Origin of the sequence: Nonomuraea sp. NPDC050663, from assembly GCF_044456985.1 — a bacterium.
In the GTDB taxonomy this organism is placed as follows: domain Bacteria; phylum Actinomycetota; class Actinomycetes; order Streptosporangiales; family Streptosporangiaceae; genus Nonomuraea.
The window spans coordinates 262,954-316,168 of record NZ_JBITGL010000002.1 but is presented as its reverse complement, the minus strand read 5'-3'; the positions used below and the strand labels follow the sequence as shown (position 1 = coordinate 316,168).

Below are 53,215 nucleotides of genomic sequence, written 5' to 3'. Positions count from 1 at the left end.
CGCAAGCAGCTGGAGATCCGGCGCAACGAGCGCAGCGGCGGCATCCGCGGCCTGCTGAAGATGTGGACCAAGGCCGGCAAGTACAAGTCCGTCCACTGGGCCCGCAAGATGCTGGTCTTCCCCATCGGCGAGCGGTTCGCGGCCATCGCGATCACCGCCGCCTTCTTCGACGCCCGGATCACCTTCCTCACGCTGCTGATCTGGGGCACCGTCGCCGCCTGCTACTCCCTCTCCGGTCGTCTCCTGAGGTCGCTCGCATCATGATCACCCAGCCGCAGGCCCTGTCCACCGACACGCCCGACCCCGACGAGGAGCGCCGCAGGGTCCAGACCGCCCGCCTGCTCGCCTACCGCGACGACGGCCCGCTCGTCCACGCCCTGGCGCCGCGCCTGGGCAAGGGCCTGCCGCCCGTCCCCACGCTGCTCGTCGCGGTCGTCGCGGTCATCGGCCTGGCCGTGGCCGGGCAGCTCACCTCGGGCTTCTGGCTCCTGGTCCCGTCGCTGATCGCGCTGGTCCTGGTGCTGCCGACCGCCGCGCGCGACCACCTGGGCCGCTTCGACTGGCTGACTCCCCCGCTGGTGCGCGGGCTGGAGTTCCTGATCATCATCCTGGTGGGCCTGGCCGCCGACGCGCCGCGCTGGCTGCTGTTCGTCCTGCTCTACGTGGTCGGCTACCACACCTACGACACCGTCTACCGCACCCGCCAGAGCATCTGGCCGCCCGCCTGGGTCTTCCACGCCGGGCTCGGCTGGGAGCTGCGCCTGCTGATCATCGGCGTGGCCGCGGCGGCCGGGCAGCTGACGTGGGTGCTCGCGGTCCTCACCGCCTACCTGCTGGTGCTCTTCTCGGTGGAGAGCGTCTACAGCTGGGTCAAGCTCGACAAGGCCTCCGCGCAGGCGGGCGCCGACGCCGAGCAGGACCTGGAGGCCTCTCCCGAGGAGGTCCAGGAGGCCAACACCGGCGAGGCCGACAAGGGCTGACGCCCCGCGACGTCTCCGCGCGGCCCCCGTCCCTCACCCGAGGGCGGGGGCCGCGCTGCGTTGGGTGTCCGCATCTGCGAGGGATACCGGCGATACGGCTTGCAGATGCGCGTGCCGATCGGTGATCGTGGGCATGAAGGCCGTGACGAGGAGGGCGCTGGTGGAGCAGATCGATCGTCGTGCCGAGGGCCTGACGGCGCTGTCCGGTGACGTGCGCGTCCCCGCCTGGCTGAGCGTGGCGACATTGCGGTCGATGCCGCAGCGGGAGATGACGGTCACCTTCGAGTGCCGCAGCTCGGGGCCGAGGCGTCACTACTTCACCGGCCCCCTGCTCATCGACGTGCTGCGGGCAGCGGAGCCGCTGTTCGCGTCGGGCGACCGCAGAGACCGGCTGCGGTTCCTGGTCACCGTGCTCGGGCGCGACGGTCACCGGGTGGTGCTGTCGTGGGGCGAGATCGACCCGGAGTTCGGCAACACGGCCGCCCTGCTGGCCGTCAGCATCGACTGCCGGGAGCTCGACGGGCGCGGGCCGCACCTGGTGATGCCCGGCGACCGCTGCGGGGCACGGCACATCGGCGAGGTCACCGACATCAGGGTGATCTCGGCGGACCCCCTCTGGGAGTGAGCCCGCCGAGATCGCGCGCGTCAGGCCGGGCAGCCCGGCCGCGTCGCCCCTCAGGCAGGGCAGCCCGCCGGTCAGGCCGGGTAGGCGTGGGTCTCCGTGGCCTTCACCGAGGCCCAGATCTCCTGGCCCGGCGTCAGGTCGAGCTCGGAGACCGCCGCGGGCGTGATGTCGGCGAAGGCGCTCACCGGCCCGCTCAGGTGCACGCGCATGTTGTCGCCGTGCCGTTCGACGCCGTCGATGCGGGCCTGCCAGACATTGCGCGGGCTGCCGTCCGGCCGGGTCCGGTAGAGCGCGACGGCGGCGGGAGGGAAGGCGACGAACACCGCCCCCTCCATCGCGTCCGCGGCGCTGAGCAGCAACTCGCCCACCTCGACCCGGTGCCCGTCGGCCACCCCGCGATACAGGTTCAGCCCCACCAGCCTGGCCACGTAATCGGTGCGCGGGCGCCGCGCGACCTCGGCCGGGGCGCCCTGCTGCACGACGGAGCCGTTCTCGACGACCACGAGCCGGTCGGCCAGCACCATGGCGTCGAGCGGGTCGTGGGTGACCAGCACCGTCGCCCCGTCGAACTGCGCCAGGTGGCGGCGCAGCTGCGACCTGACCTCCAGCCGGGTGTGCGCGTCGAGGGCGGCCAGCGGCTCGTCCAGCAGCAACAACCCCGGCCGTACGGCAAGCGCGCGGGCCAGGGCGACCCGCTGCGCCTGCCCTCCCGACAGCTGGCGTGGCCTGGAGGAGGCGTGACCGGCCAGCCCGACCTGCTCCAGCAGGGCGGCAGCCGTACGGCGGGCCTCGGACTTGGAGACGCCGCGGCAACGCGGCCCGAACGCGACGTTGTCGAGGGCGGACAGGTGCGGGAAGAGCAGGTAGTCCTGGAAGACCATGCCGATGGGGCGCTGCTCGGCGGGCCGGGTGTGGATCGGCTGCCCGTCGAGGACGATCTCCCCCCGGGTCAGCGGGATCAGCCCCGCCAGGGCGCGCAGGGCGGTGGTCTTGCCCGCCCCGTTGGGCCCGAGCAGCGCGACGACCTCGCCCGGCGCGACGTCGAGCTCGATGTCGAGGGCGAAGGCGGGCCGGGTGACGACCAGGTGCGCCCTCACGAGATCCACCGGTCGCGCAGGCTGGCCAGGATGACCACCGAGACGGCCAGCAGGACCAGGCTGAGGACGATCGCCGCCTCGGGCTCGGTCTCCAGCGCCAGGTAGACGGCCAGGGGCATGGTGCGGGTGGTCCCCGGGAAATTGCCCGCGAAGGTGATCGTCGCGCCGAACTCCCCCAGCGCCCGCGCCCAGCACAGCACCGCTCCCGCGACGACGCCCGGCATGATCATCGGGAGGGTCACCCGGCGGAAGACCGTCATCCTGGAGGCTCCCAGGGTGGCGGCGGCCTCCTCGAAGCGCCGGTCGGCGCCGCGCAGCGCGCCCTCGACGCTGATGACCAGGAACGGCATGGCCACGAAGGCCTCGGCGACGACCACCCCGGCGGTGGTGAAGGGCAGGGTGAGGCCGAACGTGCTCTCCAGCCACTGGCCGACCAGGCCGCGCCGCCCCAGGACCAGGAGCAGGGCGACGCCGCCGACCACCGGGGGGAGCACGAGAGGGACCGTCACCAGCGCGCGCACCAGGCGGCGGCCGGGGAAGTCCACCCTGGCCAGGAGCCAGGCGAGGGGCACGCCGAGCACGAGGCAGAAGGCGGTGGCGATGGTGGCGGTGACCAGGGAGAGCCTCAGGGCCTCCAGGACCTGCGGCTCGGCCAGGCGCTGCGGCAGGGTCGACCAGGGCACCCTGACCAGCAGGCCGGCCAGCGGCAGCACCAGGAACGCCAGCCCGAGCACGGCGGGCACGACCAGCATCCACGGCAACCGCCCAGCCTTGAGCCGCCCGGCTTCGAGCCCCTCGGCCTTCGGCGGCCCGGCCTCGGGACCTCCGGTTGCCTCGTCGGCTCGGGTCGGGCCGGGCTCCGCCGGCGACTCGTCCGGCATGGGCGGGTCTGGTGGTCGCTCGTCGGGGCCGGGCACCGCGTGTCCCCTCACACCTGGCCGGTGACGCGGTCGTGGCCGGGCAGCTCGACGACCACGTTCGTGGACTTGATCACCGCCACGGCCACCACCCCCGGCTCCAGCCCCAGCTCGTCGGCGGCCTGGCGGCTCATGAGCGACACCACCCGGTGCGGCCCCGCCGCGATCTCCACCTGCGCCATCACCGCGTCACGGATCACCTCGGTCACGATCCCGCGGAAGCGGTTGCGCGCCGAGGACCGCCCGCCGTCCTCGCCCGCCCCCACCTGGGCGCGGGCGAAGGCCGCCAGGTCGGCGCCTTCGACCCGCCGGTGGCCGTGCTCGTCGCGCCCGGCGGCCAGCCTGCCCGCGTCCACCCACCGGCGCACGGTGTCGGCGCTGACCCCCAGCAGGGCAGCGGCCTCGCTGATCCGGAACGTCGTCACAAGCCCTCACCACACCTTTCGCACCTGCGAGCCTAGACGCCCATCCTGCCTCGTATGAGCGGCCCCGGCACACGGCGGCCCCTGGCGGGCCATGACAGGTCCGGATCCCGCCAGCGATCCCGTGCCCGCGGGGCGACCATCGAGGTATGGAACTCAAGGTCAGAGGCATTCACCCGGACGTGGTGCGAACGCTGCTGGAGACGGACGACGCGGGCCGCCGCCCGGTGCTCAAGGTGGATGACGAGGGTGGCAGCCCGCTGCGCTGCTGCCTGACGAAGGCGCGGCCGGGCGAGCGGATCGCGCTGCTGTCCTACGCCCCGCTGCGCAGGTGGGCGGCGGAGACGGGCGTGGATCCGGGCGCCTACGACGAGGTGGGCCCGGTCTTCGTGCACGCGGAGCCGTGCGAGGGTGTGCGGGAGGCGGGCTGGCCCGAGGCGCACACCGCGCATCGCATGTTGCGGGCCTACACCGCGCAGGGCACGATCGCCGGGGGCGAGTACCTGGCCAAGGGCGAGGACCCCGAGGTGGCGCTGAAGGAGCTCCTGGAGGATCCGGGCGTCGCCGTCGTGCACGTGAGGGCGGTGGAGTTCGGCTGCTTCCAGTTCGAGGTGCGCAGGGCGAGTTGACGGTTTCCAGGTCGCGAGGCGAATTGACGGTGGCGCGCTCTACACTGCGCGGATGACCGCCGAATTCGATCTCGACCTGGGCGAAGGCCGCACTCTCCACGTCTACGACACCCTGACGGGCGACATCCCGGTCTTCTGGCACCACGGCACCCCCAACATCGGCGCCCCGCCGCGGCCGCTGTTCCGTCCCGGGGTGCGCTGGATCTCCTACGACCGCCCCGGCTACGGCGGCTCGACGCCGAGCCCTGGGCGCGACGTCGCCTCGGCCGCGCAGTACACCGCGAGGGTCGCCGCCGAGCTGGGCCTGGAGCACTACGTCGTGATGGGGCATTCGGGCGGCGGAGCCCACGCGCTGGCCTGCGCGGCGTTGTCGCCGGGCAGCGTGCGGGCCGTCGTGAGCATGGCGAGCCCGGCTCCCTACGACGCGGAGGGGCTCGACTGGTTCGGCGGCATGACCCCGTCAGGGGTGGCATCGCTGCGAGCAGCGGCCCGGGGCCGGGAGGCCAAGCAGGCGCACGAGGCGGTCGCGGAGTACGACCCCGAGATGTTCACGCCCGGCGACCACGCGGCCCTCGACCAGGATTGGGCGTGGGTCGGCAGCGTGGTCGGCCCGGCGCTGGACGACGGTCCTGGCGCCCTGATCGACGACGACCTGGCCTACGTCGCGCCGTGGGGGTTCGATCCCGCGCGGATCGCCGTGCCGGCGCTGGTGCTGCACGGCACTCAGGACCGGATGATCCCCAGCACGCACGGCCGCTGGCTGGCGGACCGCATCCCCGGCGCGCTCGCGCGGGAGGGCGCGGGCGACGGGCACATCACGATCCTCCGCTCGGCCCCCGGGGCGCTCGACTGGGTGCGCGACAACTGGTGACCAAGGACAAGGCCCGGGGCTGACTTTCGTCAGTGCCGGGGCCCCCGGGGTGATCCGTAGCTTCTTCCCCATGACGAAGAAGACCCTCACCGCAGCACTGGCCGCCGCTTTGATCACCGCCGGGGCCGTCGCCGCCGCCCCCGCTCAGGCCGCCGTCCAGCTGGAGATTCCCCCCGTGACCGGGCAGAGCCCGGTCGGGCGCGAGGTGCTGCACCTCGTCGACGGTGACCGCGTCGACCCGTGGACCGGCAAGGGCCCGCGCGAGCTGATGGTCTCGATGTACTACCCGGCCCGGACGGGCGGCGGCTCGACCGCTCAGTACATGACCACCGAGGAGGCGCGCCTGCTCCTGCGGGGGCAGAAGCGTGACCAGCCCGGCGCGGCCGAGATGGTCAGCGCGACCAAGGTCAACGCGAAGGCCGGGGCCGCCCCGGCGCGTGGCCGCCACCCGCTGGTCGTGCTGTCGCCCGGCTTCACGCTGCCCCGCGGGCTGCTCACCGGCCTGGCCGAGGATCTGGCCAGCCGCGGCTACGTCGTCGCGGCCGTGGACCACGCCAACGAGTCGTACGGCACGGCCTTCCCCGGCGGAAGGATCACCACCTGCGTGGCCTGCGACAAGGTGAAGGACGGCGGCCTGGCCAAGGTCGCCGAGGGCAGGGCGAAGGACGTGTCGTTCCTGCTCGACCGGCTCACGGGACCCCGTCCGGCCTGGCCGTACGCGAAGATGATCGACAAGAGCCGCATCGGCATGGCGGGACACTCCATCGGCGGCAACGCGGCCGCGCAGGTCATGGCGGAGGATCGCCGGGTGCGCGCGGGCGTGAACCTCGACGGCACCTTCTTCACCCCGGTCGACGGCCTGAAGCGGCCCTTCATGATGGTCGGCACGCGCAGCGGCCACTCCCCCGGCGGCGTGGACGCCTCGTGGGACCGTTCGTGGCCGAAGCTCGGCGGATGGAAGCGCTGGCTGACCGTGGAGAAGACGGGGCACCTGAGCTTCGTCGACCTGCCGGTGCTGGGCGCCCAGCTCGGCATGGTCGACCCGACGGCGCCGCTGTCGGGCAAGCGTTCGGGCGAGATCCCGCGCGCCTACGTGGGCGCCTTCTTCGACCGGCACCTCAAGGGCGAGAACGAGCCGCTGCTCGACGGGCCTGCCAAGGACAACCCCGAGGTGGCCTTCCACCAGCCGTAGGGATCACGCCGCGCGAGCGCGGGAGGCCGCCGACAGCAGGCGGGCTCCCGCGTTCCGCGCGGCGAGGCCGTACCTGGTGGCGGGGACGAGCAGCCGCGACGCCGGGGCGACGAGGCGCTGCTTGGGGATGGTCAGCGCCCGGTGCCGCGCCTCGTAGGCGCGGAAGGCGGCGCCGTGGTCGCGCGGATGCGCGGCGAGGGACTCGGCCAGCGTGAAGGCCCCGGCCATGGCCAGGGTGGAGCCGTCGCCGAACAGCGACACGCACGAGGCCGCGTCGCCGAGCAGCACGATCCGCCCATCGGACCAGGCGCCCAGGCGCACCCGGCTGACGGCGTCAAAGAACAGGTCGTCCGCCTGCCGTACCTGCTCCAAGAGGTACGGCACGCGCCAGCCCGCGCCTGCGTAGGCGGCGGCGAGGATCTGCTTGTGCCGGGCGGTGTCGCGATGGTCGAGGCCGGGCACGGCGGGAGCGCGGAACATGAAGGCGGCCCCCGGCTGACCGGCGCCGGGATGCAGGGCCACGGCCCGGCCCGGCGCGTTGTGCATGGTCACCTCGGTGGGGTCCAGGTCGAGCCCGGCGATGGGCAGCGTGGCCACGTACATGCCCAGGTGGGAGGCGAAGCGCTCCTCCGGGCCGAAGGTCAGGCGGCGCACGGCCGAGTGCAGGCCGTCGGCGCCGACGACCAGGTCGAAGCGGCGGGGAGCGGCGTTCTCGAAGGTCACCTCGACGCCCGCGGAGTCCTGGCGCATCGCGGTGATGGTGTCGTCGTAGAGGTAGCCGGTGCTGTCCTGGCCTGCCTCGGACAGGATGCGCGCCAGGTCGGCGCGGGGCAGCTCGATGTCGGCCGACGACATGGGCATGCCGGCGACCCTCCGGCCCCGGCGGTCGACGAAAGGTCCTACGAGGGCACGACCATCGCCGACATCGCCGAGGCGGCCGAGATCGGGACCCGGACGTTCTTCAGCTACTTCGCGAGCAAGGAGGAGGTGCTCTACCCGGAGAGCGACGGGCGGATCGTGGCCGTCCTCGAGGCGATCGCCACGCGCGGGGCCGACGACGGGCCCGCGGACGTGCTGCTGAGGGCGCTGCGCGAGGTCAACCGCGACAGCGACGACATGGTGGGGCGCACGGCGGCGCTGCGGATGCGGCTGATCAGGACCGTGCCTGCCGTGCGGGGGCGAGGGCTGCAGCTGCAGCTCGACGCCAAGCGCGAGATCGCCCGGCACCTGCACGCGGCCTTCCCCGGGGAGCTCGACGAGGTGGGCGCGGCGGCGCTGGTGGGCGCGTTCGTCGGGGCCGTCACAGGGGCGCTGCAGGTGCTGCTGGAGGAGGCGGGCGACGACCTCGACACCATGCGCCGCCGCATGAGCGAGGCCACCGACGCCGCCCTCGGCCCCTGGATGCGCGACCGGCAGAGCTGAGCGGGGTCGAGCCTAACGGCCGAGGCCTGCCACGAACGCGGTCATGGCCGCCGTCGCCCTGGCCAGGTTCTCCACCGAGCCCACCGGGTCGCCCATCAGCTCAAGGGCGTGATCGGCCCCCGTCAGCTCCAGGTATTCCTGCCCCGTCCTCTCCGCCGCCCCCGGAGGCCAGGACACGTCGCGGGTGCCGCCGATGAGCAGGGTCGGCGCGGTGGCCAGCCCGATTGCGCGCTCCATGCCGTCGATGTGGAGCAGCGGCGTCAGCCAGATCGCGGGCAGCGCCCGCTCGGCGGCCAGGGGCGCCGCGAGTGTCCCCAGCGACTTGCCCACCAACATGACGCTCCCGGCGCCCTCCCGGCCGAGCGCCTGGCGGGTCTGCCCGTCCACCCAGGCCGCGCTGTCGTCTCCGGCGAGGTCCTCCGGCACCTCCCACCAGATCTCCTGCACGGTCCAGTCGTGGGCGAGCAGCGCCTTGCGCGCGTAGTGGAGCAGCGGCCTGGCCACGCTGTAGCCGCGGCCGGGCAGCAGGAGCGCGACCCGTGACGGGTCGCCGGCGATCCGGGTCGAGGCACCGTAGATCTTGTCCGGGAACATGCGCCCACGCTAGCGGCCCAGCAGCGGGTCCCACCCGACGATAATTCACATCATGAGCACGCTCCCCGTGATCGACCTGACCCGGCCCGACGACCAGGTAGCCGACGAGATCGGCCAGGCCTGCCGCGACAACGGCTTCTTCTACCTGTCAGGCCACGGCGTCCCGCCCGAACTGATCAAGCGGCTCGACTCGGCCGCGAGGCGCTTCTTCGACCTCCCCGAGCACGTCAAGGCCGAGATCTCGATGGAGCGCGGCGGCAGGGCGTGGCGCGGCTTCTTCCCCGTCGGCGGCGAGCTGACCTCCGGCAGGCCCGACCTCAAGGAGGGCGTCTACTTCGGCAAGGAGGAGCCCGCCTCCGGCCTGCCGCTGCGCGGCCCCAACCTCTTCCCCGCCCAGGTCCCCGAGCTGGGTCCGGCCGTCCTGGAGTACCTGGAGGTCATGACCCGCACGGCGCAGCGTGTCATGAGCGGCATCGCCCGCAGCCTGGGCCTGGACCCCGGCTACTTCTCGAACGGCTACACCGCCGACCCGACCGTGCTGTTCCGCATCTTCCACTACCCGCCGAGCGAGCCCGACGCCGACGGCTGGGGCGTGGGCGAGCACACCGACTACGGCCTGCTGACCCTGCTCCTGCAGGACGACAACGCCGGGCTCCAGGTGCACACCCGCGACGGCTGGATCGAGGCCCCGCCGATCGAGGGCACGTTCGTGTGCAACATCGGCGACATGCTCGACAAGCTGACCGGCGGCCTCTACCGCTCGACGCCGCACCGGGTGCGCAACCTGAGCGGCAACGAGCGGCTGAGCTTCCCGTTCTTCTTCGATCCCGGGTGGGACTCCGAGGTGCCGCCGCTGCCGTACACGCCCGGCGGACGGGCCCGCTGGGACGGCCAGGACCTGCGGGCCTTCACCGGCACCTACGGCGCCTACCTGCTGGGCAAGGTGTCGAAGGTCTTCCCGCAGCTCGGAGCCGAGGTATTGCCGGGCGAGCGCCAGTAGCCCCGCCCCTGGGCGTCACGAGCGCGCGACAAGCGGTATACAGGACTCTCGTGGAACTGGATCGGCTGGATCGTGACATCATCGGCGCGCTCGTCGAGGACGCCCGGGCGACGTATGCCGAGATCGGCGCGGCCATCGGCCTGAGCGCCTCGGCCGTCAAACGCCGCGTCGACCGCCTGCGCGAGTCGGGCGCGATCACCGGCTTCAGCGCCCGCGTCTCCCCTCAAGCGCTGGGGTGGACCACCGAGGCCTACGTCGAGCTCTTCTGCGCGGGCAAGACGAAGCCCTCCGACATCGCCCTGGCCGTCATGAGATTCCCGGAGGTGGTGAGCGCGGCCACCATCACCGGGGAGGCCGACGCCCTGCTCCACATCCGCGCAACAGACGTGCGCCACGTCGAGCGGGTCATCGAACGCATCGCGGCCGAGGCGTTCGTGGTGCGCACGAAGTCCGCGATCGTGCTCTCGCGCCTGGTCGACGCCACCCCCGGCACGGCCGTCCCCGCGGAACGCAACGGATCGGCAAACCCCGCCTAGAAACGCAACAGACCCGCGCCAACACGCAAGGCGTAGCGCTTGGCCTGCGCAAACACCGGTTCCTAGCATTGCTCCGTTGACCCTGGTCACGATCCCCTCAATGACGACGGAGACCATGCATGCCCAAGCACTTCCTGATGTGCCGCCCCGAGCACTTCGCGGTCGAATACGCCATCAACCCGTGGATGGATCCGGCCAAGGGCGCCGATCGCGACCGGGCGATCAGCCAGTGGGAGACGCTGAAGGCCGCCTACGAGGAGCTGGGCCACCAGGTCAGCCTGATCGACCCCGTCGAGGGTCTGCCCGACATGGTGTTCGCCGCCAACGGCGCCCTCGTGGTCGACGGCCGTGTGTACGGCGCGCGCTTCGCCTTCCCGGAGCGCGGCCCCGAAGGCCCCGCCTACCTGCGGTGGTTCCGTGACAACGGCTTCGGCAAGACCCTGGAGGCGGGCTTCGTCAACGAGGGCGAGGGCGACTTCCTCACCCTCGACGACGTGATCCTGGCCGGCACCGGATTCCGCACCGATCGCTCGGCCCACCTGGAGGCGCAGGAGTTCCTCGGCCGCCCCGTGGTGACCCTCCAGCTGGTCGACCCCCGCTTCTACCACCTCGACACCGCTTTGTTCCCGCTCGACGGCAGGAATATCGCCTACTACCCCGGAGCGTTCTCTCTAGGGAGCCAGGAAGTGCTGCGCCGGATGTTCCCGGACGCGATCCAGGCGACCCTCGCCGACGCCGAGGTTCTGGGCCTCAACGCGGTGAGCGACGGCAGCCATGTCGTCATCAATGTCGAGGCAAATGACCTGCAACTCGAGCTGAAGCGCCGAGGATACGAGGTCATTCCGGTCGACCTGTCCGAGCTGCGCAAGGCAGGCGGCGGTCCCAAGTGCTGCACCCTGGAGATTCGATGAGCAAGACGACCGAGCAGATCGAGATCAGCGAGCGCCGTAGCGCGCACAACTACCACCCGCTGCCGATCGTGATCCACGAGGCGCACGGCGCGTGGGTGACCGACGTCGAGGGCAAGCGTTACCTGGACTTCCTGTCGGGCTACTCCAGCCTGAACTTCGGCCACGGCAACGAGAAGATCATCGAGGCCGCCCAGGAGCAGCTGCGCAACCTGACCCTCACCAGCCGCGCCTTCTACCACGACCAGTTCGCGCGCTTCGCCGCCGGGCTCGGCGACCTCACCGGCAAGGACATGATCCTGCCGATGAACACCGGCGCCGAGGCCGTCGAGACCGCGATCAAGGTGTCGCGCAAGTGGGGCTACGAGGTCAAGGGCGTCGCCGCCGAGCAGGCCAACATCATCGTCATGGAGGACAACTTCCACGGTCGCACCACCACGATCGTGAGCTTCTCCACCGACCCCGACGCCCGCACGAACTTCGGCCCCTACACGCCGGGCTTCAAGATCGTGAAGTACGGCTCGGCGGAGGCGATCCGAGAGGCGATCGACGCCAACACCGTCGCCGTCCTGGTCGAGCCCATCCAGGGCGAGGCGGGCGTGCTGGTGCCGCCGGACGGCTACCTCACCCAGGTCCGCGAGATCTGCACCGAGAACAACGTGCTGATGATCGCCGACGAGATCCAGTCAGGCCTCGGCCGTACCGGCAAGACCTTCGCCTGCGACCACGAGGGCGTCGTGCCCGACATCTACGTCCTGGGCAAGGCCCTGGGCGGCGGCGTCGTGCCCGTGAGCGCCATCGCCGCCGACGCCGGCGTGCTCGGGGTCATCAAGCCCGGCCAGCACGGCTCCACGTTCGGCGGCAACCCGCTCGCCTGCGCGGTGGGCAACGCCGTCATCGAGATCCTCAACACCGGCGAGTTCCAGGAGCGCGCCACCCGGCTCGGCGCGATCCTGCACGAAAGGCTCGCCACCCTCGTCGGCAAGGGCGTCGTGACCGTGCGCGGCCGTGGCCTGTGGGCGGGCGTCGACATCGACCCGTCGCTGGCCAGCGGACGGCAGATCTCCGAGGCGCTGATGGCCCGCGGCGTGCTCGCCAAGGACACCCACGGCTCGACGATCCGGCTCGCGCCGCCGATCGTGATCTCCGAGGAAGACCTGCTGTGGGCGGTCGACCGCCTCGCCGAGACGATCGCGTCGTTCCAGTAGCCGGGTGCTCCGGTACGGCTCGGCCGAGCCGTACCGGAGTGCTCAGCGGGTCGGGACCGGGGTGAAGGTGACGCTGTCCGACTCGGGGATCGGGGTCGGCAGGACCGACCCGGCCGGCTCGGGGGTCAGCGTGGAGCGGATCTCGAGCTCGGGCTGCTCCTCGTCGGGCACGGTCGTCGAGGGCGAGGGCTGCGGCGTCATCCAGACATGTCCCGTCTCGGTCGGCGACGGCACCGGCTGCTGCGCGGGACCGGCCAGGCAGCCGCCGTCCCTGACCGCCTGGGGCGCCTCCACCAGCGTCTGCGTGATGCGAGCGGAGGTGCGCGTGCCCCCGCCCGTGATCCGGCTGCCCAGGAACGTGAACGTCTCCGGGTCGAAGACGAGGTGCTCCATGACGGTGACCTCGCCGCCGCCGGGTAGGCCCACCCCCACGGTCTCGAAGCGCACCGCCGGGCCCGTGCGCCCGGCTCCGTCGGCGACGTTCTCCACCACCTGAGCGCCCGGCAAGGCCTTGATCGCCTCGAACAGTGCCCGGCGCTGAGCCGGCGGCAGGTAGGTGTCCTGGAGGAACGGCTCCAGCTCCCAGAACTCGACCTGCTCGCCGTCGCCGACCATGCGCGCCTCCAGCCACTCCCTCATCGCCGTCGGGTCCTCGGGCAGGCCGCCGAGGTAGGTGTAGTCGACGCGGGCGACATCGAGGCTCTGCGGGCATTCGGCCCGTCCGAAGGCGACCGACTCCGGCGGGATCCAGTGCGGCACCTCGCCCCCTGCATTCTCGGTGATGCCCAGGCCGTTTCGCTGGTCGACCGGCTGCCAGGTGCGGGTGTGGAAGGTCGTCGTCCGGCCGTTCTCGTCGGTGTAGGCATGCTGTGTCTCGATCACCACGAACTGCCCCGGCCGCGGGTCCAGCTCCGGCAGCACGGCGACCGCCGCCTCGTCGCTGCCACCTCCGCCCGACAGCACGACCGTGACCCCCGCCACCAGGGCGATCGTCAGGGCGAACGCCGCCAGCGCCGGCTGGAGGAACCGCGGGCGCCGCACCCGGCGCTCCAGCCGCTGCCGCGTTCTGGCGCGTGCCTCGTCCGGGTAGGGCGGGGCGCCGGGCCGGTTGTCGGCGAAGAAGCGGATCTCCTCATCCATGGTGGAACTCCTCGGGAAGGGCCCGTCGGACCTTGGCGCGCAGCCGGTGCAGGCGGGAGCGGACGGTGCCGACGGGGACGCCGAGTGCGAGCGCCGCATCCTCGTAGGTCAGGTCCGCCCAGGCGAGCAGGAGCAGCAGGTCGCGTTCGCCGGCGTTGAGCCTGGTGAGCGCCCTGGCCAGGCGTGGCTGCAGTTGCTCGGCCGTCACGCGTTCTGCGCTGCGATCGTCGAAGCCGTCGGGCCGCTCGACGGCCAGCCGGGCCATGGCCCTGGCGCGCCGCATCTCGGCCCGGCGGTGCCCGGCGATCTTCCTGGTGGCGATGCCGTAGAGCCAGGGCCGGGCGTCCGACCGGGTCGTGTCGTAGCCGGAGCGGCGGCGGAAGGCGGTCAGGAAGACCTCTCCCACCACGTCCTCGGCGAGCTCGGGACCCAGCCGCCTGGCGGCGTAGCGGAAGATCTCGTCCGCGTGCCGGTCGAAGAGCTGGGCGAACATCTCCGGCTCGCCTAACGAACGCCCGATCAGCGTGGCGTCGTCGAGCGTGAGCACCTTCGTGGTCCTCTCGGGGGTGGGCGGGCTTACACCCTGTCCTTGGCCGCTGCGCCGCCCCCGGTTCCCACTATTTCCGCAGCCGCCAGGCGAGCAGGCCCTCGGGGGCGTGGTCTGGTTCGAATCCGGCGGCGGTCAGCTCGGCGGTGAGGGCGTCGTGGCCGGGGCGGTGGCTGCTGCTGACCACCTCGTCCTCGCTGATCACGACGCCGCGGTGGCGGATCCGGTAGAGGAAGCGGGCGGTGGAGAACTCCTCGGAGGCCGAGAGCGTCTGCGCCCAGATCTCGTAGTCGTGGCGGCCGACCCGGTAGGTGTCGAGCCGCTCCAGCTCCCCCGGCTCGGCGACGGGGCGCTCGCGCCAGTTGAACACCAGCAGCCCGCCGGGCTCCAGCTGTCCGGCCAGCACCTGCCAGAGCTTGGCGCGTTCGGCGGCGCTGAAGGTGTAGAGGACCGCGATCATGACCACGGCCTCGACGGGCTCGTCGAGCTCGACGTTGTGGGCGTCGTACGGCAGGACGGTGACCCGCTCCATGAGGTCGGGCCGGTCGGCCAGGCGCGACAGGAGCACCCCGCGCATGCCGAGCGAGGGCTCCAGGGCGAAGATCTCCGCGGGGGTCGCGGCGGCGATCACCTCGGTCATGCGCCCGGTGCCCGCGCCGATCTCCAGCACGCTTCGCCGTACGCCCGACAGGACGGAGGGGAGCTTCTCGCGCATGTCGGGGACGTGTCCGTCGTCGTGCCACAGGTCGTAGAAGGGGACGGCGACGGAGTAGTGGTCGGTCATAGCCTCACGCTGTCGATCTCCTGGAACTCCTTCTGCGCGCCGTACCAGGACACCGTGGTGCCCTCCCCCAGCTCCAGCTGGGCCAGGGCGTTCTGGAACCACGGCCCCTTGACGATCTTCCACCGGAAGGGCGGTCTGGGCAGCCCCGCCAGCCTGGCCAGGAAGCGCCCGATCAGGGTGGCGATGCCGAACTGGGTGATCACGTTGGCCAGGCGGAGCGTGCGGCTCAGCGGGTTGCGGATCGGCGAGCAGACGAGCTGGTGGATGTTGCCGGACTTGGCGGCGTAGGAGTAGTGCACGTCACCCGAGAGGATCATGACGGGCTTGCCCAGATCCTTCAGCAGGCTGCCGAGCTGGTCGAACGACTGGCGGAAGGCGGCCCAGTGCTCCAGGTCGAAGGCTTGGCGGAAGGCCTCGGACAGCTTGGCGACGAGCTTGCCCCACTTGCCGTCGCACAGCGCCTCGTTCCAGTTCTGCACGTAGTGGACGCCTTCGGGCAGCAGATACGGGATGGAGGAGCCGATGACCAGCCGCCGGGCGGGCGAGTCGACCTGTTCCAGCAGCCACGACCACTCGGCGGGGTCGAGCATCATGCGGTCGCGCGGCACCAGCTGGCGGGCGCAGCGGGTGTCGACCATGATCAGCCGGGTGTCGCCGAGGTCGCGGGAGTAGCTCCAGCGGTTGCTGGAGGGGTCGGCGTCGGCGCGGGCGGCGAAGGCGTCGAGCACCTCCGCTCCCCCACCGGCCACGAGTTTCTGCAGCAGCGCGTCGTCGGCGCGTTCGGCGGGTGACAGGTTGCCCAGGTGCTGGTAGACCCAGTAGGCGCCGAGTCCGGCGATGACTCTGCGCGGCCACCACTCGACCTTGGCCATCTTGCGCCGCCAGTCGCGCGAGGTGTTCCAGTCGTCGCGCAGGTCGTGGTCATCGAAGATCATCGCGGTCGGCACGGTCGACAGCAGCCAGCGGATCTCCGGTTCCGTCCAGGCCTGCCGGTAGAGCTCGGCGTACTCCTCGAAGTCGGCGATCTCCTTGGCGGGCTCCTGGCCTGGGCGGCGCTCCTTGATGAAGTCGAGCATCTCCGGCGACGGGCTGTCGGCGTATACCTGGTCGCCGAGCAGCAGCAACAGCTCGGGCCAGTCGTCGTCGGCCGTCTGCATCAGGTGCGCGCCGTAGGCCCGCAGCATGTCGGGGCCGTGGGTGGCGTTGTGCGCGGCGTCGTGGGGCACGCTGGTACGGCAGGAGCCGAACGCCAGCCGTACCGGCTTCGACAGGTCGAGCAGCATGATGCGGCTGGCCCGGCTCTCGGGCGGCGGCCACACCTTCTCGCCGTCGAGGCGCACCTCGTAGGCGCCTTCGGCCTCGACGTCGACGATGGCGTAGTGGTGCCCGTGGACGGTGAAGGTGGAGGCCGTGCCCTGCGTGGCTCCGACCTCTACCGTCACCTCGCACGGCTGACTGGTCTCGACCCAGATGGACGCGCTCGTCTCGTCGACGTAGCGCAACATCGGCCCGACCAAGAGTTCTGGCATGCCCGTTCCCTTCCCATGATCAGGCTACCGGCAACGGATCGGCTTCGAAGCGGCAACAGACGCATGTGAATACCCCCGGTGCGCAACGTTCACCTCTAGCCAGGGTGAAACCGGTCACCCTAGGGTGATTGCGACACAACACCCATAAGGGTTTCAGGCAATGGCGCCTGGACTCCTTGAGGAGGCTCACCCCATGACCGTCATGGTGCCGTCAACGACGCCGGCCCTGATCACTCCCGGGCGACAAGCCCTCGACTCGGCCCTCCACCAGCTCGCCCACGCGGCCGCACACCTCGGCCTCGACGACGGCCTGCACACGATGCTCGCCACCCCCCGCCGCTCCCTCACCGTGTCGGTGCCGGTGCGCCGCGAGGACGGGCGCATGGACATCGTCCAGGGCTTCCGCGTCCAGCACAACATCACCCGCGGCCCCGCCAAGGGCGGCATCCGCTTTCATCCCAGCACCGACCTGGACGAGGTCACCGCGCTGGCGATGTGGATGACCTGGAAGTGCGCGCTGGTGGGCATCCCGTACGGCGGCGCCAAGGGCGGCGTGGCCGTGGACCCGTCGGGACTGTCGACCCGCGAGCTGGAGCGACTCACCCGCCGCTACGTCAACGAGATCCTGCCGCTCATCGGCCCCGAGAAGGACATCCCCGCCCCCGACGTCGGCACCGACGAGCAGACCATGGCCTGGATCATGGACACCTACAGCGTCAACGCCGGCTACTCGGTGCCCGGCGTGGTCACCGGCAAGCCCATGACGCTCGGCGGCTCCCTCGGCCGCGCCGGGGCGACCTCGCGCGGCGTGCAGATCGCCGCCATGATGGCCCTGGGCCGCTCCGGCGAGGGCGTCACCGTCGCCGTGCAGGGCTTCGGCAAGGTCGGCGCGCTGGCCGCGCAGTACCTGTCCGACGCCGGCTGCACGATCGTGGCCGTCTCCGACGCCTCCGGCGCCGTCCACGCGCCGAACGGCCTCGACGTCGCAGCCGTGCGCGCCTGGGTCGCCGAGACCGGCGGCGTGGCCGGCTACCGCGACGCCGACGCGATGCCGCTGGGCGAGCTGCTGGAGCTCGACGTCGACGTGCTGGTGCCCGCCGCGCTGGAAGGCGTCGTCACCGCCGAGAACGCGCCCCGTGTCAGGGCGCGCCTCATCGTCGAGGGCGCCAACGGGCCCACCACCCCGGAGGCCGACGAGATCCTGGCCGGATCCGGCGTGGTCGTCGTGCCCGACATCCTCGCCAACGCCGGCGGCGTGATCGTCTCCTACCTGGAGTGGGTGCAGAACATGCAGGCCTACTCCTGGAGCGCCGGCGAGGTCGAGGTCAAGCTGCGCGACCTGATGGAGGGCGCCTTCGCCGAGGTGCGCTCGCTGTCGGCTGAGCGCGGCATCACCCTGCGGCAGGCCGCCCACGTCATCGGCGTCGGCCGCGTCGCCGAGGCGCACACCCTGCGGGGCCTGTACCCGTGACCTCGCGCCCGGGAGGCCGGGCGCGATAGAATGATCAGAGTCCCGGCCACCGCGCCGGGATTCTGCTTTTCATGCTCCCCCTCCTGCGCGCCGCGCTCCCCCTGCTGCTGTCCATCGGCACCGGCATCGTCGCCCAGCTGTTCTGCACGCTGCTGCTCGGGCACGAGTCGCCGGCCCAGCTGGCCGCCTTCGCCCTGGCCGGGGCGGTGCTGCATCCCGTCAACGCCGCCGTCTCCGGCGCGCTGCGCGGCCTGTCGCCCTTCGTCGCGCCCTTCCGCGAGGATCCCGCCACGGCCCTGCCGTACCTGCGGGACGCCCGCTGGCTGGCCATCGCCCTCGGTACGGCAGGCGCGGCCATCCTGCTGTGCACCCCGTGGATCGTCTCGGGCGCCGCCCCCGAGGTACGAGCGGAGCTGGGGCCGCTCCCGGTGCTGCTGGCCGCCAACGTACTGCTGTCGTCGGTGGGCGGCGGCGCGAACGGCGCCCTCATCGCCTTCGGCCGCCGTCGCCAGGTCCTGTGGTCGAGCCTGGCCGCCACCGCCGCCGAGGTGCTCGTCCTGCTGCTCCTCGTCCCCCGGCTCGGCGTCACCGGCGCGGGCCTGGCCCTCCTGACCTCCACGGCGGTCGCCCTGACCGTCTCGCGCACGCTGCTCCATCGTGTCCTGGGGCTGAGCTTCCATCCGGGCCGCCCGCGCCCGCGCGAGATCTGGCGCATGGCGCGCGTGGGCCTGCCGCTGTCGGCGACGCTGATCGTCAAGTTCGCCGCGATGGCGGTGGTCGCCTACGCCGCGGCCAGGCTGGGCGCGCGGGCCGCGGCGTCGCACTCGGTGCTGCTGACGCTCGACCTGCTCCTCGGGCTGCTCGCCTTCGCCACCGGGCTGGCCTCCACCCCCGAGGTCGCCCGCGCCGCCACCCCCTCGCACGCCCGCCGCGTCGGCGGCTCGGCCTTGGCGGTGGCGGCCGCCGGCGTCCTCGCCTGCGGGGGCGCGGCGCTCCTCCTGCCGGTGGGCCGGTGGTTCAGCGCGGACCCGGTGGTGGTGGAGCTCGTCGAGTCCACGGTGCCGCTGCTGGTGGCGTACTCCCTGGTCACCGGGTGCGGCATGGTGCTCACCGCGTCGTTCGCCGGGCTCAGGCGCACCGGGTGGAGCCTGGGGGCGGCGCTGGCGTGTTACGGCCTGCTCGTCCCGGCGGTGCTGGCGGCCGGGGACCTGGCGGGGATGTGGGCGGTGCTGGTGGGGTGCGAGGTGGTCGGGCTGGTGGTGAAGCTGGCGGGCTGGTGGCGGGTCACCAGCTTTCCCGCCAGCGGTACCACGGGCCGCTCAGGTGTTCGTAGTGGTCCTCCCCGATGACCGGGGGCCTGCCGTTGGGGCTCCAGGCGTAGCCGCACGGGTCGAGGAAGCCGGTGCCCTCGACCAGGAAGCGCGCGCCGCCGGGCACCGCCTCCGCGCGGCGGAGCGGGAACAGCCCCGTCCAGCCCGGCTCCTTGTCGCCCTCGGACACGACCGACATGGCCAGCGTCTCCAGGGCAGGACGTGACAGCTCGAAGCGCAGCCGCTCGGGCACGCCGAAGTACACGGCGGCCGCCGCGAACGCCACGATGACCGGCGACGCCGCCCACACGGGCCACGACAGGCGCAGGTCGGCCCGTCCGGCGCGCAGGGCCAGCGTGACGGCGAGCGCCGCCGGCCAGATCAGGCCGAGCAATGCCCAGGCGTAGACGAGCATCAAGGCGGCCACGAAGTGGGTGCCGGGCACGCTGAAGGTGACGTAGGTCAGCGCCGCCAGCAGGCCGGTCGTGGCGGCGACGCCGATTCCCACCGCTCGGATCATGCTCGGACCCTAGCCCCCGAGCCCGGGGTCGCCCCGCCCCTGCACGAACCCCTCACATTTAATTGACGTCATGACCTATCCCGACCCGAAGTACTTCGGCGACAAGGGCGAGATCACGGCGAGTTTCCGCCCCGCCTCCCAGGAACCCGACCTGCGCTACCCACACGGCGGCAGCGCCCACTACCTGGCGACGGGCGCCTCGACCGGCGGGCTGTTCGGGCTCTACCGGTGGAACATGCCCGCGACGCCGACCGGGCCCGCGCCGCACTTCCACCGGACGATGACCGAGTCGTTCTTCGTCCTGGAGGGCGCCGTCAACATCTTCAACGGCGAGAAGTGGCTGGAGTGCGGCCCCGGCGACTTCGTGCACGTGCCGATCGGCGGGGTGCACGGCTTCCGCAACGAGTCGGGCGCGCCCGCCTCGATGCTCATCCATTTCTCGCCGGGCGCGCCGCGCGAGGGCTACTTCGAGGGCCTGCTGGAGCAGCAGGGCCCGGAGTTCTACGCGCAACACGACAATTACTGGATCTAGGCGTAGGGGGCGGTGATGACCTCCATGTTGTGCCCGTTGGGGTCGTCGAAGTAGAACCCGCGCCCGCCGTACAGATGGTTGATCGTGCCGTGTTCGCGGTGCGCGGGGTCGGCCCAGTAGTCGAGCCCGCGCTCCTCGATCCTGGCGAAGATCTCGTCGAACTCGGGATCGCTGACGATGAAGCAGTAGTGGATCGGCCGGAACTCCCCGGCCTCCATGTAGTCGAGTGTCACCCCGTTGGCGGTCTCGACCGGGATGAACGGGCCCCACTGCTTGCCCGCCTTGAGTCCGAGGATCCCGGCGAGGAATTCCGCCGAGGCCTTGCGGTCGCGGCACGGGACGATCGTGTGGTTCAGGTCGACAGCCATGACTCCACTGTCCGCCCGCTCGCGGCCGCGCGTCCAGCCGGGGTCAGAGGAGCTGCAGGTTCGTGCGGGCCCCGCCGTAGCGGACGACGGTGCCGAAGAGCATGTCGAGCAGCGACCGCCGCCGCCCGTCGATCAGGGTGGTGACCATCCCGGCCAGCCACACCGGCGCCAGGGCGAGCCCGACGACGGCGCGCAGCAGGGCGTGCAGGAGGCCGAGCCGCCGGCCGTCGGCCCGCGACACCGTCACGCCCATGACGATGTCGCCCGCCGTCTGTCCTGTCAGCCACCAGGCGAGGGTGAAGTAGGCGGTCGGCAGCGCGCCCATCACCGCGCCGGCGACGGGGCGCACCCACGACGGCGAGCCGCCGAGCATCAGTCCGGAGCCTTCGACCAGCACGATGTAGACGGCGGCCGTGCCGAGCACCAGCACGAGCACGTCGATCAGCAGCGCCATCACGCGGGAGACGAGCCCGGCGTAGGCGTCATCCGCCATCGGCGGTCTCTCCGCGGCGCAGCAGCCGCTGGAATCCGGCCTCGACGCGGGCGTCGGCGTCGCTGGCCACGCCCTTGACCGTGTGGGAGGCGTCGGAGACCGCGCCGAGCGCCTGGTTGAACACCAGGTCGCGGATCTTCTCGTTGTTGGCCAGGTCCTCCACGATCGGCGGGATCACGGTGGTGCGTGCCCAGGCGATGGCCCGGTCGGACTCCACCTTCAGGAAGGCCGCCGCGTCGTCGCCGACCCCGTCGGCCACGGTGTGGCCGTGGGCGGCGAGGCTGTCGAGCCGTGCCGCCACCTTGGCGGCCACTCCGCGCGCCGGGCTGGTGATCCAGGCCACCGGCGGCGAACCGGCCAGCGCCTTGCCGGTGCCCACGGGGTCGGTGACGGCGCGCCTGCCGCGGTCGAGGACGTCACGGGCCGCGCAGGCCGTGCGGTCGGCGATGCCCAGCACGACCGCGGTCGCCTCGCCCACCTTGCCGGGCTTGGAGGTGAGCGTCTCGCGCACCTGCCGTTCCAGCAGCACCATGGTGCCCAGGCAGACCCTGGAGAGTGCGCCGAGGGTGGTCTTCTCCTGGGTGGAGGTCTGTGCTGTCATGCCCTGAGTCATTCCCGCTGGGTGCACTAGGGGCGGGAATGGCTTGATCAAGGATTGCCATCTTCGAGGGCTTGCACGAGGTCTTCGAGGGCGCGCATGAGCTCCTCGGTGCGTGCCGTGCCGTACGCGGCCTCGATGAGCCGGTGGTGCTCGGCGATGCCGCCCTCGACGCGGGCGAGCAGTTCGTCGCCCCTGGAGGCGAGGAAGACGGCGACCCTGCGCCTGTCGCCTTCGGAGGAGGGGCCCCGGTAGACGAGGGAGCGGTCGATGAGCCGGTCGACGGCCTTGGTCAGCGTGGGGTGGGGCATGAGGACGGCGCCGGCGAGCTCCCCCATCGAGTGGCCCCGGCCGTCGCCGAGGGCCCGCAGGATGCGCCACTGCTCGACGGTGACGTCTTCGGCCGCCAGCACGGCGGACAGGGCGCGGTTGACGCTGCGTTCGGCGCGGCTGAGCAGATAGGCCAGAGAGGAGCCGAGCCCGGCGGTCGTCATGGCGTCCAGTTTAGGAGGATACTCGGCGCGTGGCGCCGATAGTCGATCCGCTGGAGGCGCGGTTGCTGCCCTCCTCGGCGGTGAGGATCGGGCTGATCGTGCCGGTGTCGGGAGTGCTGGGCCTGGTCGGGCCCTGCGCGATCAACTGCGCCCTGCTGGCGGCCGAGGAGGTCAACGGGCGGGGGCTGCTGGGCAGGCGGGTCGAGCTGGTCCTGGTCGACGGCGGCCGGTCGCCGCGCGAGGTGGCGGCCGAGGTCGGCGCGCTGGTCGCGAGCGGCACGATCCAGGCGCTGGCCGGCACGCACGCGAGCGATGTGCGGGTGGCCGTGGTCGAGCTGCTGCGGGGCCGCGTGCCGTTCGTGTACGCGCCGCCGTACGAGGGCGGGGGTCATGCCAGGGGGCTGTACTTCCTGGGCGAGACGCCGGTGCGGCAGCTGCGGCCGGCGATCGAGTGGCTGCGCGCCCGCCGCAGGACGCGGCGGTGGTTCCTGCTGGGCAACGACTACGTGTGGCCGCGGCTGGTCAACGGCGCGATCAGGGGGTATCTGGACCAGGTGGTCGGCGAGTCCTACGTCCCGCACGGCGCGGCGGTGGCGGCGGTCGAGGCGGTCAGGGCGGCGAGGCCGGACGCGATCCTGCTCACCCTGATCGGCAGCGACCTGGTGCGCTTCAACCGCGCCTTCGTCCGGGAGGGGCTGGCTGTGCCGAGGTTGTGCGCGGCGCTGGAGGAGCACGGCCTGCTGGGCATGGGCGGCGACGAGACGGGCGAGCTGTTCGCGTCGATGGGCTACTTCCACGGCCTCGACACCGACGCGGGCCTGAGCTTCGCCGAGAGGTACGCCGGCCGGTTCGGCCCGCACGCCCCGCTGCTCAACGCGCACGGCCACGGCTGCTACGAGGCGGTGATGATGCTGGCCAGCCTCATCACGCGGGCGGGCTCCCTCGACGTCGACGCGATCGACCGGCACGCCGACGGCGCCACGATCACCAGTGCGCGGGGCGAGCTGACGCTGGTCGACCGGCAGGTGCGCCAGCCGGTGCATCTGGGCAGGGCTGACGGGCTGTCATTCTTTCTAGAGAAACCTTTTCATTAGAAAACATCAGTTCTAGGCTCCGCTCATGATGACCACACCCCCCGAGACTGTGGAGCGGTTCGGCTACCGCCAGGAGTTGCAGCGCTCCCTGGGTTTCGCCGACCTGCTGATCTACGGCTTGATCTTCATGGTGCCGATCGCCCCCTTCGGCATCTTCGGCGACGTCTTCCGCGCCTCCCACGGCATGGTCGCCCTGGCCTACCTCGTCGGCCTCGTGGCCATGGCCTTCACCGCCTTGTCGTACGCGCAGATGGCCCGCGCCTTCCCGATGGCGGGCTCGGTCTACACCTACGCGGGCCGGGGCATCGCCGCGCCGGTGGGCTTCATGGCGGGCTGGGCGATCCTGCTCGACTACATCCTGGTGCCGAGCCTGCTCTACCTGATCGCGAGCGCGGCCATGGCCTCGTTCGTCCCGGCCATCCCCATCTGGGGCTGGCTGATCATCTTCGTGCTGCTCAACACCGTGGTGAACTACCTGGGCATCCAGATGACCGCCCGCGTCACCAAGATCATGCTGATCGCCGAGCTGGCCGTCCTCGCCGTCTTCCTCGTCGTCGGCGTCATGGCGCTGGCCTCGGGCAAGAGCCAGGCCGAGACCCTCTCGCCGGTGTTCGACCCCAACACCTTCTCCTGGACCGTCGTCTTCGGCGCCGCCTCTGTGGCGGTGTTGTCGTTCCTCGGCTTCGACGGCATCTCCACGCTGGCCGAGGAGAACAGGGAGAGCGCCGCGCGCCTGGGCCGCTCCATGGTCGCCGCGCTCGCCCTGGTCGGCGTGCTGTTCATCGCCCAGACCTGGGTGGCAGCCCTGCTCACCCAGAACCGCGCCGCGGTGATGACCGACGACGACGTCAAGAACAACGCCTTCTACGCGCTGGCCGAGTTCGCGGGCGGCCCGTGGCTGGCCATCCTGACGGCCGTGGCCACCGCGGTCGCCTGGGGCTTCGCCAACTCCCTGGTCGCCCAGGCCGCCACCTCGCGCCTGCTGTTCGCGATGGGCCGCGACCGGCAGCTGCCCTCGTTCCTGGCCAAGGTGGACCCGCGTCACAAGGTCCCGGTCAACGCCACGCTCGTGGTCGCCCTGATCTCCCTCGGGGTCGGGTTGTGGATGAACACCCTCGACGACGGCGTCTCGCTGCTGGTCTCGCTGGTCAACTTCGGCGCCATGACCGCCTTCCTGCTCCTGCACGTGGCCGTCGTGGTTCACTTCGTCGTACGGCAACGCAGCCGCGACCTGCTCGCCCACCTGGTCGCTCCGGCGATCGGCTTCGCCGTGCTGGTCTTCGTCGTGATCAACGCCAATGTGGCCGCTCAGGTGCTGGGCTTCATCTGGCTCGGGATAGGCCTGGTGGTGCTGGGCGTCTCGTACCTGCTCGGTCGCCGGCCCTCTTTGCCCCAGGAGGTTTCGTGAACATCGTGTCCTACCGGCCCTCGCCCGAGGAGTACAGCTACACCTTCGGCGGCCGCGCCGCCGTGGGCAAGCTGCGGCCGGGCACGATCCTGGAGGTGTTCACCGAGGACTGCTTCGCCGGCCGGGTCAGGAGCGTCGACGACCTGCCCTCGCAGGTGTGCGAGTTCCCGTACCTGAACCCGGTGACCGGGCCCTTCCACGTCGAGGGCGCCGAGCCGGGCGACACGCTCGCCCTGCACTTCGTGTCGATCACCCCGGCGCGCGACCACGCGTGGTCCTCGACGTTCCCGCTGTTCGGCGCGCTGACCGGCACCCACACGACGGCCACGCTCCAGCCGCCGCTGGAGGAGCGCGTCTGGCGCTACGACCTGGACCTCGACCGCCGGGTCGCCAGGTACCAGGCCAGGAACGGCGACTTCACCGTCGACCTGCCGATGGACCCGATGCACGGCACGGTCGGCGTGGCGCCCGCGGCCGGCGAGGCCAGGATGACGATCACCCCTGACGCGCACGGCGGCAACATGGACACCACCGAGCTGCGCGCCGGGGTGACGGTCTACCTCGGGGTCAACGTGGAGGGCGGGCTGTTCGCCGTCGGCGACGGCCATGCCCGCCAGGGCGAGGGCGAGGTGTGCGGCACGGCGCTGGAGTGCGCGATGAACACCGTGGTCGCGGTCGAGCTGATCAAGGGGGTGCCGACGCCCTGGCCCCGGCTGGAGGACGACGATCACCTGATGTCGACCGGTTCGGCCCGACCGCTGGAGGACGCCTACCGCATCAGCCAGCACGACCTGGTGACCTGGGCGTCGGAGCTGACCGGGCTCGACACGCTCGACGCCTACCAGCTGGTCAGCCAGGCGGGGCAGGCCCCGGTGGGCAACGTCTGCGACACCAACTACACGATGGTCGCCAAGATCGCCAAGAGGTATCTGGGAGGCGGCGACGTCTACGAGGGGGCGCACGCCAGGCTGCGCCGGCTGGCGGCCGGCTACACGGGCCGCTGAGACCTCCCGGCCGCCGCGGCTGCACCCTCGCGGCGGCCGGGCTCCCGCATTTCAGCTCGCGTGGCGGACGATCTCCTCGCAGATCTCGTGCGAGACCAGCGCGTCGGAGGCGTCGAGCACGCGTCCCTGCCGCACGGCGTCGAGGAACTCCAGGCACAGCTGCTCGATGCCGCGCTGGCGCGAGACAGGCACCCAGTCGGGCCGGCGCCGCAGCGTCTCCCCCTCGGCCGAGTAGTCGGTCACGTCGCCGAGGTTGACGATGCGGCGCTTGGCCCCCGCGCCCATCACCTCGCACGACTCCTCCGAGACCGCGCCCACCCTGTTCATGATCCCGATGGCCGAGAAGCCCTCTCCCGCGAGCTCCAGCACGATGTGCTCGATCAGCCCGTCGCGCACCCGGGTGCGGATGTGGCGCGAGGTCACCTCGCCCGGCGCCAGGAAGCGCAGGGTGTCGACCACATGGATGAAGTCGTCGAAGACCGCCCGCCGCGGCTCGTCGGGCAGGTGCGCGCGGTTCTTCTGCATGAGCACCAGGTCACGCGGCAGCCCGGCCAGTTCGGCGTAGGCGACGCGCCGGTTGAAGCCCACCATGAGCGAGACGCCCGACTCGGCGGCCAGCCGCACCAGCTCCGTGCTCGACGCCAGGTCGAAGGTGATCGGCTTGTCGAGGTAGACCGGCACTCCCGCGCGCAGGAGCGGCTCCACGATCGCGAAGTGCGCCGCGGTGGCGGCGTGCACGAACGCGGCGTCGACCCCCGCCTCGACGGCCCCGGAGACGGCCGTGGACCGGCCGGTGACGCGGTGCGCGTCGCCGATCCGGTCCAGGGTGTCCTTGTTGCGGGTGCACAGGTGGAGCTCGAGGTCCGGCTGGGCGGCGAGCACGGGAAGGTAGGCCTTCTCCGCGATGTCGCCCAGTCCGATCATGGCAATCTTCATCGACCCAGCGTACGGCGCAGCGCCTCGTCCATGGGGGTCGCCCGCTGCCCGAAGGTGCTGGTGAAGTCCGCGGACTCCATCACGAACGGGCTGGTGAACTGGTAGCGCACGTGCTTCATCTCGCCGACCATCGGGGAGAACAGCCCGGCCATCCTGACCATCGGCCACGGCATCGCGGACATGCGGGGCTCGGGCAGGCCGAGGATGGCTGCCATGCGGCCGCCCATCTCGCGGAAGGTCGTCGGCTCGTTCGACGGCACGTGCCAGGCCCGGCCCCAGGCCCTGGGGTCGCTGCCCGCGATGGCCAGCGACTCGGCCACGTCGGGCAGGTAGGTGAAGGTGTGCGGGACGTCCAGCGGCCAGACCGTGCGGATCGTCTTGCGCTCGCGCAGCGGCTTGAGGAAGCGCTCCTCGCCGAAGTATCCCTGGTCGGTGGAGCCGGGGCCGAAGTAGTCGGAGCCGCGCACCTCGACCGTGCGCACCCCGCTCGCCAGCGCGTCGTGCCAGATCTTCGCCCTGACCGCCGCCTTCTCCGAGGAGGGCCGGAGCGGCAGGTCGTCGGTCATCGGCCCGTCGACCGGGCCGTAGACGTAGAGGTTGCCCAGGATGACCAGGACGGAGTCGTTCGCCCGGGCGGCGGCCAGGAACGACTCGGCCATCGGCGGCCAGTCGGTCATCCAGCGGTGGTAGGCGGGGTTCACGCAGTTGTAGACGGCGTCGGCGCCCTTGGCGAGCTCGGTCAGCCTGGCGCTGTCGCTCGCGTCGGCGGCCACGCCGTAAGGACCGCTGCCCGACCTGCTCACCTGCACGACCTCGTGACCCTGGCCGGCCAGCGTGCGGGCCAGGTGCGAGCCGACCTGACCGGCTCCGACGACAAGGTGCTTACCCATGATCAGACCTGCTTCCAGACGAGGCGGAGAATGCCGTTGAGGACCCAGAGGCCGAAGAAGACGGCGGCGGGGGCGGCCGAGGTGGCCAGGTAGAGCAGCACGGCGCCGCCGCCGAACCACACCAGTTCCAGGACGAGGCGCGCCAGGCCGGTCAGGGGGATCTTGGCGCCGTTGGCGGCTCCGAACAGCGCCCACACCGCGATGAACACCCCGGGGGCTCCCAGGCCGGCGACGATGCGCACCAGCCAGCCGGCCTGGAGCGTGAAGCCCCACAGTCCCGCGGCGAACAGCACACCCAGCTCCAGCAGGAACATCAGCAGGAGGTTGGCACCCTTGAAAATCGTCATCATTGCTCCCTTCTGAGAGCAATGCTCTCGCAAAAGAGCAACGAACGTCAAGAGCGGTGCTCTCTTTTCTTCTCACCGCTCTGCTACGGTGTGGACATGAGCGCAGGCCGTACCGCGAGAGAACGAGTCAGAGCCGAGCTGACCAGGGAGATCACCGACATCGCCCGGCGGCACCTGGAAACCGACGGCGCCGGAGGGTTGTCGTTGCGCGCCGTCGCGCGGGAGATGGGCATGGTGTCGAGCGCCATCCACCGCTACTTCCCGACCAAGGACGACCTGCTGACAGCGCTGATCATCGACGCGTACAACGCGGTCGGCCAGGCCGTCGAGGACGCCGACGACGCCGCCCCTAGCGACGACTACGCGGGCCGGTGGCTGGCCATGTGCCGGGCGGTGCGCGGCTGGGCGCTGGCGCACCCGCACGAATACGCGCTGATCCACGGCACCCCGGTGCCCGGCTACCAGGCGCCGCAGGACACCGTCGACCCCGCCGCGCGCGACGGGATCCGCTTCTCGCGCCTGCTGTCGGAGGCCTCGCGGGCCGGCCGGATCCAGGTCCCCCCGCCCACCGACGCCCCCGTCGGCGCCTTCTCCGACGCCGAGAAGCTGCGCGAGACGATCTTCTCCGACGTCGACCCCGAGGTGGCGCTGCGCGGGCTGCACGCCTGGACCTGGCTCTACGGCGCGGTCAGCTTCGAGCTGTTCGGCATGTACAACAACATCGTCGAGAAGCGGGCGGCCACCTTCGAACACGGCGCCCTGTCGATGGCCGCCTACCTCGGGCTCAGTCCTCGCTGACGTCGCCGATGCTCCACCCGCGCCCGATGAGGGTGGCGTAGAGCAGCGCGGCCACGGCCAGGATGCCCGCGGTGACGTACAGGCTGGGCCGGCCGAACACCGGGTCGATGGCGTTGGCGTACAGCACGTAGGCCAGAGCCGCCAGCCCGGCCAGCGGCGCGAGCGGGTACAGCGGCATGCGGTAGGCGCCGCGCGAGGTGCTGCCGTTGCGCCGCCCGGCGATCACCGCCACGCACAGGGCGGCGTAGAGCACCACCAGCGAGGTCCCGGTGACCACGAGCAGGAACTGCAGCGGCACGAAGCAGAAGGCGGCGCTGACCACGCCGGCGGCGATCGTGGCGACCCACGGGGTGCCGAACCGCGGATGCACGCTCGACAGCGCCCGGTTGGCGCCACGGGTCCACGTGGCGTCGCGGGCACTGCTGAAGACCAGGCGCGCGCACAGCAGCATGATGGCCAGCACCGCGTTGACGATGGCCAGCGCGATGCCCAGGCTGACCAGGGTCGTCACCGTCTCGCCGCCGCGCAGGGCCACGAACTCCAGCATCACGTCGCCGCCCAGGTCGGTGGCCGACAGCAGGGCCGCGGTGATCGGGATCAGCTCGGAGGCGACGGTGATGACCAGCGCCCAGAGGATCACCCTGGCGATGTCGCGCCTCGGCTCGTGGGTCTCCTCGCCGAAGTAGACGGCCGAGCCGTACCCGTTGTAGGAGAAGATCGCGACGGCGGTGGCGATGGCGATCATCCCGAACGAGACGGCGGAGCCGTCGGCGGCGACCGGGCTGACGAGCAGGTCGCCGAACGGCCGCGCGAGGTTGGCCAGGCCCAGCCAGGTGACCACGACGAGGGCGAGCATCTCCACGGCCAGGAAGATCCCGGTGACGACGGCGTTGACCTTGATGTCGAGGACGGCCAGCGCCATCGACACCAGCACGGTGACGGCGGCGATCGTCGGGCCGTGCAGTCCCGGCAGCAGCGCACCGAGGTAGATGCCGACGCCCAGGGCGATCACGGCGAGGATGAGCAGCTGGGTGACCAGCACCAGGACGAGCGCCATGAAGCCGGGCAGCCGGCCGAGGGTGCGCCCGATGATGGTGTACTCCCCGCCGGTCAGCGGGTAGGCGGAGGAGAGCTCGGCGTAGACGAAGGCCATGAACACGCCGACCACCGCGGCCAGCACGTAACTCCAGAAGGCGCCGGTGCCCGCCTGGCGGATGACGCCGGGGGCGATGATGAAGACCGACGAGGCGGGGGTGATCGCGGACAGGACGATGAGCAGGGTGCCGAAGGCGCGTAAACCACGTCGCAGGGCCATCGAGAGCCTCCACGTCTAGTTCTTTTAACAAGCATCAAAGAACTCGACGTAGACCCCGTCAATAGCTTTGAATGGTGTTCAGATAACTATGGCCAGACCCAATCGCGCGCACGAACGCCGCGCCCATCTGATCGCCGCCGCCCGGCGCAGCGTGGTCGAGCGCGGCCTGCTCGGGCTGCGCCTGCGCGACGTCTCCGACGCGGCGGGCATGTCCTCCGGCTCGGTGCTCTACTACTTCCCCGGCCTGACCGAACTGCTGCGCGAGGTGCACAGGGAGGCGGTCCAGCGGTTCTGCACCGCGCGCGAGGAGGCCGTGCGGGCCGAGCCCGACCCGGTCGCCCGGCTGCGGGCGATGATCGACAGCGGGCTGCCCGACGATCCGCGCGACGAGCTGTGCATCCTGCTCTACGAACTGGGCGCGATCGCCAGGCGCGATCCCGGGTGCGCCGCCGAGTACATCAGGCTCTACGAAAGGCAGGTGGGCATCTACGTGGCCGTGCTGGAAGCGGGTAGCGCCTCGGGCGCCTTCGTGCTCCGCCAGGATGCGACCATGATCGCGCGCAACCTCGTCGCCCTCGAGGACGGCTACGGCCTGCACGCCACCATGGCCGTGCCGACCGTCTCCCCCGACGAGGCGGCCAGGCAGATCCGCGCGTACGCCTCGACCATGACGGGAGTCGACCTGTGAGGGCACGCGACATCCTCCCCCTGCCCGGGGTGACCGGCCCCGGCAACGCGATCACCGACGTCCCCGGCGTCGAGGTCGGCTACACCACGCTGATCGAGGGCGCCGACGTCAGGACCGGCGTCACCGCGATCCTGCCCAGGTCACGCGCGGACCTCGCGCGGCCCTGCGCGGCCGGCTGGTTCTCGCTCAACGGCAACGGCGAGATGACCGGAACCACCTGGATCAGCGAGACGGGCGCCCTGGCCCTGCCGGTCACGATCACCAACACCCACGCCGTCGGCTCCTGCCACCGCGGAGTGATCGAATGGGTGGCCAGGGAGCGGCCCGAGGGCGCCCACGAATGGTTGCTGCCGGTGGTCGCCGAGACCTGGGACGGCTACCTCAACGACATCAACGGCGACCACGTCAAGCCCGCCCACGCCGTCGCGGCCATCGACGCCGCCCGCCCCGGCCCGGTCGCCGAGGGCTCGGTCGGCGGCGGCACCGGCATGAACTGCTACGGCTTCAAGGCCGGCAGCGGCACGGCCTCGCGCATTGTCAGGCACGGCGACGACTCCTACACGGTCGGCGCGTTCGTCCAGGCGAACTTCGGCTCGCGCCGCGAGCTGACCGTGCTGGGCAGGCACGTGGGCCCCGCCCTGCTCGACGACGACCCCTTCGACTCGGGGGCCGGATCGATCATCGTCGTGCTGGCCACCGACGCGCCGCTGCTGCCCGGGCAGTGCACGGCCCTGGCCAGGCGGGTGCCGCTCGGACTGGCCCGCACGGGGACCAGCGGGTCGCACTTCTCCGGCGACGTCTTCCTCGCGTTCTCCACTGCCAACCCCGGGGCGCTGACCAGTGGGTTTCCGGTCGGCGCCGCGCCGTACGAAAAGATCGTCTTCGTGCCGTGGGGATGGCTCGACCCCTTTTATGAGGCGGTCGTGCAGGCCGTGGAGGAGGCCGTGTTGAACGCTCTGGTGGCCGGTCGGGCCATGGAGGGACGGGCCGGGCACCGCGTGCCCGGCCTGCCGGTGGATCGGTTGCTCAGCGCGATGCGCGGTTGACCGCGGAGATGATCGCCTTGAGCGAGGCGGTGGTGGTGTTGGCGTCGATGCCGACACCCCACAGGACCTGGCCGTCGACCTCGGCCTCCACGTAGGAGGCGGCCTTGGCGTCGGAACCGGCGCTCAGGGCGTGCTCGACGTAGTCGAGGACCCGCGCCTGGATGCCCAGCGAGGCGATGGCGTCGATGAAGGCCGAGATCGGGCCGTTGCCGGCGCCCTCGACCTCGCGGATCTCGCCGTCGAGGCGGATGTCGGCGCTGATCTTGTCCTTCTCGTCGACCGTCGAGGCGTTGCGGTGGGCCATCAGCCCCAGCCTGCCCCAGCGGTTGGCCGGGTTGGGGAGGTACTCGTCGGTGAAGATCTCCCACATCTGCGCCGCGGTGACCTCGCCGCCCTGGTCGTCGGTGCGCTGCTGGACGACCTTGGAGAACTCGATCTGCAGCCGGCGCGGCAGGTCGAGCTGGTGGTCGGCCTTCATGATGTAGGCGACCCCGCCCTTGCCCGACTGGCTGTTGACCCGGATGACGGCCTCGTAGGTGCGGCCGATGTCCTTGGGGTCGACGGGGAGGTACGGCACGGCCCAGGTGTACCGGTCGACCGGGACTCCCGCCGCCTCGGCGTCCTTCTCCAGGTGCTCGAAGCCCTTCTTGATGGCGTCCTGGTGGGAGCCGGAGAAGGCGGTGTAGACCAGCTCGCCGCCCCACGGGTGGCGCGGGTGCACGGGCAGCTGGTTGCAGTATTCGGTGATGCGACGGATCTCGTCGATGTCACTGAAGTCGATCTCGGGGTCGACGCCCTGGGTGAACAGGTTCATGCCCAGGGTCACCAGGCAGACGTTGCCGGTGCGCTCGCCGTTGCCGAACAGGCAGCCCTCGATGCGGTCGGCGCCCGCCTGGTAGCCCAGCTCCGCGGCGGCCACCGCGGTGCCGCGGTCGTTGTGGGGGTGCAGCGACAGGATGATCGAGTCGCGGTGGCGCAGGTTGCGGTGCATCCACTCGATCTGGTCGGCGTAGATGTTGGGCGTGGCCATCTCGACCGTGGCGGGCAGGTTGATGATCACCTTGCGGTCGGGGGTGGGCTGCCAGACCTCGTTGACCGCGTCGCAGACCTCGACGGCGTAGTCGAGCTCGGTGCCGGTGAAGGACTCGGGAGAGTACTGGAAGTACACGTCGACGTCGGAGGCGTCGGCCAGCTTCTTGCAGAGCTTGGCGCCCTCGACGGCGATCGCCGTGATGCCCTCGCGGTCCTGCCCGAAGACCACCCGGCGCTGCAGCGTCGAGGTGGAGTTGTACAGGTGCACGATGGCCTGCCTGGCGCCCTGGATCGACTCGAAGGTGCGCTCGATCAGCTCGGGCCGCGCCTGGGTCAGCACCTGGATGACCACGTCGTCGGGGACGCGCCCCTCTTCGATGATCTTGCGGATGAAGTCGAAGTCGGTCTGCGACGCCGCGGGGAAACCAACCTCGATCTCCTTGTAGCCCATGCGTACCAGCAGCTCGAACATCTGCAGCTTGCGGTGGGAGTCCATCGGGTCGATCAGAGCCTGGTTGCCGTCACGCAGGTCGACCGCGCACCACCGGGGCGCCTTGGTGATCACCTTGTCGGGCCAGGTGCGGTCGGTCAGACGTACCGGCTCGTAGGCCGGGTAACGATGAATGGGCATACCGCTGGGCTGCTGAGAAGTCATCGGTCCTTCTTTCAGGGAAAAAGAACGGCCGACGCGCAGGAGCGGCACCGCGGCGAGGGAGCCGGCCTCTTACAGGCCCCCGCCGCGGCGGCTAAGAAGAAGCAGCCCGCGCAGCATGTCAACGACGCTACCAGACGTCTCGCGGAGCCCCGGACCGTATCTCAGATGCTGAGAAGGCTTGTCACATGGTTGACTGACGCGATGCGACCTTTTGAGCCCGCCGACCTGCCCGCCATGTACGACGTCTACGTCCGCTCCCACCAGGGCTTTTCCGGTCCGCTGCTGAGCGAGAAGATGCTGGGACTCATGGTGGGCGACCCGCCGTCCACGGACGTGCGTGAGGCGTGGGTCACACCCGATCTCTCCGGCTGGTACAGCCTGCGCGCCCCGATGGCCGAGAACCTTCACTTCAGCTCGATCGGCCCGCTGGCGGTCGATCCCGCCCGGCAGCGCGAGGGCATCGGCCGCGCCCTGTTCGAGCACGCGATCGGCCGGGCCAGGGCGCTGGGCCGCACCACCGTGGTCTGGGAGACGCCCGCAGGCCTGCCGGGCGAGAAGTTCTCGGCCGTCATGGGCGGCACCCCCGCGCTGCCGGAGACCAGGAGCGTGCTCGACCTGGCCGGCGCCGACTGGGAGAGCCTGGCCGGGCTGGAGCGGGAGGCCGCCGGGCACGCCTCCGGCTACACCGTCGCCCACCTGCCGTGGCCCGCCCCCGAGGACCTGCTGCCCGCGCTGGTGACGCTGATGGAGGGCATGGACGACATCCCCACCGGCGAGATCGACTTCGCCGCCACCCGCTGGACCCCCGCCCGCTACCAGGAGTTCCAGCAGCGGCTGCACGCCAAGGGCGTGACCTCCTACATCACCACGGCCACCCACACCGCCACCGGCGAACCGGCCGCGTTCACCGTCGTCGTGGTCGACGAGGACCACGGCGGCTGGGCCAAGCAGCAGGACACCGCAGTGCTGCGCGCGCACCGGGGCAAGCGGCTCGGACTGCTGGTCAAGCTGGCCAACGCCCGCTGGATGCACGAGACCGACCCGTCGCTCGACAAGGTCCTCACCTGGAACGCCGACTCCAACGAGCACATGCTGGCCATCAACCACGCCATGGGATTCCGGCCGCTCGACCAGTGGGCTACGTGGCAAGTAGTACTGACAGACAGGTGACGCAGCCCTCGAGCTTCTCGAACTCCGAGATGTCCACCGTGACCGCGGTGAGTCCCCGGCTCCCGAGAAGCTCAGCGGTCCGCGGCGCCGAGGCGGCCATCAGCACCGTGCCGCCGCCCAGCGGCACCACGTGCGCGCCCGGTTCCTCGATCGTCGTGGTGTCCAGGCCCAGCCCGGCCAGGGCTCCAGCGCCCGCACGTAGGCACGGTGCTGCTCGGCGGCCAGGCCCGCGTCGACCGGCTCCCGTTCGAGGTGGGTGACGATGCCCTCGGCGATCCTCGGGCCCGGTTCCCTGACCAGTGCAATACCTGCCATAGAAGGCTTTCTATCACCGCGTCGGTACAGTCAGGATCATGCAGGACAACGAGATTCTGAGCCGGATCAAGCAGCTGGTCTCCGAGGAGCACGAGCTGCGCACCAAGCTGTCGGAGGGCACGCTCGGCTCCGACGAGGAGAACACCCGCGTCAGGGAGCTGGAAGTCGCCCTCGACCAGTGCTGGGACCTGCTGCGCCAGCGTCGCGCCCGCCGCTCGGCCGGAGAGGATCCCGACGCCGCGGGCGTGCGTCCCCCCGGGCAGGTGGAGAACTACCGCCAGTAGGCGCGCTCAGCACAGGCCGAACGGCTCCACCTCCGGCAGATACCGTGCCCACTCGGCCGCGGTGAGGCTGCGGCCCGCGCGGGCGCAGACCTGGCGCGCCACCGTCCGCTCGTCCAGAGGGTGGGCGCGCACCACGCCGTTCGGGGTGGCGCTGTAGAGGGTTCTCCCGTCATGCGCGAACACCAGGCCGCCGCGCTCGACGGGGCCGTAATCCTGCAGGCCTTCGAAGAGGGTGCCGACCGCCTGCCTGGTGGCCACGTCCCACAGCCGGATCCGGTCGCCGATGCCGTACGACACGATCGTCCTGCCGTCGGGCGACCACCGCAGGAAGCGCGGCGGGTCGTCCTGGAAGGAGGGCAGGTCCGCGAGGTGCCTGCCGGTGACCGCGTCCGCGAGCACGATGCGGTCGACGCTGACCGTGGCGATCGTCGCGCCGTCGGGGCTGAGCGCGCCTCGGCCGCCGTCGGGGACGAAGCGGCCGTCTGGCGCGAACAGCACGATCTGCGCGCCGTCCGTCTCGGTGACGATCGTGCTCCGCCCGCCGCGCAGGTCGTGGACCTCGGCGGGCAGCAGCTCGGCGCCGGGAAGGACGACGAGCTTGTCACCAGCCGGGCTGAAGGCCAGGTCGGTGACGAGGGTCGCCTTCGGCGAGCGCACCGCGAGGGTGGACAGCAGCCTGCCCGACGGCACCTCGTACAGCCGCACCTGCGCGCCCTCGCCCCCCGACGTGCCGAGGGCCAGCCGCCCGCCCGCCGGGTCGAACGCGATGGCGCCCTGCTGTTCCGGGTCGCCGACGGTCACGGTGGAGCCGACCTGGCGCCCGTTCTCCCAGAACCGCAGCCGCCTGTCGACGTAGGTGGCCAGCGTGCGCCCGCCCGGCGACAGGACGGCAACGCCCGGCGTCTCGCCCGACATCACCAGCGGCTCGTCAACCAGCGACCGCAGATCGAGCGTGCGGACCGTGCCGTCGCCGCCGTCGAGCCTCAGCACCTGGTCGGCCAGGTCGAAGCGGGCCGCCGCCAGCGTGGGCAGGCGGGTCTCCAGCAGGCGTGCGCCGTCGGCCTGCCGCTGCACCACGAGGTGGCCGTCGAGGCCCCAGTGCGCCAGCAACCGGTCGCCGGGGCCGAAGGCGAGCGAGCGGGCCGCCCCGCCCGGCACGAACGCCGTGCGGAGGTCGCCCGTGGTGAGATCGACCGTCGCCACGTCGCGGTCTCCCGAGTTCAGGGCGGCCTCGACGTAGACGAGATGCCGCCCGTCGCGGCTGAGGGCCACGTCGTCCACGGAGAATCTCGTCGCGCCCGCGGGGAGCGCCAGCGGCCTGCCCGACTTCAGGTCGACGACCTCGATCCTGGCGGCCTTCCCTGACCACCGCACCCCGATCCGGCCGTCGGCGCTCACCGCCTGGTAGCCCGGCCTGACCCGCTTTCCCTCCGGGACGCTCCACCAGCGGTGGCGGTCATGGCCGTCGGGCACGTCCAGCAGCCTCCCGGCCGGGTCGAACTCCAGGCGGTAGACCGACTCGGAACCGCCCGTGGCGAAACGAGGACCGGCGGTCCCGGTCCGCGTGTCCCACAACCGCACGCCCCGGTCGTCCTGGAGCGCGATCGTGCTGCCGTCGGGGCTGATCGCGGCCCGCACGACGCCGGATCCGACCCCGATGAGCTCGCCCGCCTGCCGGTGGGTGCGCACATCCCAGATCCGGGCGCGGCCGCCGTGCACGGCGACCATGAGCCTGCCGTCGAGGTTCGTGGCGTACACCGCCCCCGGCTCGGCGCCCGGGTCGCTGAAGAAGTCGGTGAACCGCTGCGCCAGCGAGCCGTACAACGCTCCCCTGGGCTCGGGCAGGCCGGGGGCCAGCCTCCACGAGGCGACGCCCAGCAACATCGCCACCTCGGGTTCGCGCTCGCGCAGGTCGGCGGCGCGCTGGGCGAGCGACTTGGCCAGCGCGTCGTCACGCTGGCGGTCGACGGTGGCCCTGCGCGACTCGGCCAGCCAGACCGCGCCGAGCGCCGCCAGCAGCAGGACGGCGAGCGTGGCCGCCAGCGCGCCCCGCCTGCGCGACTGGCGCCGGATCTGGCGCGCGCCCGCCTCCAGGAACTCGCGCTCCACGCCCCGCAGGGTCAGATCGCGCCGTTCCGTGGCGGCCCAGCGCATCGTGCGGTCCAGGCTGGAGCCGTGCAGCAGGTCGCCCGGCTTGCGGCCGTGACGGTCCCAGTCGCGCGCCGCCGCGGCCAGGCTCCGGTGGACGGGCAGGCCCTCGCGGTTGTCGGCCACCCACTGACGCATCCTCGGCCAGGCTTGGACCAGGGCGGGCTGGGCCAGGGCGAAGGCCGATCCGGTGGCGTGCACGAGCCCCGCGGCGGCGTACAGCTCCACCAGCGTGCCGTGCCCGGCCAGCTCGTCGGCGTGCGCCTCGCGGTCGACCAGCCGCAGGAACACCTCGGCCGCCGAGGCGCGCTCGCCCTCGTCGAGCTGCTCGAACAACTCCTCGGCGATCTCGCCCAGGTCCGGCGAGGCGGGCCCGGCCAGCGTCGCCGCCGCCCTCCCACCCTCGGCCAGCAACTCGGCGTGCTTGCCGCCCTGGGCGCTCATGCCGTTCCCGGCGCTCGCGGCGCTCGTGCCGTTCCCGGCGCTCGTGCCGTTCCCTGCGGTTTCGCCGACCAGGGCCAGCAGCAGTTCGGCCGCGGCTGGCCGGTCTCCGGGGTCGCGGGCCAGCGCCCGCCCCACCAGCCCGCGTAAAGCCCCGTCCACGCACTCCAGCGACGGCGTGAACTCCAGCGCCCCCAGCGCCCCGTCGATCGCGTCCTCGCCGGTCGCGGCGAACAGGACGACCAGCCCCCACGCCCAGACGTCCGCCGCCGCCGTCGCGGAACGACCCGCGAGCACCTCGGGCGCCATGTACGACGGCGTCCCGAGCAACGGGCCGCTCGTGGTCGGCCCCGCCTCCCGCGCCACCCCGAAGTCGATCACCCGGGGCCCGTCGGGACCCAGGATGATGTTGTCGGGCTTCAGGTCCCGGTGCACGATCCCCGCCCCGTGGATCGCCGTCAGCGCGGTCGCCACGCCGATCGCCAGCCGGTGCGGCCCCTCCCCCTCCAGCCGGCCCACCTCGCGCAGGCTCAGGCCAGGCACGAACTCGCTGACGATGTACGGCACCGCCTCGTCGACCTCGATGACGCGTGCCGTGCAGAAGGCCGCCACCCGCCGGGCCGCCGCGGCCTCCCTGCCCAGCGCGGCACGGTCTGCCGCCCTGGGCACCTTGATGGCGACCCGTTCCCCCGCCTCGCCGTAGGCCTCGTAGACCACCCCCTGACCACCCGCGCCCAGCCGTCCGGCAAGCGTGTAACGACCCAGACACCGAGGGTCAGAAGCAGTCAGAGGAGTCATTCACCTAGTCAGCCACATACGTGATGTGGTCGACGTAGTAACCGCGGATCTTGCTGCCACGCACGTGCATGTTGGCCGCGCCGCCCTCGTAGTACCAGTGGCAGATGTAGCCCTTGGGCTCCTTCTCGCACCCCATGAACTGGTGGATCTGGTCGCCGGGCTGGTACTTGGCCTTGAACTGCTGCGTGATGGCCTTGAAGGACGCCACCTCCATGGCCGCGTTCTTGTCGTTGGCCAGATAGGCCTTGTAGAGCCACTTGGCGGCGTGCGACGGCTTGGTCAGATGGCGCGAGGTGTAGACCTTGACCACCTTCGAGCCCGAGACGATCATCCGGATGCCGTTGAGCGCACCGGGCACGGTCACGCTGGTGTGGGCGAAGTCGCAGACCTTGCCATAACACTTCGGGCCCACGTCAGGCGTGCGATACGGGTAGGCGAACAGGGTCTTCACGGCCGACGGCGAGCCGTACTTGTGCGCCTTGGCCTCGTCGCCGGCCACCCACGCCTTGAACAGCTTGCCGGACACGGTGACCGGCTTGGGTGCGGCGGCCTGCGCGGCCGCGGGCTGAAGCAGAAGGGCGGCCGTGGCCGCAGTGGCCGCCGCGCCGAGCAGGAGTCTCTTCGTCATGAGGCGAAGGTAGGCGGCGGCTCTTGCACGGCGATTGCACTCCTCAAGCACCCAGCTTGAAAGGCCCGCGGGTATGCGATCCTTGGGACTTGTGGACTTCCTGATCATGGGCAGGCTGGAGGTGCGCGACGGCGACGTCGACCGCACCCCGACGGCGCCCAAACATCGGGACCTGCTGACCATGTTCGTCCTCAACGCCCGGCGGCCGCTGAACGTGGAACAACTGCGCCGCCTGCTGTGGCCGCGCGAGGACGGCGAGCGCTCCGACTCCCTGGTGCGCGGCTACATCGGCCAGCTGCGCCGGCTGCTCGGCAAGGACGTGATCACCACCGTCTCCGGCACCTACACCCTGGCCATCAGGGAGGAGCAACTCGACGCCGACCGCTTCCGCCGCCTGGTCGAACGCGGCGACCACGCCCAGGCTCTCGCGTTGTGGCGGGGCCCAGCACTCGAAGACGTCGACCCCGGCGGCGAGCGATGGACGCAGACCAGGCGGCTGCGCGAGGAACTCGAGGAGCTGCGGCTGCTGGCCCTGGAGCGGCGCATCGAGGCCGAGCTCAACGCCAGCCGCCACCGCGAGTCCCTGTCCGAGCTGCGCGGGCTGGTCGGGGAGTACCCCCTGTGGCAGCGCTTTCGCGGGCTGCACATGCTGGCTCTCTACCGCAGCGGGCGCCGCGCCGAGGCGCTCGACGCCTACACCCGCTTACGCGACGGGCTCGACGCCGAACACGCCATCGAGCCCGACTCCGAGCTGCAGCTGCTGCACTACCGGATGCTGCACGACGACGTCTCGCTCCACGTCGCCGCCGGACCTCCGCTCCTGCTGCCGCGCGACGTGGCCCACTTCACCGGGCGCGAGGAGCTCGTCGACCGCGTGATCGGGGAACAGGTCGTCGTCCACGGGCCCGCCGGGGTGGGCAAGTCGGCCCTGGCCGTGCACGCGGCCTGGCGCGCCAGGGAACGCTTCCCCGACGGGATCCTCTACGCCGACCTGCGCACCGGCGGCACGGCCTCGGTGCTCGAGGACTTCCTGCGCTGGCTGGGCTGCCCGGCGCGCGCCGTCCCCGCCGACGTGGCGCGGCGCGAGCAGGTGCTGCGGACGTACGCGGCCAACCGGCGGGTGCTGGTGGTGCTCGACAACGCCACCTCGGAGGCGGAGGTACGGCCGCTGCTCACGGCCGCGCCCACCGTCGTCACCAGCCGCTCGACGCTCGCGGGGCTGACGGAGGCCAGGCGCGTGGCGGTCGGCCTCCTCGACCCCGCAGACTCGGCCACCCTCCTCACCGCCCTCGCCACCAACGCCCCCAGCCCGCCCGTAAGGACGCGAACAGCAGGCGGACCCACCGAAGCGGTCGCCGGCCCCTCGGCCCCGGGCGACGGGGGCTCGGGGGCGGCGCTCGGCCGGCTGGTCGACTACTGCGGCGGGTTGCCGCTCGCGCTGCGCATCGCCGGTTCGCGGCTGGCCGCGCGCCCCGACTGGAGCCCCGCCTACCTGGCCGGCCTGCTCGACGACGAGCGCCTGCGCCTCGACCGCCTGCACGCCGGCGACCTGACCGTGCGCAGCGTGCTCGCCCTCGGCTACGACGGCCTGCCCGAGCCCGCCCAGCGGGCCCTGTGCCGCCTGGGCGCGCTCTCGGCGCCCGACTTCGGCGAGTGGCTCGTCGGAAGCTCGGCCGACGCCCTCGTCGACGCGGGCCTGCTCGACCCGCACGGCATCGACGCCGCCGGCCAGCTGCGATACCGCCTGCACAGCCTGACGAGGTTGTTCGCCCGCGAGCGCCTGGGCGAGCGCGACGTGCTGCGCGAGCTGAGCGACCAGGTCATGGCCAGGGTGCGCCTGTCGCGCTTCACCATCGTCTCCGGCGATCCCGCCGCCCTGCACGCCACCCGCGACATCCGCCAGTCGGTCGAGTGGCTGACGGCCGAGCGCGGCTTCCTGGTCGCCCTGGTCGGCGACCTGAGCAGGGCGGGCCTGCACGACGCCTGCCGCCGCCTGGCCCACCTGCTCACGCCCTTCCTGCAGCGGCACCGCCTCCTCGAAGACTGGCGCGCCGTCGCCCAGGTCGCCGTCGAGTCGGCCCGGCTGGCGGGTAAGGGCGAGGCGCAGGCACTCCGCGACCTGGCCGACCTGCACGCGGCCGAGGGCCGGTGGCAGCAGGCGCACGACACGCTACGGCTCAGCCTGGGCCTGGCCCTGCGCGCGGGCATCGACACCGCGCCCGTGTGGCGGCGGCTGGGCCGGGTCCAGCTGGAGCAGGGCAGGCTCGACGAGGCGCACCGGACCCTCACTCGCTGCCTGACCTCGGACGGCGACCCGCGCGACCACGCGAGCACCCTCCACACGCTCGGCGTGACCGCCCACCGGGCAGCCCACCGCGAAGAGGCCGAGGCACGCCGCGCCGAGGCACACGGCGGGCGGGATAAGGCCGAGGGACGCCGCGCGGAGGCACACGGCCGACGGCACGAGGGCGAGCTCCGCCGCGCCCAGGCACTGGGCCGACGGGACGAGACCGAGGGGTTCCGCGCGGAGGTGCGAGGTCTGCGGGATGAGGCCGGGGAGCGTCGTGCGCAGGCACGTGCCCGGCTCGACGAGGCGGCTGGGCGGCTCACCGAGGCGCGGGCACGGTTCGCCGACCTGGGCGAGCGTCACCAGCAGGCCGACACGTTGCTGGAGTTGGCGGCGGTACGGCTGGGCCAGGGGGAGGTGGCGCTGGCCCGCCAGGCAGCGCAGGAGGCGCGCGGCCTGGCGATCCGGCTGGGTGACCGGTTGCTCGGCGCGCACGCTCTGCTCGTCCTGGCCGAGGTAAACCGCGGCGAGGGCGACGCGGAACGGGCTCGCGAGCTGGCCGAGGAGGCGCGCCGGGAACTCGCGGCGCTCCCGACCTGACCCGCCGCGCCCGGCCGCGCGGACGGCAGACGGGCGGAGGCGGCGGAGGCGGCAAAGCGGCGGCACAGGCCCGGCCGGCGTGCGCCCGGGCCCGCGAGCGGCCGCGCCTCAGACGGCCAGGAGGTGCTGGACCTCCGCGCCGCGTAGTTCGCGGGCCTCGCCCTCGCGTACGACGCGGCCGGCGTCGAGGATGACAAACCGGTCGGCCAGCCGCAGTGCGATGTCCACGTACTGCTCCACCAGCAGCACCGACAGCCCCGACCCGTGCAGCCGTTCGATGGCCTCCTCGATCTCGATGATGATCGACGGCTGGATGCCCTCGGTCGGCTCGTCCAGGATGAGCATCCTCGGCCGGGTGACCAGTGCACGCGCGATGGCGAGCTGCTGCTGCTGGCCGCCGGACAGGTAGCCTGCCTGCCGTTTGAGCAGCGGCCTGAGCGCCGGGAAGACGTCGAGCGCCTCGTCGAGGGCCGACGGCGAGCCCTTCGACGCCTCCAGGGTCACCTGCAGGTTCCCCAGGACCGACAGTTGCGGGAAGGTGTCGTGCCCCTGGGGCACGTAGGCGATGCCGAGCCGTACCCTCTCGTGCGGTTTGAGGCGGGTGATGTCGCGCCCGTCGAAGGTGACGGTGCCGGAGGTGACCGGCAGGACGCCCATCACGGTGTCGAGGAGGGTGGTCTTGCCGACGCCGTTGCGTCCCATGACGCAGACGAGCTCGCCGGGTTCGACCGTCAGCGAGACTCCGAACAGCACGCGAGCCCTGCCGTACCCCGACTCAAGATCCTGTACCGACAGCATCACTGGCCCTCCTCCCGAGGTAGACCTCCTGGACGCGTGGGTCGGCCCGCACCTGGTCGACCGACCCCTCCGTGAGCACCGTGCCCTCGTGGAGCACGGTGACCTGCGAGGCGTAGCGTCGCAGGAACTCCATGTCGTGCTCCACGACGATGACGGTGTGGTCCCTGGCGATGCCGGTGAGCAGTTCGCCGGTGCGTTCGCGCTCTTCGCGCGACATGCCGGCGACCGGCTCGTCCAGCAACAACATCCGGGGCCTCTGGGCCAGCAGCATGCCGATCTCGAGCCACTGGCGCTGGCCGTGGGAGAGAACGCCGGCCGAACGTTCGGCGAGTTCTTCGAGGCCGGTCCTGGACAGGGCCTCCTCGACGGCCTCGGTGACGCCCTTGCGCTGTTTCATCAGGCTCCACAGCGGCTTGCGAAAGCTGGCGGCCAGGTCGAGGTTCTCCAGGACGGTGAGTTCCTCGAAGACCACGGCGGTCTGGAAGGTGCGGCCGACGCCGAGCCTGACGATGTGGTGTTCCTTGCGGCCGACGAGGTTGTGGCCGTCGAAGGTGACCGTGCCGGAGGTGGGCCTGGTCAGGCCGGTGATGACGTCGATGAGTGTGGTCTTGCCGGCGCCGTTGGGCCCGATGAGGAAGCGCAGCTCCCCTTCGGCGACGGTGAGATCGACGCCGCCGAGGGCCTTGAAGCCGTCGAAGTCGACCTGGATGTCACGCAGTTCGAGCACGCTTGATCACCCCCATGATCCCCTTCGGGGCGAGGGTCATCACCAGGATGAACAGCGCCCCTTGCAGGTAGAGCCAGCCGTCGGCGAACTGCTCGCTGAAGGCGGTCTTGGCGTATCCCATGACGACCGCGCCCAGGACGGCTCCGGCGAGCGCGTACCGCCCGCCCACGGCGACGGCGACGACCAGTTCGAGCGACGGGACGACGCCGAGCAGGGCGGGCGAGATGATCCCGACGACGGGCACGAACAGCGCTCCTGCCAGGCCAGCCATGCCCGCCGAGATCGCGAAGGTGACGGTCTTGACGGTGGCCGGGTCGTAGCCGAGGAAGCGCACCCGGTCCTCGCCGTCGCGCACCGCCACCAGCAGCCTGCCGTACCTGCTCTTGACCAGTTGCCGCGCGCCCAGGTAGAGCAGGGCGAGCACGACGGCGACCACGAAGTAGAGCCCGCGCTGCGTGGAGTCCTCGGCCAGGTCCCAGGCGAACAGGTCGTAGAAGTTGGTCATGCCGTTGGTGCCGCCGGTCAGGCCCTGCTGGCCGACGAGCAGGATGACCAGGGCGGCGGCCAGTGCCTGGGTGAGGATGGCGAAGTAGGCGCCGCGTACCCGCTGGCGGAAGACCAGCAGGCCGAGCAGGGTGGCCAGGAGCATGGGCCCGAGGATCGCCGTCGCGAGGGCGAAGACGGGGTTGGCGAAGGGCGCCCACAGGGCGGGTAGTTTCTCCACGCCGCTCCAGACCATGAAGTCGGGCAGGCCGCCTTCCTGGAGTTTGAGGTACATGGCCATCGAGTAGCCGCCCAGGCCGAAGAAGACGCCCTGGCCGAGGGTGAGCATGCCGCCTTGGCCCCAGGCCAGGCCGATGCCGAGGGCGACGATGGCGAAGCAGAGGTATTTGGCCAGCAGGTTGAGCCGGAAGGCGTCCATGAGGAACGGCGCGGCGACGACCAGCAGGCCGACGATGATCGGATAGATCGCCTTTTTCATGACAGGGCTCGCGATCTGACGGTGAACAGGCCCTGCGGCCGGAACTGCAGGAACGCGATGACGGCGGCGAACACGATGACCTTGGCCAGGCTCGCGTCCGACCAGAACTCGGCGTAGGAGTTGAGCAGCCCGAGCCCCGCCGCCGCCAGGACCGCGCCTCGCAGCTGGCCGAGCCCGCCCGCGACCACGACGAGGAAGGCGTCGACGATGTAGTAGGTGCCCAGCGAGGGCCCGACCGGTCCGACGAGCGTGAGCGCCACCCCGGCGATGCCCGCCAGCCCGGAGCCGATGAAGAAGGTCAGCATGTCGACGCGGCCGGTGTCGATGCCGCTGGTGGCCGCGAGCCTTCTGTTCTGCATGACGGCGCGCATGCGGCGGCCGTGCTTGGTCCTGACCAGGTAGAGCCAGACGCCCACGACGCTGGCGATGGCCAGCCCCATGATGAACAGGCGGTTGTACGGCAGGATGCCGATGCCGCCGGCGAGCCAGTCGGGCGCCTTTACCTGCACGTTCGGGGCGCCGAACAGGTCGCGGGCGAGCTGCTGCAGCACCAGGCTGACGCCCCAGGTGAGCAGCAGCGTGTCGAGCGGCCTGCCGTAGAAGTGCCGGATGGCCAGCCGCTCCAGGACCAGGCCCATCGCCCCTGCCACGAGGAAGGCGGCGAAGAGCGAGGGCACGAAGAGACCGGGCAGGAGGAAGGCGGTGTAGGCACCCGCCATGATGAACTCGCCGTGCGCCATGTTGATGACGCCCATCTGCCCGAAGGTGAAGGTCAGGCCCAGGGCGATGAGCAGGAGCACGGCGCCGATCGACAGGCCGATCGGCAGCTGGTTGACGAAGGCTTCCAAGGCCGTCCTTTCAGCTAGGTCGGTCCGGGCCGCCGTCTCGTCGGCGGCCCGGCGCGCCCGGTCAGCCCGGTCAGCCCGCGGTCAGGCCGCCGGCCCAGGGGTAACCCTTGAGGTAGGGGTCGGGCTTGATGGGCTGGCCGGAGTTCCAGACCTCCTTGATCAGCCCGTCGGTCTGGATGATCCCGATGCGGGCGGTCTTGTACATGTGCTGGTTCTCGCCGTCGATGGTCACCAGGCCCTCGGGGCGCTCGAGCGCGATGCCGCCCGCGGCCTTCTTGACGGCCTCGACCTCGGTGGTGCCGGCCTTCTTGACCGCCTCGGCCCACAGGTAGACGGCGTTGTAGCCGGCCTCCATCGGGTCGCTGGTCACCTTCTGCGCGCCGTACTTGGCCTTGAACGCGGCGACGAACTTCTCGTTGGCGGGGGTCGCGGTGGTCTGGTAGTAGTTCCACGCCACCGGGTGGCCGGCGATGTTGTCGACGCCGATGCCGGTGACCTCCTCCTCGGCGACGCTCACCGACAGGACCGGCATCGCCTCCGCGGTCAGGCCCGCGCTCTTGAACTGCTTGAAGAAGGCCACGTTGCTGTCGCCGTTCAGGGTGTTGAAGACGGCGTCGGGCTTGGCCTGGGCGACCTTGTTGACGAGCGTGGAGTATTCGGTGTGGCCCAGAGGGGTGTACTCCTCGCCGAGTACCTCCATGCCGTTGGCCGTGGCGTACGCCTTGATGATCTTGTTGGCGGTGCGCGGGAAGACGTAGTCGCTGCCCACCAGGAAGATCTTCTTCTTGCCCTGCTCCTTGAGGTAGTCGAGGCCGGGGATGATCTGCTGGTTGGTGGTCGCGCCGGTGTAGAAGATGTACGGCGAGGCCTCCAGCCCCTCGTACTGCACCGGGTACCACAGCAGCGCCTTGTTGCGCTCGAAGACCGGGAGCATGGCCTTGCGGCTGGCGCTGGTCCAGCCACCGAAGACGGTGGCGACCTTGTCCTGGCGGATGAGCTTGGTGGCCTTCTCGGCGAAGGTGGGCCAGTCGGAGGCGCCGTCCTCCACCACGGGCACGAGCTTCTTGCCCAGCACGCCGCCCGCGGCGTTGATCTCCTCGATGGCCAGCAGCTCGGCGTCGCGCACGGTGACCTCGCTGATGGCCATCGTCCCGCTGAGGGAGTGCAGGATGCCGACCTTGATGTCACCGCTCTCGGCGGAGCCGGCGGATCCGCATCCCGCGGCGGCGACCATCAGGGCTGTCGCCAACAGGGCATTGGACAGTCGCATTGGTATACCCCTCTCGTTTCGCAAGCAGCGTGAACGGCGGGGATTTCGCCTGAAGATCGCGAGAGTTAATTGCGGATTGCCCGGACTTCACCGCTCGTTCATGACACGAGGACAATCCGGGGAAACCGGCGCGACATCCGTCGGCAACACCGTCGAAATGCCCCGTCCCTAGGGTCCGGGCATGCGGCTTACCCCTCACGAGCAGGAGCGCCTGCTCATCCACGTCGCCGCCGGGGTCGCACGCGAGCGCCGGGCCAGAGGCCTCCAGCTCAACTACCCGGAGGCCACCGCGATCATCGCGTCCTTCCTGATGGAGGGCGCCCGGGACGGCCGCACCGTGGCCGAGCTCATGCAGTCGGGCCGCGAGGTGCTCGCCCGTGACGACGTCATGGAGGGGGTGCCGGAGATGCTGGAGTCGGTCCAGATCGAGGCCACCTTCCCCGACGGCACCAAGCTCGTCACCGTCCACCGGCCGATCCCATGATCCCCGGCGAGTACGTCGTGCCCGGCGAGGCCGTCGAGCTGAACCCCGGCCGCCCGCGCGTCACGCTGCGCGTCGTCAACACCGCCGACCGCCCGATCCAGGTCGGCTCCCACTACCACTTCGCCGCCGTCAACCCCGGCCTGTCCTTCGACCGCAAGGCCGCCTGGGGTCACCGGCTCGACGTCCCCGCCGGTACGGCGGTGCGCTTCGAGCCCGGCGTGGAGCGCGACGTCACCCTGGTGCCGCTGGCCGGCAACCGGATCGTGCCAGGACTGCGCCCCGAGTGGGCCGGCCCGCTCGACCGAGGAGCACCCGATGCCTGAGATCTCCCGCGCGCGCTACGCCGCCCTCTACGGCCCCACCGTGGGCGACAGGATCCGCCTGGCCGACACCGATCTGTTCATCGAGGTCACCGAGGACCGCTCCATGGGCCCGGCAGGCGCCGGCGACGAGGTCGTCTTCGGCGGCGGCAAGGTGATCCGCGAGTCGATGGGCCAGGCCCGCACCACCCGCGCGGAGGGCGCTCCCGACCTGGTCATCACGGGCGCGGTCATCCTCGACCACTGGGGCGTGATCAAGGCCGACGTCGCCGTGACCGACGGCCGGATCACCGCCGTCGGCAAGGCCGGCAACCCCGACACCATGGACGGCGTCGACATCGTCATCGGCCCGTCGACCGAGATCCTCGGCGGCAACGGCAAGATCCTCACCGCGGGCGGCATCGACTCGCACGTGCACCTGATCTGCCCGCAGGTCCTCGACACCGCGATCGCCTCCGGCATCACCACGATCATCGGCGGCGGCACGGGGCCGGTCGACGGCACCAAGGCCACCACCGTCACCCCGTCGTGGTACCTGGGCCGCATGCTGGAGTCGCTCGACGCCTTCCCGCTCAACTTCGCCCTGCTCGGCAAGGGCAACACGGTCAGCTCCGAGGGCCTGCTGGAGCAACTGCGCGCCGGCGCCTCCGGCTTCAAGCTGCACGAGGACTGGGGCACCACCCCGGCCGCCATCGACGCCTGCCTGGCCGTCGCCGACGCCACCGGCGTGCAGGTCACCATCCACACCGACACGCTCAACGAGGCCGGATTCGTCGAGTCGACGCTCAAGGCCATCGGCGACCGGATGATCCACGCCTACCACACCGAGGGCGCCGGAGGCGGGCACGCTCCCGACATCATCCGGGTGGCCTCCTACGGCAACATCCTGCCGTCGTCGACGAACCCGACCCGCCCGCACACCGTCAACACGCTCGACGAGCACCTCGACATGCTGATGGTCTGCCACCACCTCAACCCCTCGATCCCCGAGGACCTGGCCTTCGCCGAGTCGCGCATCAGGCCCTCGACCATGGCCGCCGAGGACGTGCTCCACGACCTGGGCGCGATCTCCATGATCGGCTCCGACTCCCAGGCCATGGGACGCGTCGGCGAGACGATCATCCGCACCTGGCAGACCGCCCACGTCATGGAGCGGCGTTTCGGCCGGGTGGCCGACAACCTGCGGGCCCGCCGCTTCGTCGCCAAGTACACGATCTGCCCGGCGATCGCCCACGGCCTGGAGGCCGAGGTCGGCTCGGTCGAGCAGGGCAAGCTGGCCGACCTGGTGCTCTGGGACCCGGCCTTCTTCGGGGTCAAGCCCGACCTCGTGCTCAAGGGCGGCGTGGTGGCCTGGGCCCAGATGGGCGACGCCAACGCCTCCATCCCGACGCCTCAGCCGGTCCTGCCCCGGCCGATGTTCGGCGCGTTCGGGGTCACGCCCGCGGCCACCTCGCTGCACTTCGTCGCGCCGCTCGCGCTGGAGTCGGGCCTGGCCGACCGGCTCGCCGTGCGCCGCCGCCTGGCGCCCGTGGCCGACGTACGGCGGCGCGGCAAGGCCACCATGCCGCTCAACGACGCCATGCCCAGGATCGAGGTCGCCCCCGACACGTTCGAGGTGCGCATCGACGGCGAACTCGTCGAGCCCTCGCCCGCCACGGTGCTGCCCCTGGCCCAGCGCTACTTCCTGTTCTGATGACGCCCGGCCTTCTCCTGCTCACCGACTCCCGCCTGCCGGCCGGCTCCCACGCCCACTCCGGCGGCATGGAGCAAGCCGTCAAGGAGCGCCTGGTCCACGACCTGGCCAGTCTGGAGGCGTTCCTCGCCGGGCGGCTCAGGACGGCGGGCGCGATCGCCGCGGGCTTCGCCGCTCAGGCGTGCGCCGGGCACGACCCGGTCGAGCTCGACGCCGAACTCGACGCCAGGACGGCCGCCCCCGCCCAGCGGGAGGCGGCCAGGACCCAGGGGCGGCTGCTGCTGCGGGTGGCCAGGCGCATCTGGCCCTCCCCCTCCCTGGAGGAACTGGCCGGCCTGCTCCCCAGCCCCCACCACCCGATCGCCCTGGGCGTGACGGCCGCCGTGGTGGGCGCCACCCCGTCAGAGGCCGGCGCCGCGGCCGCCTACCACGCGGTCACCGGCCCGGCCACGGCCGCGGTGCGGCTGCTCGGCCTCGACCCGGTGGCGGTCCACCGGGTCCTGGCCACCCTCGACTTCCCCTCACCCGACGGGCTGCCCGCCGCCTCGGCCCCGCTGCTCGACCTGCTCGCCGAGCGGCACCGCCGCAGCCCCGTCCGGCTGTTCGTCTCCTGAAAGGACTCCACCATGGGCGCAGTACACGACGACGTCCACCACGCTCCCGACGGCCACGGCCGGGCCCTGCGCCTGGGCATCGGCGGGCCGGTCGGGAGCGGCAAGACCGCCCTGACCGCGGCGTTGTGCCGCGCCCTGGGCGGCTCGCTGCGGCTGGGCGTGGTCACCAACGACATCTACACCACCGAGGACGCCGACTTCCTGCGCAGGGCCGGGGTGCTCGACCCGGAGCGCATCCTGGCCGTCGAGACCGGCTGCTGCCCGCACACCGCCATCCGCGACGACATCGCGGCCAACGTGGACGCCGTGGAGACCCTGGAGGAGCGCTTCGGGCCGCTCGACCTGGTGATCGTCGAGAGCGGCGGCGACAACCTGACCGCCACTTTCAGCCGGGGCCTGGTCGACCGGCAGATCTTCGTGCTCGACGTGTCGGGCGGCGACAAGGTGCCGCGCAAGGGCGGACCCGGCGTCACCTCCGCCGACCTGCTGGTGGTCAACAAGACGGACCTGGCGCCGATGGTCGGCGCCGACCTGGGTGTCATGGACCGCGACGCGGCCGCCGTACGGCAGGGCAAGCCGGTGTTGTTCACCTCGGTCAGGACCGAGGGGGCGGCCGAGGTGGCCGCGTGGGTCACCGCGCAGCTCCACGAGTGGTCCCACGAGCACGGGCACGACCACGAACACGAGCACCCGGTGCACGCGTGAGCATGGCCGCGGTCGCGGCGCGGCGGGCGATGCGGGCGCGGGCGCAGATCGCCACGACACTCTCCGCGGGCCGGACCGCCCTCACCGTCCTGCGCTCCAGCCCGCCGCTCACCCTGCGCCAGACCGGCCCGGTCACCGTCCACCTGGTCTCCACCGCGGCGGGACCGCTCGGGGGCGACGAGCTCGAACTCGACGTGCGCGTGGCCCCCGGCACGACGCTGGAGGTCGGCTCGATCGCCTCCACGCTGGTCCTGCCGGGCGACGGCCCGTCGTCCATGACGGTCACGGCGCACGTCGGCGCCGGCGCGTCGCTGCGCTTCGCCCCGGAACCGACCGTCCTGGCCGACGGCTGCGACCACCGCATGGCCGTACGGCTGTCGCTGGAGGGCGACGCGCGCGTGTGGTGGCGCGAGGAGATCGTCATGGGCAGGTACGGCGAGGCGGGCGGGCGGTGCGTCACCCGCTTCGACGCCACGGTGGACGGCCGTCCGCTGCTCAGGCAGGAGCTGGACCTCGGCATGGGCCCCTCCTCCCCCGCCGTGCTGGGCGGCGCCCGCTGCGTGGGCAGTGTGCTGACGACGCAGGCGTGCGAGGGGGCGGTGGCCGACGGCGTGGCCGTGATGCCGCTGGCCGGGCCGGGAACGCTGGTCCAGGCCCTGGCCGCCGACGCGGTCGAGTTGCGCGAGCGCCTCGACTGGGGCGCCGCCCAGGTGCGGGCGCCACGGTGTCATGCCCTGGCTGCCGGGCCACGGGCGACCTAGGGTGGGGTCATGGCCTTGCTCGTCGTCGTCGCGGGTGTGGTGCTCGTCTACTGCTCCACCCTGCCGTGGGTGGCCATCGAGGCGGGCACGACCATCATCAGTGGTTCCTTCGCCCAGGAGCGCGCCCTGGAGAACCCCCTCGGGCTGCTCGTCCTGATCTGCGGCATCATCGTGATCGCCCTGGGCGCCACCGGCGCCTACGCGGGCCGCCGCCTGCTCACGGGCCTCGCGGCCGTGCCGGCGCTGGCGGCCGCGGTGCTGGTCGTGCTCTACCTGGTGCAGGCCACCGGCGCGGTCGACCTGCGGCTGGGCAACTGGCTGACGGTCGGCACGGTGATCCAGCCCGGCTGCTACGCCGCGCTGGGCGGCGCGCTGGTCGCGACGCTCTGCGCCGTGCTGGCGATCAGTCGTAGAAACCGAGCCGGCGCAGCTGCTTCGGGTCGCGCTGCCAGTCCTTCGCCACGCTGATGCGCAGGTCGAGGTAGACGCGGGTGCCGAGCAGCGCCTCGATCTGCTTGCGCGCCGTGGTGCCGACCTCGCGCAGCCGCTCGCCCTTGCGGCCGATCACGATCGCCTTCTGCGAGGGCCGCTCGACGAACATGTGGGCGTAGATGTCGAGCAGGTCGTCGCGTCCCTCGCGGGGCAGCATCTCGTCGACCACCACCGCGATGGAGTGCGGCAGCTCGTCGCGCACGCCCTCCAGCGCGGCCTCCCTGATCAGCTCGCCGACCAGGACCTGCTCGGGCTCGTCGGTGAGCTGACCGTCGGGGTAGAGCGGCGGCGACTCGGGCAGATGCTTGATCAGCACGTCGCCGAGGATGTCGAGCTGCTCGCCCGAGACCCCGGAGACCGGCACGACGTCGGCGAACTCGCCCAGCTCCGAGACGGCCAGCAACTGCTCGGCGATCTGCTCGCGGGAGGCCAGGTCGCACTTGGTGACCACGGCGACCACCGGGGTCTTCTTGACCGCGGTGAGCTTGTCGGCGATGAAGCGGTCGCCCTTGCCCACCTTCTCGTTGGCGGGCACGCAGAAGCCGATCACGTCGACCTCGGTGAGCGTCGACAGCACCAGGCTGTCGAGGCGCTCGCCGAGGAGCGTGCGCGGGCGGTGCAGGCCGGGGGTGTCGACGATGACCAGCTGGGCGTCGGGCCGGTGCACGATGCCCCTGATGGCGCGCCTGGTGGTCTGCGGCTTGTTGGAGGTGATCGCCACCTTCTGGCCGACCAGGGCGTTCATCAGCGTGGACTTGCCCACGTTGGGCCGTCCGACGAAACAGGCGAATCCGGCTCGATGTTCAGAGGTCACTTAATGATTGTCCCACCAGCTGAAGGCCGCGGGCAGCACATGGGTGGTCCAGGCGGGCATCAGCAGGCCCGCCGCCTCGTGTTCGCCCGCCCACCTGACCTCGAGGATCTCGTCACGATCGGGCATCGGGGTGCCTCCGACCACCGCGCAGCCGTACGCGGCGATGACGTAGGCGCACTCGTGGCCGTTGGGGTAGACGGTGCGGAAGTCAGGCCCGCCGTACACGCCGATCAGCCCGCGCACCTCGGCCTCGACGCCGACCTCCTCGGCCAGCTCGCGCACGACGGTGTCCTCCGGGCTCTCGTCGGGGTCCATGCTGCCGCCGGGCGGCGCCCAGAGGCCGGTGTCGGCGTGGCGGGCCACCAGCAGCCTGCCGTGCTCGTCGAAGACGAACCCGGCGGCCGACGGGAGCAGCAGCAGCCGTGAGCCGACCTCGGCGCGCAGGCCGGCCAGGTAGGGAGACATCGCCATCATCGTCGGCTCCAGCTCCTGCTCGGGCAGGCCGGACAGTCACTCCCGCTCGGGCAGGCCGGACAGTCGATCATCGGGGTCAGCTCCGCAGCTCGCCGTCGGGTCCGGCCACGAGCAAGGTCTCGGCGCCCAGCTCGCGCACGACGGCCTCGTCGTCGGCGCTCG

The 53,215-nt window shown here is 71.7% G+C and carries 60 protein-coding genes and 1 pseudogene (2 of these 61 running past the window's edge); 31 read left to right on the top strand and 30 right to left on the bottom strand.

From position 1 onward, the window contains the following. The 3 genes from ACIBH1_RS06170 to ACIBH1_RS06160 all read left to right on the top strand — a co-directional run. Window positions 1-264: the 3' portion of a CDP-alcohol phosphatidyltransferase family protein gene (locus tag ACIBH1_RS06170; protein WP_397312495.1), read on the top strand. The gene continues 1,245 nt to the left of window position 1, outside the view; 264 of the gene's 1,509 nt are visible here — the last part of the coding sequence; its start codon lies beyond the left edge, outside the window; the stop codon is at window positions 262-264. Further along, window positions 261-980 (top strand): DUF5941 domain-containing protein, encoded by a 720-nt coding sequence (locus ACIBH1_RS06165; RefSeq protein ID WP_397312494.1) that lies wholly within the window; start codon window positions 261-263, stop codon window positions 978-980. The genes ACIBH1_RS06170 and ACIBH1_RS06165 overlap by 4 nt, the downstream gene beginning before the upstream one ends. Before the next feature lie 133 nt (window positions 981-1,113). Continuing rightward, window positions 1,114-1,605, top strand: a complete 492-nt coding sequence (locus ACIBH1_RS06160; RefSeq protein WP_397312493.1) for a hypothetical protein — start codon at window positions 1,114-1,116, stop codon at window positions 1,603-1,605. Window positions 1,606-1,676: 71 nt separating this feature from the next. On the opposite strand, the gene ACIBH1_RS06155 is transcribed toward ACIBH1_RS06160, so the two are convergent. From ACIBH1_RS06155 to ACIBH1_RS06145, 3 genes are all read right to left on the bottom strand, one after another. After that, complete coding sequence (locus ACIBH1_RS06155; RefSeq protein ID WP_397312492.1) at window positions 1,677-2,711, bottom strand: ABC transporter ATP-binding protein; 1,035 nt, start codon at window positions 2,709-2,711, stop codon at window positions 1,677-1,679. Further along, complete coding sequence (locus tag ACIBH1_RS06150; RefSeq protein WP_397313088.1) at window positions 2,699-3,454, bottom strand: ABC transporter permease; 756 nt, start codon at window positions 3,452-3,454, stop codon at window positions 2,699-2,701. The genes ACIBH1_RS06155 and ACIBH1_RS06150 overlap by 13 nt, the downstream gene beginning before the upstream one ends. 176 nt (window positions 3,455-3,630) lie before the next feature. After that, entirely contained in the window at window positions 3,631-4,044 is a 414-nt protein-coding gene (locus tag ACIBH1_RS06145; RefSeq protein WP_397312491.1) for a molybdopterin-binding protein, read from the bottom strand. 146 nt (window positions 4,045-4,190) lie between these two features. Here ACIBH1_RS06145 and ACIBH1_RS06140 point away from each other — a divergent pair, with 146 nt between their 5' ends. The 3 genes from ACIBH1_RS06140 to ACIBH1_RS06130 all read left to right on the top strand — a co-directional run bounded on the left by ACIBH1_RS06140 (window position 4,191) and on the right by ACIBH1_RS06130 (window position 6,733). Beyond that, a complete protein-coding gene (locus tag ACIBH1_RS06140) occupies window positions 4,191-4,670 on the top strand; it encodes a DUF1203 domain-containing protein (RefSeq protein ID WP_397312489.1) in 480 nt (159 codons plus the stop codon). A gap of 52 nt (window positions 4,671-4,722) precedes the next feature. Beyond that, complete coding sequence (locus tag ACIBH1_RS06135) at window positions 4,723-5,541, top strand: alpha/beta fold hydrolase (protein WP_397312488.1); 819 nt, start codon at window positions 4,723-4,725, stop codon at window positions 5,539-5,541. 70 nt (window positions 5,542-5,611) lie between these two features. Next, window positions 5,612-6,733 (top strand): alpha/beta hydrolase family protein, encoded by a 1,122-nt coding sequence (locus ACIBH1_RS06130; protein WP_397312487.1) that lies wholly within the window; start codon window positions 5,612-5,614, stop codon window positions 6,731-6,733. Window positions 6,734-6,736: 3 nt separating this feature from the next. Here the strand turns inward: ACIBH1_RS06130 and ACIBH1_RS06125 are convergent, their stop codons facing one another. Next, window positions 6,737-7,594, bottom strand: a complete 858-nt coding sequence (locus tag ACIBH1_RS06125; protein ID WP_397312486.1) for an FAD-dependent monooxygenase — start codon at window positions 7,592-7,594, stop codon at window positions 6,737-6,739. On the opposite strand from ACIBH1_RS06125, the pseudogene ACIBH1_RS06120 reads away from it, so the two are divergent. Beyond that, window positions 7,523-7,714: pseudogene (locus tag ACIBH1_RS06120) on the top strand (helix-turn-helix domain-containing protein); the annotation flags it as partial. The gene ACIBH1_RS06125 and the pseudogene ACIBH1_RS06120 overlap by 72 nt on opposite strands. Before the next feature lie 6 nt (window positions 7,715-7,720). Beyond that, window positions 7,721-8,155, top strand: coding sequence for a hypothetical protein (locus ACIBH1_RS06115; protein ID WP_397313109.1), 435 nt, complete (start codon window positions 7,721-7,723; stop codon window positions 8,153-8,155). A gap of 12 nt (window positions 8,156-8,167) precedes the next feature. Here the strand turns inward: ACIBH1_RS06115 and ACIBH1_RS06110 are convergent, their stop codons facing one another. Next, the gene (locus ACIBH1_RS06110) at window positions 8,168-8,749 is read right to left on the bottom strand and encodes a hypothetical protein (protein ID WP_397312485.1); all 582 of its coding nucleotides are present in this window, start codon (window positions 8,747-8,749) and stop codon (window positions 8,168-8,170) included. Window positions 8,750-8,801: 52 nt separating this feature from the next. Here ACIBH1_RS06110 and ACIBH1_RS06105 point away from each other — a divergent pair, with 52 nt between their 5' ends. From ACIBH1_RS06105 to rocD, 4 genes are all read left to right on the top strand, one after another. Next, a complete protein-coding gene (locus ACIBH1_RS06105; protein ID WP_397312484.1) occupies window positions 8,802-9,749 on the top strand; it encodes an isopenicillin N synthase family dioxygenase in 948 nt (315 codons plus the stop codon). Between the two features lie 50 nt (window positions 9,750-9,799). Further along, window positions 9,800-10,285 carry an Lrp/AsnC family transcriptional regulator gene (locus ACIBH1_RS06100; protein ID WP_397312483.1) on the top strand — a complete coding sequence of 162 codons (486 nt, stop codon included), beginning with the start codon at window positions 9,800-9,802 and terminating at the stop codon, window positions 10,283-10,285. A 119-nt stretch (window positions 10,286-10,404) separates the two neighbouring features. Next, window positions 10,405-11,196: a dimethylargininase gene (ddaH, locus tag ACIBH1_RS06095; RefSeq protein ID WP_397312482.1), complete on the top strand. Its 792-nt coding sequence runs from the start codon at window positions 10,405-10,407 to the stop codon at window positions 11,194-11,196. Then, the gene (gene rocD / locus ACIBH1_RS06090) at window positions 11,193-12,401 is read left to right on the top strand and encodes an ornithine--oxo-acid transaminase (RefSeq protein ID WP_397312481.1); all 1,209 of its coding nucleotides are present in this window, start codon (window positions 11,193-11,195) and stop codon (window positions 12,399-12,401) included. Before ddaH ends, rocD begins: the two co-directional genes overlap by 4 nt. Window positions 12,402-12,443: 42 nt before the next feature. On the opposite strand, the gene ACIBH1_RS06085 is transcribed toward rocD, so the two are convergent. The 4 genes from ACIBH1_RS06085 to ACIBH1_RS06070 all read right to left on the bottom strand — a co-directional run bounded on the left by ACIBH1_RS06085 (window position 12,444) and on the right by ACIBH1_RS06070 (window position 16,401). Further along, on the bottom strand, window positions 12,444-13,541 hold the full coding sequence (locus ACIBH1_RS06085; RefSeq protein ID WP_397312480.1) for a hypothetical protein: 1,098 nt from the start codon (window positions 13,539-13,541) through the stop codon (window positions 12,444-12,446). Then, window positions 13,534-14,088 carry an RNA polymerase sigma factor gene (locus ACIBH1_RS06080; RefSeq protein WP_397312479.1) on the bottom strand — a complete coding sequence of 185 codons (555 nt, stop codon included), beginning with the start codon at window positions 14,086-14,088 and terminating at the stop codon, window positions 13,534-13,536. The genes ACIBH1_RS06085 and ACIBH1_RS06080 overlap by 8 nt, the downstream gene beginning before the upstream one ends. A gap of 70 nt (window positions 14,089-14,158) precedes the next feature. Continuing rightward, entirely contained in the window at window positions 14,159-14,872 is a 714-nt protein-coding gene (locus ACIBH1_RS06075) for a class I SAM-dependent methyltransferase (RefSeq protein WP_397312478.1), read from the bottom strand. Continuing rightward, window positions 14,869-16,401, bottom strand: coding sequence for an alkaline phosphatase D family protein (locus ACIBH1_RS06070; RefSeq protein ID WP_397312477.1), 1,533 nt, complete (start codon window positions 16,399-16,401; stop codon window positions 14,869-14,871). The genes ACIBH1_RS06075 and ACIBH1_RS06070 overlap by 4 nt, the downstream gene beginning before the upstream one ends. 193 nt (window positions 16,402-16,594) lie before the next feature. Between ACIBH1_RS06070 and ACIBH1_RS06065 the strand changes: the two genes are divergently transcribed. Both ACIBH1_RS06065 and ACIBH1_RS06060 read left to right on the top strand, forming a co-directional pair. Continuing rightward, on the top strand, window positions 16,595-17,872 hold the full coding sequence (locus ACIBH1_RS06065; protein ID WP_397312476.1) for a Glu/Leu/Phe/Val dehydrogenase: 1,278 nt from the start codon (window positions 16,595-16,597) through the stop codon (window positions 17,870-17,872). Window positions 17,873-17,943: 71 nt separating this feature from the next. Then, window positions 17,944-19,221, top strand: coding sequence for a polysaccharide biosynthesis C-terminal domain-containing protein (locus ACIBH1_RS06060; protein WP_397312475.1), 1,278 nt, complete (start codon window positions 17,944-17,946; stop codon window positions 19,219-19,221). On the opposite strand, the gene ACIBH1_RS06055 is transcribed toward ACIBH1_RS06060, so the two are convergent. Beyond that, entirely contained in the window at window positions 19,157-19,702 is a 546-nt protein-coding gene (locus ACIBH1_RS06055) for a hypothetical protein (RefSeq protein ID WP_397312474.1), read from the bottom strand. The genes ACIBH1_RS06060 and ACIBH1_RS06055 overlap by 65 nt on opposite strands. Window positions 19,703-19,772: 70 nt before the next feature. Here ACIBH1_RS06055 and ACIBH1_RS06050 point away from each other — a divergent pair, with 70 nt between their 5' ends. Next, window positions 19,773-20,234 (top strand): cupin domain-containing protein, encoded by a 462-nt coding sequence (locus ACIBH1_RS06050; RefSeq protein WP_397312473.1) that lies wholly within the window; start codon window positions 19,773-19,775, stop codon window positions 20,232-20,234. Here the strand turns inward: ACIBH1_RS06050 and ACIBH1_RS06045 are convergent. Genes ACIBH1_RS06045 through ACIBH1_RS06030 form a run of 4 tightly spaced genes read right to left on the bottom strand, consistent with a single transcriptional unit; the run spans window position 20,231 to window position 22,187 of the window. Next, window positions 20,231-20,602, bottom strand: coding sequence for a VOC family protein (locus tag ACIBH1_RS06045; protein ID WP_397312472.1), 372 nt, complete (start codon window positions 20,600-20,602; stop codon window positions 20,231-20,233). The two genes, ACIBH1_RS06050 and ACIBH1_RS06045, sit on opposite strands and share 4 nt — an antisense overlap. Window positions 20,603-20,645: 43 nt before the next feature. Further along, entirely contained in the window at window positions 20,646-21,095 is a 450-nt protein-coding gene (locus tag ACIBH1_RS06040) for an RDD family protein (RefSeq protein WP_397312471.1), read from the bottom strand. Next, the gene (locus ACIBH1_RS06035) at window positions 21,085-21,696 is read right to left on the bottom strand and encodes a hypothetical protein (RefSeq protein ID WP_397312470.1); all 612 of its coding nucleotides are present in this window, start codon (window positions 21,694-21,696) and stop codon (window positions 21,085-21,087) included. Before ACIBH1_RS06035 ends, ACIBH1_RS06040 begins: the two co-directional genes overlap by 11 nt. 47 nt (window positions 21,697-21,743) lie before the next feature. Next, on the bottom strand, window positions 21,744-22,187 hold the full coding sequence (locus tag ACIBH1_RS06030) for a MarR family winged helix-turn-helix transcriptional regulator (protein ID WP_397312469.1): 444 nt from the start codon (window positions 22,185-22,187) through the stop codon (window positions 21,744-21,746). Between the two features lie 29 nt (window positions 22,188-22,216). On the opposite strand from ACIBH1_RS06030, the gene ACIBH1_RS06025 reads away from it, so the two are divergent. From ACIBH1_RS06025 to ACIBH1_RS06015, 3 genes are read left to right on the top strand one after another with little or no spacing between them, the layout of a single operon-like run. Further along, window positions 22,217-23,281, top strand: a complete 1,065-nt coding sequence (locus tag ACIBH1_RS06025) for a substrate-binding domain-containing protein (RefSeq protein WP_397312468.1) — start codon at window positions 22,217-22,219, stop codon at window positions 23,279-23,281. Window positions 23,282-23,306: 25 nt separating this feature from the next. Then, on the top strand, window positions 23,307-24,689 hold the full coding sequence (locus ACIBH1_RS06020) for an APC family permease (RefSeq protein WP_397312467.1): 1,383 nt from the start codon (window positions 23,307-23,309) through the stop codon (window positions 24,687-24,689). Then, complete coding sequence (locus ACIBH1_RS06015; RefSeq protein ID WP_397312466.1) at window positions 24,686-25,693, top strand: acetamidase/formamidase family protein; 1,008 nt, start codon at window positions 24,686-24,688, stop codon at window positions 25,691-25,693. The genes ACIBH1_RS06020 and ACIBH1_RS06015 overlap by 4 nt, the downstream gene beginning before the upstream one ends. 51 nt (window positions 25,694-25,744) lie before the next feature. Here ACIBH1_RS06015 and ACIBH1_RS06010 read toward each other — a convergent pair whose 3' ends face one another. From ACIBH1_RS06010 to ACIBH1_RS06000, 3 genes are read right to left on the bottom strand one after another with little or no spacing between them, the layout of a single operon-like run. Further along, window positions 25,745-26,629, bottom strand: a complete 885-nt coding sequence (locus ACIBH1_RS06010; protein ID WP_397312465.1) for a Gfo/Idh/MocA family protein — start codon at window positions 26,627-26,629, stop codon at window positions 25,745-25,747. Further along, window positions 26,626-27,519 (bottom strand): NAD-dependent epimerase/dehydratase family protein, encoded by an 894-nt coding sequence (locus tag ACIBH1_RS06005; protein ID WP_397312464.1) that lies wholly within the window; start codon window positions 27,517-27,519, stop codon window positions 26,626-26,628. Before ACIBH1_RS06005 ends, ACIBH1_RS06010 begins: the two co-directional genes overlap by 4 nt. 2 nt (window positions 27,520-27,521) lie before the next feature. Next, window positions 27,522-27,866, bottom strand: coding sequence for a YrdB family protein (locus ACIBH1_RS06000; protein WP_397312463.1), 345 nt, complete (start codon window positions 27,864-27,866; stop codon window positions 27,522-27,524). 96 nt (window positions 27,867-27,962) lie between these two features. Between ACIBH1_RS06000 and ACIBH1_RS05995 the strand changes: the two genes are divergently transcribed. Beyond that, window positions 27,963-28,664, top strand: coding sequence for a TetR/AcrR family transcriptional regulator (locus ACIBH1_RS05995; protein WP_397312462.1), 702 nt, complete (start codon window positions 27,963-27,965; stop codon window positions 28,662-28,664). On the opposite strand, the gene ACIBH1_RS05990 is transcribed toward ACIBH1_RS05995, so the two are convergent. Then, on the bottom strand, window positions 28,651-29,979 hold the full coding sequence (locus tag ACIBH1_RS05990; RefSeq protein ID WP_397312461.1) for an APC family permease: 1,329 nt from the start codon (window positions 29,977-29,979) through the stop codon (window positions 28,651-28,653). The two genes, ACIBH1_RS05995 and ACIBH1_RS05990, sit on opposite strands and share 14 nt — an antisense overlap. Window positions 29,980-30,067: 88 nt before the next feature. Here ACIBH1_RS05990 and ACIBH1_RS05985 point away from each other — a divergent pair, with 88 nt between their 5' ends. Further along, window positions 30,068-30,667 (top strand): TetR/AcrR family transcriptional regulator, encoded by a 600-nt coding sequence (locus ACIBH1_RS05985; protein WP_397312460.1) that lies wholly within the window; start codon window positions 30,068-30,070, stop codon window positions 30,665-30,667. Further along, window positions 30,664-31,713, top strand: a complete 1,050-nt coding sequence (locus tag ACIBH1_RS05980; protein WP_397312459.1) for a P1 family peptidase — start codon at window positions 30,664-30,666, stop codon at window positions 31,711-31,713. The genes ACIBH1_RS05985 and ACIBH1_RS05980 overlap by 4 nt, the downstream gene beginning before the upstream one ends. On the opposite strand, the gene leuA is transcribed toward ACIBH1_RS05980, so the two are convergent. Beyond that, window positions 31,694-33,400 (bottom strand): 2-isopropylmalate synthase, encoded by a 1,707-nt coding sequence (gene leuA / locus ACIBH1_RS05975; RefSeq protein WP_397312458.1) that lies wholly within the window; start codon window positions 33,398-33,400, stop codon window positions 31,694-31,696. The genes ACIBH1_RS05980 and leuA overlap by 20 nt on opposite strands. Before the next feature lie 201 nt (window positions 33,401-33,601). Here leuA and ACIBH1_RS05970 point away from each other — a divergent pair, with 201 nt between their 5' ends. Then, window positions 33,602-34,570: a GNAT family N-acetyltransferase gene (locus ACIBH1_RS05970; RefSeq protein WP_397312457.1), complete on the top strand. Its 969-nt coding sequence runs from the start codon at window positions 33,602-33,604 to the stop codon at window positions 34,568-34,570. A gap of 99 nt (window positions 34,571-34,669) precedes the next feature. Here the strand turns inward: ACIBH1_RS05970 and ACIBH1_RS05965 are convergent, their stop codons facing one another. Beyond that, window positions 34,670-34,885 (bottom strand): hypothetical protein, encoded by a 216-nt coding sequence (locus tag ACIBH1_RS05965; protein ID WP_397312456.1) that lies wholly within the window; start codon window positions 34,883-34,885, stop codon window positions 34,670-34,672. A gap of 38 nt (window positions 34,886-34,923) precedes the next feature. Here ACIBH1_RS05965 and ACIBH1_RS05960 point away from each other — a divergent pair, with 38 nt between their 5' ends. After that, the gene (locus ACIBH1_RS05960) at window positions 34,924-35,169 is read left to right on the top strand and encodes a DUF2630 family protein (protein WP_397312455.1); all 246 of its coding nucleotides are present in this window, start codon (window positions 34,924-34,926) and stop codon (window positions 35,167-35,169) included. A 6-nt stretch (window positions 35,170-35,175) separates the two neighbouring features. On the opposite strand, the gene ACIBH1_RS05955 is transcribed toward ACIBH1_RS05960, so the two are convergent. Together ACIBH1_RS05955 and ACIBH1_RS05950 are read right to left on the bottom strand one after the other, a co-directional pair. After that, a complete protein-coding gene (locus ACIBH1_RS05955) occupies window positions 35,176-38,556 on the bottom strand; it encodes a protein kinase (protein WP_397312454.1) in 3,381 nt (1,126 codons plus the stop codon). Window positions 38,557-38,560: 4 nt separating this feature from the next. Continuing rightward, the gene (locus ACIBH1_RS05950) at window positions 38,561-39,184 is read right to left on the bottom strand and encodes a hypothetical protein (protein WP_397312453.1); all 624 of its coding nucleotides are present in this window, start codon (window positions 39,182-39,184) and stop codon (window positions 38,561-38,563) included. A 91-nt stretch (window positions 39,185-39,275) separates the two neighbouring features. Here ACIBH1_RS05950 and ACIBH1_RS05945 point away from each other — a divergent pair, with 91 nt between their 5' ends. Further along, on the top strand, window positions 39,276-42,071 hold the full coding sequence (locus ACIBH1_RS05945; RefSeq protein WP_397312452.1) for a BTAD domain-containing putative transcriptional regulator: 2,796 nt from the start codon (window positions 39,276-39,278) through the stop codon (window positions 42,069-42,071). Window positions 42,072-42,179: 108 nt separating this feature from the next. Here the strand turns inward: ACIBH1_RS05945 and urtE are convergent, their stop codons facing one another. From urtE to urtA, 5 genes are all read right to left on the bottom strand, one after another. Next, window positions 42,180-42,869 carry an urea ABC transporter ATP-binding subunit UrtE gene (gene urtE, locus ACIBH1_RS05940; protein ID WP_397312451.1) on the bottom strand — a complete coding sequence of 230 codons (690 nt, stop codon included), beginning with the start codon at window positions 42,867-42,869 and terminating at the stop codon, window positions 42,180-42,182. Further along, entirely contained in the window at window positions 42,847-43,596 is a 750-nt protein-coding gene (gene urtD, locus ACIBH1_RS05935; RefSeq protein WP_397312450.1) for an urea ABC transporter ATP-binding protein UrtD, read from the bottom strand. Before urtD ends, urtE begins: the two co-directional genes overlap by 23 nt. Beyond that, window positions 43,580-44,578, bottom strand: a complete 999-nt coding sequence (urtC, locus tag ACIBH1_RS05930; RefSeq protein ID WP_397312449.1) for an urea ABC transporter permease subunit UrtC — start codon at window positions 44,576-44,578, stop codon at window positions 43,580-43,582. The genes urtD and urtC overlap by 17 nt, the downstream gene beginning before the upstream one ends. Continuing rightward, window positions 44,575-45,426: an urea ABC transporter permease subunit UrtB gene (gene urtB / locus ACIBH1_RS05925; protein WP_397312448.1), complete on the bottom strand. Its 852-nt coding sequence runs from the start codon at window positions 45,424-45,426 to the stop codon at window positions 44,575-44,577. The genes urtC and urtB overlap by 4 nt, the downstream gene beginning before the upstream one ends. 70 nt (window positions 45,427-45,496) lie before the next feature. After that, window positions 45,497-46,696 carry an urea ABC transporter substrate-binding protein gene (gene urtA, locus ACIBH1_RS05920; protein ID WP_397312447.1) on the bottom strand — a complete coding sequence of 400 codons (1,200 nt, stop codon included), beginning with the start codon at window positions 46,694-46,696 and terminating at the stop codon, window positions 45,497-45,499. Between the two features lie 181 nt (window positions 46,697-46,877). On the opposite strand from urtA, the gene ACIBH1_RS05915 reads away from it, so the two are divergent. From ACIBH1_RS05915 to ACIBH1_RS05885, 7 genes are read left to right on the top strand one after another with little or no spacing between them, the layout of a single operon-like run. Next, window positions 46,878-47,180 carry an urease subunit gamma gene (locus ACIBH1_RS05915; RefSeq protein WP_397312446.1) on the top strand — a complete coding sequence of 101 codons (303 nt, stop codon included), beginning with the start codon at window positions 46,878-46,880 and terminating at the stop codon, window positions 47,178-47,180. Continuing rightward, window positions 47,177-47,503: an urease subunit beta gene (locus ACIBH1_RS05910; protein WP_397312445.1), complete on the top strand. Its 327-nt coding sequence runs from the start codon at window positions 47,177-47,179 to the stop codon at window positions 47,501-47,503. Before ACIBH1_RS05915 ends, ACIBH1_RS05910 begins: the two co-directional genes overlap by 4 nt. Then, entirely contained in the window at window positions 47,496-49,193 is a 1,698-nt protein-coding gene (locus ACIBH1_RS05905) for an urease subunit alpha (protein WP_397312444.1), read from the top strand. Before ACIBH1_RS05910 ends, ACIBH1_RS05905 begins: the two co-directional genes overlap by 8 nt. Next, a complete protein-coding gene (locus ACIBH1_RS05900; RefSeq protein ID WP_397312443.1) occupies window positions 49,193-49,807 on the top strand; it encodes an urease accessory protein UreF in 615 nt (204 codons plus the stop codon). Before ACIBH1_RS05905 ends, ACIBH1_RS05900 begins: the two co-directional genes overlap by 1 nt. Window positions 49,808-49,819: 12 nt before the next feature. Then, window positions 49,820-50,512 carry an urease accessory protein UreG gene (gene ureG, locus ACIBH1_RS05895; RefSeq protein WP_397312442.1) on the top strand — a complete coding sequence of 231 codons (693 nt, stop codon included), beginning with the start codon at window positions 49,820-49,822 and terminating at the stop codon, window positions 50,510-50,512. A gap of 2 nt (window positions 50,513-50,514) precedes the next feature. Further along, window positions 50,515-51,273: an urease accessory protein UreD gene (locus ACIBH1_RS05890; protein ID WP_397313087.1), complete on the top strand. Its 759-nt coding sequence runs from the start codon at window positions 50,515-50,517 to the stop codon at window positions 51,271-51,273. A 9-nt stretch (window positions 51,274-51,282) separates the two neighbouring features. Further along, on the top strand, window positions 51,283-51,741 hold the full coding sequence (locus ACIBH1_RS05885; RefSeq protein WP_397312441.1) for a hypothetical protein: 459 nt from the start codon (window positions 51,283-51,285) through the stop codon (window positions 51,739-51,741). Here ACIBH1_RS05885 and era read toward each other — a convergent pair. From era to ACIBH1_RS05870, 3 genes are all read right to left on the bottom strand, one after another. Beyond that, window positions 51,677-52,579 (bottom strand): GTPase Era, encoded by a 903-nt coding sequence (era, locus tag ACIBH1_RS05880; protein ID WP_397312440.1) that lies wholly within the window; start codon window positions 52,577-52,579, stop codon window positions 51,677-51,679. The genes ACIBH1_RS05885 and era overlap by 65 nt on opposite strands. Next, on the bottom strand, window positions 52,580-53,044 hold the full coding sequence (locus ACIBH1_RS05875; RefSeq protein WP_181607910.1) for an NUDIX domain-containing protein: 465 nt from the start codon (window positions 53,042-53,044) through the stop codon (window positions 52,580-52,582). Window positions 53,045-53,129: 85 nt separating this feature from the next. Further along, window positions 53,130-53,215, bottom strand: partial view of a cytidine deaminase gene (locus ACIBH1_RS05870; RefSeq protein WP_397312439.1) — the end only. It continues 229 nt past the right edge of the window; only the last 86 of its 315 coding nucleotides appear in the window; the start codon falls outside the window, past its right edge; the stop codon is at window positions 53,130-53,132.

Coding starts and splice junctions, on each gene's coding strand:
- ACIBH1_RS06165 (WP_397312494.1), top strand. CDS start 261: ATGATCACCCAGCCGCAGGCCCTGTCCACCGACACGCCCGACCCCGAC.
- ACIBH1_RS06160 (WP_397312493.1), top strand. CDS start 1,114: ATGAAGGCCGTGACGAGGAGGGCGCTGGTGGAGCAGATCGATCGTCGT.
- ACIBH1_RS06150 (WP_397313088.1), bottom strand. CDS start 3,454: ATGCTGGTCGTGCCCGCCGTGCTCGGGCTGGCGTTCCTGGTGCTGCCG.
- ACIBH1_RS06140 (WP_397312489.1), top strand. CDS start 4,191: ATGGAACTCAAGGTCAGAGGCATTCACCCGGACGTGGTGCGAACGCTG.
- ACIBH1_RS06135 (WP_397312488.1), top strand. CDS start 4,723: ATGACCGCCGAATTCGATCTCGACCTGGGCGAAGGCCGCACTCTCCAC.
- ACIBH1_RS06130 (WP_397312487.1), top strand. CDS start 5,612: ATGACGAAGAAGACCCTCACCGCAGCACTGGCCGCCGCTTTGATCACC.
- ACIBH1_RS06125 (WP_397312486.1), bottom strand. CDS start 7,594: ATGCCCATGTCGTCGGCCGACATCGAGCTGCCCCGCGCCGACCTGGCG.
- ACIBH1_RS06110 (WP_397312485.1), bottom strand. CDS start 8,749: ATGTTCCCGGACAAGATCTACGGTGCCTCGACCCGGATCGCCGGCGAC.
- ACIBH1_RS06105 (WP_397312484.1), top strand. CDS start 8,802: ATGAGCACGCTCCCCGTGATCGACCTGACCCGGCCCGACGACCAGGTA.
- ddaH (WP_397312482.1), top strand. CDS start 10,405: ATGCCCAAGCACTTCCTGATGTGCCGCCCCGAGCACTTCGCGGTCGAA.
- rocD (WP_397312481.1), top strand. CDS start 11,193: ATGAGCAAGACGACCGAGCAGATCGAGATCAGCGAGCGCCGTAGCGCG.
- ACIBH1_RS06085 (WP_397312480.1), bottom strand. CDS start 13,541: ATGGATGAGGAGATCCGCTTCTTCGCCGACAACCGGCCCGGCGCCCCG.
- ACIBH1_RS06075 (WP_397312478.1), bottom strand. CDS start 14,872: ATGACCGACCACTACTCCGTCGCCGTCCCCTTCTACGACCTGTGGCAC.
- ACIBH1_RS06070 (WP_397312477.1), bottom strand. CDS start 16,401: ATGCCAGAACTCTTGGTCGGGCCGATGTTGCGCTACGTCGACGAGACG.
- ACIBH1_RS06065 (WP_397312476.1), top strand. CDS start 16,595: ATGACCGTCATGGTGCCGTCAACGACGCCGGCCCTGATCACTCCCGGG.
- ACIBH1_RS06060 (WP_397312475.1), top strand. CDS start 17,944: ATGCTCCCCCTCCTGCGCGCCGCGCTCCCCCTGCTGCTGTCCATCGGC.
- ACIBH1_RS06055 (WP_397312474.1), bottom strand. CDS start 19,702: ATGATCCGAGCGGTGGGAATCGGCGTCGCCGCCACGACCGGCCTGCTG.
- ACIBH1_RS06050 (WP_397312473.1), top strand. CDS start 19,773: ATGACCTATCCCGACCCGAAGTACTTCGGCGACAAGGGCGAGATCACG.
- ACIBH1_RS06045 (WP_397312472.1), bottom strand. CDS start 20,602: ATGGCTGTCGACCTGAACCACACGATCGTCCCGTGCCGCGACCGCAAG.
- ACIBH1_RS06040 (WP_397312471.1), bottom strand. CDS start 21,095: ATGGCGGATGACGCCTACGCCGGGCTCGTCTCCCGCGTGATGGCGCTG.
- ACIBH1_RS06035 (WP_397312470.1), bottom strand. CDS start 21,696: ATGACAGCACAGACCTCCACCCAGGAGAAGACCACCCTCGGCGCACTC.
- ACIBH1_RS06030 (WP_397312469.1), bottom strand. CDS start 22,187: ATGACGACCGCCGGGCTCGGCTCCTCTCTGGCCTATCTGCTCAGCCGC.
- ACIBH1_RS06020 (WP_397312467.1), top strand. CDS start 23,307: ATGATGACCACACCCCCCGAGACTGTGGAGCGGTTCGGCTACCGCCAG.
- ACIBH1_RS06010 (WP_397312465.1), bottom strand. CDS start 26,629: ATGAAGATTGCCATGATCGGACTGGGCGACATCGCGGAGAAGGCCTAC.
- ACIBH1_RS06005 (WP_397312464.1), bottom strand. CDS start 27,519: ATGGGTAAGCACCTTGTCGTCGGAGCCGGTCAGGTCGGCTCGCACCTG.
- ACIBH1_RS06000 (WP_397312463.1), bottom strand. CDS start 27,866: ATGACGATTTTCAAGGGTGCCAACCTCCTGCTGATGTTCCTGCTGGAG.
- ACIBH1_RS05995 (WP_397312462.1), top strand. CDS start 27,963: ATGAGCGCAGGCCGTACCGCGAGAGAACGAGTCAGAGCCGAGCTGACC.
- ACIBH1_RS05990 (WP_397312461.1), bottom strand. CDS start 29,979: ATGGCCCTGCGACGTGGTTTACGCGCCTTCGGCACCCTGCTCATCGTC.
- ACIBH1_RS05985 (WP_397312460.1), top strand. CDS start 30,068: ATGGCCAGACCCAATCGCGCGCACGAACGCCGCGCCCATCTGATCGCC.
- leuA (WP_397312458.1), bottom strand. CDS start 33,400: ATGACTTCTCAGCAGCCCAGCGGTATGCCCATTCATCGTTACCCGGCC.
- ACIBH1_RS05970 (WP_397312457.1), top strand. CDS start 33,602: ATGCGACCTTTTGAGCCCGCCGACCTGCCCGCCATGTACGACGTCTAC.
- ACIBH1_RS05965 (WP_397312456.1), bottom strand. CDS start 34,885: ATGGCAGGTATTGCACTGGTCAGGGAACCGGGCCCGAGGATCGCCGAG.
- ACIBH1_RS05960 (WP_397312455.1), top strand. CDS start 34,924: ATGCAGGACAACGAGATTCTGAGCCGGATCAAGCAGCTGGTCTCCGAG.
- ACIBH1_RS05955 (WP_397312454.1), bottom strand. CDS start 38,556: ATGACTCCTCTGACTGCTTCTGACCCTCGGTGTCTGGGTCGTTACACG.
- ACIBH1_RS05950 (WP_397312453.1), bottom strand. CDS start 39,184: ATGACGAAGAGACTCCTGCTCGGCGCGGCGGCCACTGCGGCCACGGCC.
- urtE (WP_397312451.1), bottom strand. CDS start 42,869: ATGCTGTCGGTACAGGATCTTGAGTCGGGGTACGGCAGGGCTCGCGTG.
- urtC (WP_397312449.1), bottom strand. CDS start 44,578: ATGAAAAAGGCGATCTATCCGATCATCGTCGGCCTGCTGGTCGTCGCC.
- urtA (WP_397312447.1), bottom strand. CDS start 46,696: ATGCGACTGTCCAATGCCCTGTTGGCGACAGCCCTGATGGTCGCCGCC.
- ACIBH1_RS05915 (WP_397312446.1), top strand. CDS start 46,878: ATGCGGCTTACCCCTCACGAGCAGGAGCGCCTGCTCATCCACGTCGCC.
- ACIBH1_RS05910 (WP_397312445.1), top strand. CDS start 47,177: ATGATCCCCGGCGAGTACGTCGTGCCCGGCGAGGCCGTCGAGCTGAAC.
- ACIBH1_RS05905 (WP_397312444.1), top strand. CDS start 47,496: ATGCCTGAGATCTCCCGCGCGCGCTACGCCGCCCTCTACGGCCCCACC.
- ACIBH1_RS05900 (WP_397312443.1), top strand. CDS start 49,193: ATGACGCCCGGCCTTCTCCTGCTCACCGACTCCCGCCTGCCGGCCGGC.
- ureG (WP_397312442.1), top strand. CDS start 49,820: ATGGGCGCAGTACACGACGACGTCCACCACGCTCCCGACGGCCACGGC.
- ACIBH1_RS05890 (WP_397313087.1), top strand. CDS start 50,515: ATGGCCGCGGTCGCGGCGCGGCGGGCGATGCGGGCGCGGGCGCAGATC.
- ACIBH1_RS05885 (WP_397312441.1), top strand. CDS start 51,283: ATGGCCTTGCTCGTCGTCGTCGCGGGTGTGGTGCTCGTCTACTGCTCC.
- ACIBH1_RS05875 (WP_181607910.1), bottom strand. CDS start 53,044: ATGTCTCCCTACCTGGCCGGCCTGCGCGCCGAGGTCGGCTCACGGCTG.